Here is a 57,671-nt window from a genome sequence, read left to right as displayed (position 1 = left end):
AAAAGCACTAGAGGAATTAAACCTGAACGGCGCCACAATTCTCGGAATGGAAAGTTGGGCATTGGCACCCGCCCTGAATATATTCTTGGCGTTTTCAGGACCGCCGATCTGTACATCAAAAGCTCCGTAGACAGATGCCTTAAATTGTTCTGCACCACGGAAAAAGTTTCTGTGGGTCCAGCTTAAATTTAATTCACTTCCGGCGTAATTCGCAGAATTGGTTCTTCCCAACGCTTCCAGACGAAGCGATTGGATCTCCCGCGGTGTCAATAAATAATAAGCATCAAATTTATGCTGCAAAGAATCCGAAACTACAAATTCATTTTTTACAAATTTGAAAACACCCAAACTAATCAGGCGGTTTAAAGTAAGATTATGATTAGTTCTGTTATATAAATCTCCTTTTTTGAAGTATAAAGCTCTATCGAATGTTTTCGGTTTGAATTTATGCTGAGGATCAACTATATAAATATCTTCATGGGCATATTGTTGAAGAGAGTCCGTATCCATCGGGATGGAGTATTTTCCGTCTTTTACGTCCCTGATGTTGTAGTTCGGAAAAACAACCACCTTATCAATACTGAATTGCTGGGTTGCCAGATCGGGAGTGTTGTCTTTCAACTTTACATTAAGTTCAACTTTATGGTTTTTACTTATCGTGCTGTCTGCCTGTACAATAATATTATCAGGATGGAAATAATAGAAGCCTTTTTCTTTTAAGCCGTTATCAATTCTTTCTCTTTCTGTTTTAATGACATCAAGATCGAAAGGATTTCCTTTTTTTAACAGAGTTTTATCTGTCAGGTTCTGGATTTCCTGATTCACCAATGAAGAATCTTTCTGGAATTTTACTTCACTTATCAAATATCTCGCACCCGGTCTCAGATTATAAATTACCCTTGCTTTTTTGTTTTTGGAAACAGTATCATACGTTGCTTTTGCATTGAAATATCCTTTGTTTTCAGAATAATTTTCAATGATATCTTTATTAAATTCACGATCCACATCGCCTAATAAAACAGGTTTTTCTCCCACTTTATATTTAAGCCAGTAATTAAAACCTTTTTCTTTTTTGGGTTCTTTGGCAATATTGTAGAAAAATAATTTCGGTCTCAATCCTAAAAAAGTAGAATTGGGTTTTGGAGTAAGATTAGCTTCCAGATTGTCCTGAAGTTCTTTCTTTTCTTTCTTAGAAATCGTATCATTTTGAATATTGATTTCTGCGCCTGTATAAAGCATCTGGCCTTCCTTTAGATATTTTGTATTGCTGCAGGAAAGCGTTACCGAAGCCATTCCTGAAGCGAACAAATATTTACAATATGTTGGGAAATTTTTTTTCATTATTTAAAATTTTAACACTTTGATTGTAAGTTCGTTATCTTGTGTCTAATATCTGCCGTTTATTTAAATTCTACGACTTCGTTTTGCTTATTTTTTCTCGATTCTTTCTGATTCTTGTTTTTGGATTTCCTGAAAATATCCCGGAATTTGTCATAATCTAATGTAATGATAAACCCAAGGCCGGTTTCCACAATCTGTCCTTGAAGAGCCACCTGATATTCATTCTTACGGTAGGCACGAAGCATATATCTGCCGTCTTTAGAGAGACTGTAATCCACTGTTACATCACCTGCAATATTCGTCATATTTTCATTTTGACGGGCATCACCCTCCAATGCAAAATTACTTCCTACCGAAACTTTTAGTCGGTCATTTAATAGTTTTTTGCTAAGTCCGACATTCAGGTCGGTTCTTGTATTTTTTGCCCCGCTGGAATAATCTTCGGAAGATTCAAGGTCAAAATTTAAATCTACTCCCTTTATTAAATCAGAAGCCAGATTATTTAATTGTTGTGAAAGAATCTTACTCACACTCTGTCTTGCAAGCATTTCCCCTGAAACTCCCGCTCCCGACTGGAACGGATTTTCACCAATAAACCTATTCAAAAGTAATAAGGCAAAAACCTGTTTATTCATTTCGGATTCCTGTGTTCTCAACTGAGTCAGTTTCTGATCCACAATATCTGTAACCGTCGAAGAAACGGCGTTGTTTTTCTCGTCTGTTGTAATGTCAAATGTGATAACCGGTTTCAGTAATTCACCTTTCATTTTTAATAAAGTATTGAAAGGAATTCTTTGTTTAAACTGATTCAGAGTTCCCGCATCTTCGCCACTGATCTGTTGTTCAACTAAATCTATCGGTGCCGCTTCGGTTTTATAAACAGCGGTAATATCAAGGTTGGCTGTTGTCGGTTCGCCGGTCCATGTTATCGTGCTCCCTTTTTGAATATCAAATTTACGTTTCAATACGCTTACAGACATTTCATAGCTTCCGGATTCCACTTCATAAACTCCGACAAGAGTAGTTTTTCCTGAAGGGTCGACGCCTCCCGTCAAATCTGCTTCCCCCTGAAGTTTTACAAAATCTCCATTGGCTTTGTCGATTAACAGAGATAATTTTGCCTCCTTACTTACTTCAATATTCACGCTCACGTCCATTCCTTTGATTCGGCTTTGAGCATTTAAAGAATCTGCTTTTACGGTTTTATTTAAAACAACCTGATCCTGATCAATAAACTCTACAATACCTTCTCTTTCCTGCAATGTAGGGCTGGATTGAGGAAGAACAAAAGTAAAATCCGTGTTGTCTGCAACGGCTAATCTACCGTCTACTTTCGGTAAATCCAGGTTTCCACGAACATGCAGTGCAGCGTCAATCGCCAAAATTCCGTACATGATGGCTTCATTTGATTTTTCTGAATTTACAACTTTGAAATCCTTTGCATTGACATCAAGGTTAAAGGCAAAGTCTCTGTAGGTCTGTGTTAAGACCTGTCCGTCAATTTTAAGAGAATTTCCGTCTTTATCATTGATTTTAAAGTTATCAAATTCAATTCCTCTGCTTGTAAAGGCAATCTCATCGTTCAGCTTTCTGAAGTCACTTCCTGTTTTTGCAATTTCCAATCCAACGTCATTGAATTTTACTTTGCCTAAAATATTAGGCTTATCAGTAGTTCCCGTAATTTTCAGGTTTCCGGAAAGATAGCCTTCCGTATTGGTAATCGCATTCATGGAAAAGCCCTGAACAGACTTCATCTGAAGCTGATTAATTGCCATATTCAAATCAAAACTGCTTGAAGATGTGTTGTAATCTCCTAAAATTTTCACATCATTATTATTTCCCGAAAGGGTAATATCAGCATTTAAAACATTCGGTGAAGTATTGTTGACTTTCGCTGCGAGGTTACCAATAGGATTTTCATAAACAATTAAATCAGTAATATTTAAATCTGAAGTAAAGGTCATGTTTTTAGTTAAGTTACGCAGCTGAGCCGTTCCGTTGATGGTTCCTCTGGCTAGAATAGTATCTTTTTTAATAAGTTCCGTGATCGTCTCGATTTTAAAATCTTTCAACGAAACATTTAGAGGAGCGTTTGGAGAATTGCTTTCAGATTGTAATAAAATCTCGCTTCCAGCACTAGAGAGCCTGAAATTATCAGCAAAAATTCCCCTGTCGCTGATCTGGATTTTGTTTCCTTCGGCAACCATCCAGTCGTTGTAATTTAATTTTAAACCATCCGGATTTAATGAAATTTCTGTAATATCATTCAAGGATTTTGCGTTTCCTGCGATCAGGAATTGGGTAACATCTTTTTGATCCTTTGTGGTAATATTGTAATTAATAATGTTATTGGAAACATCACCGCCAATATTTACTTTATTTAAAGCAAAACTCGAGCTTTTCAATCCTGCAACATACAGATTATATTGTAACGCATCATTTTCATTTGTCACTTTCAATGTTGCATTTTCAATAGAATTTTCGCCGTACAGCAATTGTGGAATCTGTCCGTCAACTTCAATTTTTTGTGAATCGGCATCGTAATTCCCAACTAAATTTATCGTTTCAAAACTTTTCAGATCCGGAACAAATTTTCTGATCAGATCATCATTTTTAATTTTTGCATTAAAAGTAAAAAACTGTCCGCCATCAATTTTCTGAACCTTTCCGGGCTTTTGGAATTGATAATATTGATTAATTGTATTCGATAAAGAACCAAAAATCTGGGTCAGTTTATATTTTCCTGTCAGTTCCACATCAGCAATCTGAGAATTGAAAACAATCTGAGTGGAATCGTTGGTTGACTTTGCCTTCATATTCACTTCCTGAACAGGATAAACCTCTTTTGTATCAGAAAATGCAAAGTCCTTTAAATTTAAATAACCGTTCAGATTATCCGGGTCTAAGCTTGTAAAATCACCATCAATTTTTCCTGCAAGAATCATTGGTTTTTCATAGAATCCAAGCTTGTTGATGTCTAGTTTTATAATTTGTCCGTTTATTTTTACGGTAGGATTTTTTTCGTTATAAACTCCGGAAGCGATTAAATTTAAATTAGCATTCGGATCTTTTGAATTTAAAATAATATTGTAAGCTCCACGTCTTATTTTTCCTGTAAGATCCATATTCTGGTAACGGTATCCTTTGTAAACCGCTGAGGAAACATGGCCTTTGAGGTCTGCATTGGCATTTTTGAAATCAAAGCTTTCTCCTTTTGCAGCAATTTGTGCAGAAATCGGTCCAATATCTTTATTCTGAATAATTTTCCCGATTTGTAATCCCTGAAGATTGGCTTTTACATCATACAACTCATGATTTTTCCTTCTCATATCTACTTGAGCGACAACCGCGGCGTTTCCGGCCGTAGAGTAGAGGTTAAGGTCTGCATTTACAACCTTTGTGGTGCCTTTTGCACTTCCTTTAATGCTGAAATGTGAAGGCATTGCGATATTCGATGGAATGGTATTTTTTGGAACCAAATTAAAAATCGTTCTGCCGGTTGAAGACAATTCACCGATTCTCAAATCGTAATATAATTGATCAGGATTCATGGCATTTTTGATTCTTCCCGAAGCGGCAACCCGCAATTGATCGAGTCCGGAAACTTTCAAATCATTAATTAATAAATCATTGACATATCCTTTTACATTGGCATTGACGTTTAAAATCGCATTAGGATATTTATTAAACGGAACAGTATTACGTAAAGTCGGAACTATATTTAAAATATCAGAAAACCCTATTTTGGAATTTTTGATATTAGCTGAAATTTTTACAGCTCCCGGATTTGAACTTAATTGCTCAATAGAGTTATAATTTAAGATTACTTCATCGCGTAAAATTGTCTTTGGAGTTTGTAAATAAAGGTCTTTTAAATAAGCTTCTTTTTCAGCGTATACAAAATCAGTCTTGAATTTCTGGATATTCAAGCCTCTAGCTTCCTGGATTTCTGCTGAATTTACCGTTCCTGCAAACGTATTATTTTCCATTTTGAAATTTCGGACTTCCACATTCATTTTAGAAAAATTCATGTGATTGAAATCCATTCCCTGCTTTGTGGGAGTGATTGCGGTGTTGTTGTAAGCAACTTTTACATCATTTAAAACTAATTTTCCGAGGAGTAGCTGCATTGCTTTTTCTTGATCGGAATTTTTTGAAACCTCAGGATTTTTTTTGTCCTTCGGATTGGCGTTTTGGGCTGGAAGATAAAGGTTTGCATTAATATTTGCTCCGGAAAGAACCAGATTTCCGATATTATAAGAATTGTTTTCCAAATCAAGCTTGTTGACTCTTGTGCTTAATTCTTTAAATAAAACCTTAGCAAAAGTTTTGGTATTGTCGTCTCCGTAATCAATATCGAAATTGGTGAATTTTATTCCTCGTAAGCCAATCTGCATCGGCTTTTTATTGTTTAAAGAATCAACTTTTTTCTCGACTTTTTTGGAAACTTCTTCTACGAGATCCTGTTTTAGCTTTAATTTTAATCCGTCAAGATTGATGTCATTCAAGGCATATTTGTTGTTATTTAAATCAAATGTTCTTACCCTTGTATCAAAGGATTTAAAGTAAATTTTTATATCATTTTTAGATTGTTGGTCGTTGAAAGTAACGCCGATATCTTTTAATTTAATTTTATCTAAAGAAATAATAAATGGTTTCGACGGACTTTCCTCCTTATCACTCGTCGCAAAAGCATCAATTATATAATCAAAATTGAATTTTCCATCCGGATTTCTTACAACATTGGCTCGGGCGCCTTCCATATCAACGGAAGTGATGTCAGCTGTGGAATTGATAAGTTTCAACATATGCAGTCCGACATCGAGTTTTTTTACTGCCAAAAGCGTGTCAATATTCTGACCTTTTAGATACAGATTTTCCATGACTAGGCTGTTTGGGAAACCTATGTAAACCCTTTCAAGACTTACTTTTGTTTTGATTTTCTTCTCCAGATAGGCAACCAGTTTATCTTTTATAAAATTTTGGACCACGGGAAGTCTTAAACTAAATATAAGCAGCGTAATAAAAACCAATATTGAAATAAAGGTTATAAGAATTCGCCTGAGTAATTTTCTTTTGTTAAATTTCAGCTTCAAGAGTGTTTGGATTTAAACAAATATAATAATAGTATTTTATTTGTTGTTTATTCTTAAGGAATACAAAAATCCTGCCTTGAAGCTTGATTTTAGAGTTTTTTAGAAATTGTTGAATGAGAGAATGAAAATCGTAAAGCTAATGTACTGTTAAATTTATTCGGGAACATATTGAATTACGGTAAAAGAAAAACCATCCTGTTTAGGATGGTTTTCGTAGACTCACAGGGATTCGAACCCCAGATGACTGAACCAAAATCAGTAGTGTTACCGCTACACCATGAGTCTCTGTTTGTTTTAGTGGTGCAAATTTACAGCTTTTTTAATTATTTGCAAGAACTTTTTAAACTTTTTTTTAAATTTACTGTGCTTTTATTTGCGAAAAATATGCTTCTAGACTTCAATAATCTCAATACTAATCAATTATCTCCTTCTTCGGAATTTGAAATGAAAATTAAAAATTTTGTAGAAGAATGGTTTTCCGATTCTGAAACAGTCAAAGTACAGACTTCAGGCTCTACGGGAACTCCAAAAATATTTGATATTGAGAAAAAGAAAATGATCAATTCGGCAGTAATGACAGGTGATTTTCTAAGATTAAAACAAGGAGATACGGCTTTAATCTGTCTTCCTATTGAATATATTTCAGGAAAAATGATGGTTGTGCGGTCTATTGTAAAAAAGCTGAAATTAATTCTTACGGACTCATCCCTACAACCATTGAAAAATATAGATCATGAAATTGATTTTTGTGCGATGACCCCTTTACAGGTTGAAAATTCTCTTGATAAATTACATTTAATTAAAAACTTAATTATCGGCGGGGCAGCGGTTTCGGAAAGCTTAAAAAATAAAATTTTTAATTCCAAATTGAATAATCAAGCATCAAACCGTATTTTTGAAACTTATGGAATGTCAGAAACGCTTTCTCACATTGGGTTAAAACAGATTTTTCCGGAGGTGGAGGATTATTTTACCATATTTGAAAATATCGATATTTCAAAAGATGAGAGAGGTTGTCTTACGATTTTTGCTCCTGATTTAAATGTGGAAGTTTTGCAAACTAATGATTTAGTTGAAATTAAAAATAAGAATCAATTCAGGTTTTTAGGAAGAATAGATAATGTAATCAATTCCGGTGGTGCGAAAATTTTTCCGGAACAGTTGGAATCATTAGTTAAAAAAGAAATTCCGAATGAGGTTGTATTTTTAGGAATTCCTGATGAAAGTTTGGGACAAAAATTGATATTGATAGTTGAAGGAGAACAATCACAGGATTTAATTAATAAAATTTTGAAAATACATTTCGAGAAAAATTTTCATAAGCCGAAAGAAATTATTTTTATTGAGAAAATCCCAAGGACACCCAACGGAAAAATAAACAGAATTGAGTTAACTGAAATCATTAACAATAAGTAAGCGTAAGAAAAATTCCCTCCTGTGGAGGGGTGGCGAAAATTCAAATAATTTTTGACGGGGTAGTGAAAAAGTAAAATAAAATAATAGTCTAATTAAAAATGAAAGACTTCTCAAAAGAGCTTAGTTTCAAAACTTCCCGCAGCAGTGGGGCAGGAGGGCAGAACGTGAATAAAGTCGAAACTTCCGTGACTGTACTTTGGAATGTTTCCGGGTCTGAATTTTTTAATGAAGATCAAAAGAATTTGATTCAAAATAAACTTAAAAACAGAATTAACGCGGAAGGATTTTTATTCTTAACGGTTTCTGAAAGCAGAACACAATTAATGAATAAAAATAAAGCAATTGAAAAAATTCTGGAAATCGTAGATAAAGCTTTAATTGTTCCTAAGAAGCGCGTTGCTACAAAACCTTCAAAAAATCAAAAGCAAAAAAGACTGGATACTAAAAAGAAGATTTCTGAGAAAAAAGAGAACAGAAAGTTTAAATTTTAATAACTTAAAGTTTAGTTTAAATATTAGTTTTTAATTTTAATAATAAATCCCTATCTTAGCAGTAATTCAAACAAAAAATGGTATTGACAGCAAAATTTTCTCTTCTTACAAAACTTCGCCAGTCGAAGGTATTGTTGTCATTATTATACTTACATACAGATTCTTTCCTGAAAAGTTCTAAGGAGTTTATCAATTAATCCCTGTCAGGATCCAAGACAGGGGAAGCTTTCCGATTTATTATAATTTTTTTGATGCGTTTTCATAGGAAATAAGCAGGATTTTGCTTGTATTCCTACATTGGATTATTGGAGATCATCATATTTAATTGCTTTAAAAATAAAAAAATGACGAATAATATTATTGTAACAACCGGAATTTATGATGCTATAAAAGATACTTTAAGGAGAAAAAAAGTAAGCATGCAGGAAGAAAAAAGGCTAGCTGAAGAACTTAGAAAAGCAAAGCAAGTCTTGAGAAGAGATCTACCTGAGGACGTCGTGACCGTTGACAGGAAAGTTACAATTAAGGACCATACCCGAGATTTTGAACATGAATATATTTTCGTAGCATCTACAAAAGCAAAACCTGCAAAAAATAAGTATTCTATTCTGTCAGATATTGCGCTTGCTACCGTTGGATATAAAGTAGGAGACGTTATTGATTGGCCTTTTAAAGACGGAGAAAGAAAAATCGAAATTTTAAAAGTGGAATCTTTGTAGGGATAATTTAACCAAAAAAAGAAGGTTTACGCTGAGTTTCTTTAAGTGCAGCCGCTACATTCCGTTTTTAAGTTTTATCTTTGCAAAAATCAAAAAAATGAACAAGCCGATTACTGAATTCATAGAAAAATACTATCTGCATTTCAATGCAGCAGCGCTAGTGGACGCTTCTAAAGGATACGTTGCCCACTTGAAGGAAGGTGGAAAAATGATGATTACTTTGGCGGGAGCAATGTCTACTGCGGAGTTGGGTAAAATTCTTGCGGAGATGATCCGTCAGGACAAAGTAGATTTCATTTCTTGTACGGGAGCCAATCTTGAAGAAGATTTGATGAATCTTGTGGCGCATTCTCACTACGAAAGAGTTCCGCATTACAGAGATTTGACGGCTCAGGACGAGTGGGATTTATTGGAAAGAGGATTAAACAGAGTTACAGATACCTGTATCCCTGAAGAAGAGGCTTTCAGAAGGCTGCAGAAACATATCGTTGAGATCTGGAAAGATACAGAAGCAAAAGGAGAAAGATATTTCCCGCACGAATTTATGTATAAAATGATCCTTTCAGGAGTTCTTGAGCAGTATTACGAAATTCCTAGAGAAAACTCCTGGATGATCGCCGCAGCAGAGAAAAACTTACCGATTGTTGTTCCGGGATGGGAAGATTCTACGATGGGTAATATTTTCGCTTCTTATTGTATTAAAGGTGAACTGACGGCTACAACAATGAAATCAGGAATCGAATATATGACGTATCTGGCGGATTGGTACACTAAAAATTCAGCAGGAAAAGGAGTTGGGTTCTTCCAGATCGGTGGAGGAATTGCAGGAGATTTCCCTATTTGTGTGGTGCCAATGCTGTATCAGGATATGGAAATGCATGACATTCCGTTTTGGTCATATTTCTGTCAGATTTCGGATTCTACGACTTCTTACGGATCGTATTCCGGAGCTGTTCCGAACGAGAAAATCACTTGGGGTAAGCTGGATATCACGACACCGAAATTTATCGTTGAAAGTGATGCTACGATCTGTGCACCATTGATGTTCTCTTATATTTTAGAAAACGCATAAGCTGGAAGACGAAAGTCCGAAGCTTTGAACTTATACAAACGCTCCTTTTTGGGGCGTTTTTTATTTTCCCACAGCTTACACAAATTACACAGATAATTTGTGTTATTCGTGAAAAATATTAGTGTTATTGGTGTTTAATTTTAGGGCGTGCCCCTCTCCAAAGCTGAATCCAAGCTCGGGTCGGGCTTCTCCGGGCTCCACTTCGTTTCGGTACTTTGTACCGCTCGCTTCGCTCGCGCCCTCCATATCCCTCACGCAAAACTGTCAGTCTAAAGAATTCACCAGGACAAAATACCGGTAAGCCAGGATTCCTTTTTGAAGTTTGGTCAGTTTATTAGGATCTTTATTACTCAATTTCGGTAAAATTGCTTTATTAACTTTATTCAGCCAACGGAAAAATGATTTTTTCATAACTTTATATTGTAGTTAGAGATCATTGAGATTTTAATAATTCAAAAATCATGCGAAAGTAAATACTATATTTATCTTTGAGAACTTCGCTGAGTGGAACGCCTTTGGAAACTTAAAAACAGAAAGTTTGTCAAAAAAATCTTTGCGAACTTTGCGCTAAAAACCTTAAGTATCTTAAAATAAAAAGCAGTTTAAATTGTATGGACGAAATATTCAAGCAACAAGTCTGGGAAATCACAAAATTAGTTCCCAAAGGAAAAGTAACCAGTTATGGAGCGATTGCCAAAGCAGTCGGTTATCCCAACCATTCCCGTCACGTCGGAAAAGCAATGGGCGGCTGCCCGAAAGATGTTCCTGCACATCGGGTGATTTCAAGCTCAGGAACTTTATCCGTCCCGGAATTTCAGAAAAAATTGGAAGCAGAAGGAATTGTTGTGGAAAATTTCAGAATTAAGGATTTTAAGAAGCTGTTTTGGGATCCGTTACAGGAGTTATAAGTTATGAGTTATGAGTTATGAGTTATGAGTGAGGCTCCGCTTTGCTCAGCCTTTAAGAAAAAGTTTCGGCGGTGCCAAAGGCACCGCCGAAACCCAATATAAAATAGTTAAATTACTTTTCCAATTGCTTATAACTTCTCTGAATAAAGTCCGTCAGCTCTTTTCCTTTCAATAAATTCTGAGAAAGCTTGGCCAAATCCAAAGCATGTTTAATCAATCCTTCTTTTTCCTCAGTATTTTCAGTTTTCAAAATCTGATTGGCAAACTCACTGTTAGAATTCACTACCAAATTATACATTTCCGGGAAGCCGCCCATTCCAAACATTCCGCCACCACCGGTTGCCTGCATATCTTTCATTCTTCTCATGAATTCAGGTTGCGTAATCGTGAATGGCGCATCAGTACTGTCTAAATCTTCAAGCTGAATCGTGAATTTTGGATCATTTACAGCTTCTTCCACATTCTTTTTTAATGATTCCTTTTCGGTCTCATTTAATTTAGAAATGATTGGCTCATCTTTTTTAATCAGATTATTGATGTGATCTGCATCCACTCTTGCAAACGAAATCTTCTCTTTGGAAGCCTCCAGCTTTTGGATAACGTGAGGAACAATCGGGGAATCTAAAAGAAGAACCTCATATCCTTTATCTTTTGCCGACTGGATATAGCCGTGCTGTTCATCCGCATTGGAAGCATACAGGACGATTAATTTACCGTCTTTATCTGTTTGATTAGTTTTAATTTTTTCTTCCAATTCATTCCACAGGAAATATTTTCCGTCAGTTGTAGGATATAGTGTGAATTTATCTGCTTTCTCGGCAAACTTCTCTTCCGTTACGATTCCATATTCGATAACAACTTTAATATCATTCCATTTTTTCTCATAATCTTCACGGTTTTCGTTGATTAAAGAAGCCATTTTGTCGGCTACTTTTTTCGTGATGTAAGAAGAGATTTTCTTCACCGCGCCATCTGCCTGTAAGCAAGAACGCGAAACATTCAATGGAATATCCGGAGAATCAATAACTCCACGAAGAAGCATCAGGAAATCAGGAACAATACCTTTCACTTCATCTGTTACAAATACCTGATTCTGATATAATTGAATTTTATCTTTTTCAATATTTAAGCTGTTATTCAATTTAGGGAAGAACAAAATCCCTGTCAGGTTGAACGGATAATCAACATTCAAATGAATATTAAACAAAGGTTCCTCAAACTGCATCGGATACAGCTCGTGGTAGAATTTCATATAATCTTCATTTGTCAGTTCGCTTGGTGCCATCGTCCAGGCTGGAGTAGGATTGTTGATGATATTGTCAACCTCTTCCGTTTCTGCAACCGTACCTTCCAGAGCATCTTCCGGCAACGGCAATGTGTGAGTTCTTGTCCCGAATTTAATTGGAACAGGCATGAATTTGTTATATTTCAGCAACAGTTCACGGATTTTTCCTTCTTCCAAAAATTCTGTTGAATCTTCTGCAATGTGAAGGATGATTTCCGTTCCTCTGTCGGTTTTATCTGCTGTTTCTTCAAGAGTAAACTCAGGACTTCCGTCGCAAATCCAGCGAACTGCCGGTTCTTCTTTATAAGATTTTGTTAAGATTTCGACTTTCTCTGCAACCATAAATGCAGAGTAAAATCCAAGTCCGAAATGTCCGATAATCCCTGAATCTTTCGCAGAATCTTTATATTTTTCCAAAAACTCCTCAGCTCCGGAAAACGCAACCTGATTGATGTATTTTTCAACTTCTTCGGCTGTCATACCGATCCCCTGATCAATGATGCGAAGCGTTTTATTTTCTTTGTCGACCTTAACCTCAATTTTAGGATTGCCATATTCTACTTTTGCTTCCCCGATGCTCGTTAAATGTTTTAATTTTAAAGTAGCGTCGGTTGCATTGGAGATCAGCTCTCTCAAGAATATTTCGTGATCACTGTAAAGAAATTTTTTGATAAGCGGGAAAATATTTTCCACAGATACATTAATATTTCCTTTAGTCATAATATTTATAGTTTTAATTTTCTTCCAATTCTTTCGCAAAAAAAATACCGATTCACAGAAAGTGACATTTTGACATTTTTATTTAGAAATTAGTTTTGATAAATGTCTCCAAAATTCCCTCCTCTGGAGGGGGTGGTTTAAATCACCATGTAATTTTTAACCACAAATACTACTAATTTCTTCCACAATCAACACAATCATCTGCGCAGATCTGAGAAATCTGTGGTAACAAAAAAGACAGCCTTTTCAGGCTGCCTTTCAATATCTTAAAATCAAAAAACTTATTTAGCTTTATTCTTCAATTCTTCTTTAATTTTGTTTTCCAATTCTTCAGCAAGTTCAGGATTGTCTTTTAACACGTCTTTTACGGCGTCACGACCTTGTCCAAGTTTTGTTTCTTCGTAGCTGAACCAAGAACCGCTTTTCTTCACAATTCCTAATTCTACCGCCTGATCAAGAATCTCTCCTGTTTTGGAAACTCCTTCACCATACATGATGTCGAATTCTGCCATTTTGAAAGGTGGAGCTACCTTGTTTTTCACGATCTTCACTTTTACACGGCTTCCAATGGCTTCATCTCCGTTTTTGATCGGCGCACTTGCTTTTCTAATATCAACTCTTACTGAAGCGTAGAATTTCAATGCGTTACCACCTGTTGTCGTTTCCGGATTCCCGAACATTACCCCGATTTTCTCTCTCAACTGGTTGATGAAGATTACCGTACATTTTGTTCTTGAAATAGTTGCTGTCAGTTTTCTCAAAGCCTGAGACATCAACCTTGCATGAAGACCCATTTTGGAGTCTCCCATTTCACCTTCGATCTCAGCTTTTGGAGTAAGTGCTGCAACAGAGTCAATTACCACGATATCAATAGCTCCTGAACGGATTAAGTTATCAGCAATTTCTAATGCCTGCTCACCGTTATCCGGTTGTGAAATAATAAGGTTTTCCAGGTCAATTCCCAGTTTTCCTGCATATCCTCTGTCGAAAGCGTGCTCTGCATCGATAAATGCTGCAATTCCTCCTGCCTTCTGAGCTTCTGCGATGGCGTGAAGTGTTAAAGTTGTTTTACCTGAAGATTCCGGGCCGTAGATTTCGATGATTCTTCCTCTCGGATAACCGCCCACTCCAAGAGCGATGTCTAATCCTAAAGATCCTGAAGGAATCACCTCTATTGTATTGTCTACTGAGTTGTCTCCCAGCGTCATTACCGTCCCTTTTCCGTATGTTTTATCTAGTTTGTCAAGCACTAAAGCGAGTGCTTTTTTCTTATCGTCTATGTTACTCATCTGATGTTTAAATAATTGATCAAAAGTACGAAATTTTACGCTCAAAAACTAATATTATTTGCTCCTGAAAACTGTTTTTATAGTTAAAAAAAATATAAAGTTTTGCTCGCTTTTTATTTATAACTAATTCATATTTATTTTAGTAACCGACAGCAAATTGATTAAAAAAACTACAATTGATTGGTGGCTGAGGCTCCCGAAGCCACCAGTCCTGAAATTCTAGCCCCGATTGCAGTGGAAATCCTTTTTTGAAAAAAAAGATTGCAGCGGAAAGCGGGATTAAGCTCCTGAAAATATTAATGAAAATTTGAGTTTTGGGTAATTTTAAGATAATCGCTCAAAACTTTCGTCTGATCTTTATTTCCTTTCTTGATCCTGGCTTCCCGACTTACTATTGTATCGTAAATTTTATTGATAACCCATTTGGTTTTCGGGAAAGCATTTTTGTTGGAAACTTCCGGAATCTGCAGTCTTTTACAGACTTCTTCATCAAGTAAAAACCAAGTGCAGCAAATATGGAGATAACGTAAATTTTTTCGCTGAAATCTGTATTTTAAGATAGGATTTTCTAATGATTCATTTAACAAGGAATGAGCCAGGAGAACGGAATCTTTGTCAGCAGGAGGCTGAATGGAAGTCCATAAATAAAAGTATTGTGTAGCCTGTTTTTTGTCGTCCGGTAAAAGGTTTTCGGGGATTCCCAATAAATATCCGACGTATTTCCAAAGGTGGAACAGCCCTTTTTCTTCCTGCTCTGAAAATGTATTTCCCAATTTGTGAAGACTATGCATAAAAACCAGGCTAAAACCAATATATGTTGCCATCATATCCCAGGAATTGATAGGTTCACCCCAATTGTCCGTGTCCCAACTTTTATAATGTTTTTTGAGGGAAAGTCTTGCGCAAGAATGAATTAAGCGAGTTTTTATAGCAAATTCATAGCCTTTTTTATGGATTTCCAAAGCATCATATCTTGTTACATTGACCCAAAAATCCAATGTTTCAGAAAGTCTTTTCACAGCGCCTTTTTTTAATGCCTCGGTAGCGATCAAAGATTTGTTGAGATAAGCATAATCATAACCACCGATTAAGCAGTAATCCCGCAAGGAAATCAATGAATCCAGGTTGCTTCTCATGCAAAGTTCTGCACCGTTTTTAATTAAATCATAATCCAGCCAATCTGGGATTTTTTGCGTTTGAAGAAACAGTTTTTTTACACTTTCCGGAACGTCATCTGTTTCAGAAACTCCTTTTCTGATGTATTGCTCGATTTCCCTCGATGCTTCATGAAATTTTTTCGTTAAATAGACGTCTTTTACGACTTGATCACCAATTTCATCCACGTGATAATAGTAGGGAGCAAACTTCTCAAAATCTTTGAAACTGACTTCTGCTTCGGAAAATTCTAAAAGTTGTTTTCCGTTGCCCTTTTCCCAAAAGCTTTTAAAATGTGCTGAATCTTTGAAACGTGGTTGTAAAATCGGTATTTCCATTGAGAATAAAAATACAAGTTTTGCGCCGAAATTGTGGAGTGAGATTTATCAGGAATTTGAATTGGTCAATAGTGAATAGTTAATGGTCAATTTTAATGATGGAATCCTCATTGGTCAATTCATTGATGATAAAAAATTCACTATTTACCATTAACAATTGACCTTATATAAGTCCCCATTCAAAGGCTTTTTTTAATAATTCTTTGCTATTTCTCGAGCTTGTTTTGGCTAAAATATTTTTACGGTGAGAACGGACGGTATGCTCAGACAAAATCAGGATTTTTGAAATTTCAGATCCCGAATATCCTTTTACAATGAAAGATAAGATTTCTGTTTCTCTTTTGGTTAAATTTATTTCGCGAAAGCTCTTAATTGTAGAAGAATCTTCAATTTTTATTTGATAAAAATCCTTCCTCGGACCAATCCCCGAAATTAAAACTGTACGTGGGTTTTCTTTGGTAATATGGTTGATGTTGGTATGAATATTAATGGACTGAACCAGGTTTTTATTTTCATCTTCCCAGGTAAGAATGGCCTGATGATGGAATAGCTCATAGTTTCCGGCGGCAGTTTTCATCCTGAAACAATAGCTGGGCTTGAGGAAAAGCTGATGCTCTTTCCCGATTTCCATTAATTTTTCTACAACTTTTTGCTCAGCTTTTGTAATAAAATCAATATCATCGGGATGAACGAGGTCAATGACTTCTTTTAAATTCTGAGGATATTTTTTCAGACCGTGAAGCTTTAAAATATTTTCGTGGTGATGAGAGACTGTACTGTTTGTAAGGTTTAGTACATAGTAATAAAATTCACCGATGGCGAACATTTCCCCAATGATCCGCTCAATAGGGGGAATGTTTGAGATGTGTTGATTTTCCTGCCTAATTCCGGGATAAGTGTTCCAGACCTCAATTAAAGGGTGTTTTTTCTCAGAATCATCCATGTTCAAGTTTTAGCTAAAATAGTTAAAGTTTTTTATAAATACCACAAAAGGGGGATTTTTTTGTATTGATAAAATGCTAACATTTGTACAGACTGATTACCATGGAAACTCACTTTTAAAAAACTGCCTTTTTTGCAGATTAGTTTTTCATATTTAATGTTAGTTACAAATACTCTATTATAATCGTTACCCATATATCAAAATAGTTTAGATTTTTCTGTTAGCTGTTTGAAAATGATAAGCTGGAATCCCTTGCACAATTGCAGGGGATTCTGTTGTAAATAATATTCATTAAAATCACACAAACGGGTAATTTTTTTACGTTCAGAATTTTTGAAAATTTGTTTTAAAATTAATAACCATGAAAACAAATTTTTTATTAGTGTTTCTGCTTTGGGCGGGAATAGCTTTTGGACAGGAAAATGATATTAAAATAGATGGCAATTACTATTTTAATTATATCTCTTTAAATGATTTGAACAGTTTTAAAAGCGAGTCTAAAACTGAAAAGTCAAAGAGTATTGACATTGTAAAAGATCAGATTGATGGTAAAAAATATAGAGTTACCGTAAATAATGTAAAAGATGGTAAGGTATATTTTCGATTCTGGAAGTTTGTAGATCGAGAGAAAAATAAAATAATTAATGATACGGAATCAGAAACAGACAATTCTAAAGTGATTTACGTAATGTCTCTGCAAGACTTTAAATCTAACACAAAGATTCTGTATAATAGAATTGACTGGAGGGTTGGAATTTATACCGTGCCTCTTAAATTAAGATTTAGCGGTTTTACATTTGATGCTAATGTGAATTTAGGGACAAATCTTGGCGCAAAGATCAGATACAATAGAGAAGTAGAAAATGGATTGTCTTTTGAACCCATTTTGGGATTTGGCTTGGCGAGTATAAAACTGGATGAATCCAATAGCAATGCCTCTGGGAATAACAATACAAATGTTAGTGCCTTCACAATCAATACTGGTTTATTGGTACATATTACCAAAAATGTAAATGTTGGACTAACGTTGGGTTTTGATTATTTAAGCAACAACGATCAAAAAAATTATGATTGGAAATATAATGGAAAAGGCTGGGTAGGAATAGGAATTAACGTAGCATTTGGTAATCAAAATAATAATACGGGAGCCGAAGGTGCAAACTAGATAGGGTAATAATTATTTATAAGGGATCTTATTCTCATCAAAAAATCTCAACAAATCTTCCTTATTTTTCACAGAAAAAGAACGTCTTTTGCCGTTATTCAACTTCAAAAATATGACTTCATTATTTCCCGTAATAAAAGCTTTCCCATATTTCTTTGAAAGCCTTACTCCCCAGCCTCCGAAATCAAAAATAGGATCGGTATTTACGATCTGGATTTCACGGATATCGCTCCATTTGATTTTTGTGGATTTAAAGGTAAAAGGGAAAAAATTATATTCGAAATAGTCTTTATTTAAATTTAATTTTAAAAAAGAGAAGGCAAACAATAACATCAAAGGAGCTGTTACGTAGAGAACAATCAAAGGGGATTCATTATCATTTATTAATACCAACGACATGACAATAGCCTGGAATGCAAGAAGAGTAATAAATAATTTCGGAAATCCTGATTTTTCCTGAAAAGTTCTACCTGACATAAGAAAAATTTTAAAATAAAATTACAAAAAACAAAAAAACCTTCCAAATCGGAAGGTTTATATTTAAGCTAATACTTACTCTATTAGTTAGATAAAGAAGCAGAGTGAATCAACATATCAACTAACTTGTTAGAATATCCCATTTCGTTGTCATACCAAGAAACAAGTTTTACGAAATTAGGAGAAAGCATGATACCAGCGTCTTTGTCGAAGATAGAAGTTCTCTTATCTCCTACGAAATCCTGAGAAACTACAGCATCTTCAGTGTATCCAAGGATACCTTTCAATTCACCTTCAGAAGCAGCTTTGATTACTGAACAGATTTCTTCATAAGAAGCAGCCTTTTCAATTCTTACTGTTAAATCCACTACAGAAACGTCAACAGTCGGTACTCTGAAAGACATACCTGTCAATTTTCCGTTCAATGAAGGGATTACTTTACCTACCGCTTTTGCAGCACCTGTAGAAGAAGGGATAATATTGTTAAGAGCAGCTCTACCGCCTCTCCAGTCTTTCATTGAAGGACCGTCAACCGTTTTCTGAGTTGCCGTTGTAGCGTGTACCGTCGTCATCAAACCTTCTACGATCCCGAAGTTATCGTGGATTACTTTAGCTAATGGAGCTAAACAGTTTGTCGTACAAGAAGCATTTGATAAAATTTTGATATCGTCTGTAAGTTCTTTGTGGTTTACACCCATTACGAACATTGGAGTATCATCTTTAGAAGGAGCAGAAAGGATTACTTTTTTTGCACCCGCGTTGATGTGCTTTGCAGCATTTTCTTTATCTAAGAATAAACCTGTAGATTCTACGATATAATCAGCTCCGATTTCGTTCCACTTTAGGTTGTTTGGGTCTCTTTCAGCTGTTACTCTGATTCTTTTTCCGTTTACCACAAGGTCGTTTCCTTCTACAGAAACCTCACCCGGGAAAATACCGTGTACAGAATCATATTTAAGCATATAAGCCATGTATGTAGCATCGATAAGGTCATTGATTCCTACTACTTCGATGTTATCTCTTTCAGTCATTGCTCTGAAAACAAGACGTCCAATTCTACCAAACCCGTTGATACCTACTTTGATTGTTGACATAATAGTTTGTTTTAAATTATATAAAAATATTAGATTGCTAAAATTTCTGAAATCAGTAAAAGATCTTTATTGATTTCGTTATGTTTTTTAATGGCCTCTTCAATGGGTGTATAAACCATATCATTGGAACGCATTCCTGCCATTACATTTGTTTTTCCTTCCATTAATCCTACCACGGCTCCGTAACCCAATCTGCTCGCCAAAACCCTGTCGGCACAGCTTGGAGAACCACCTCTCTGGATGTGTCCTAAAATCGCCACACGAATGTCGTAATCCGGGAATTCCTGTTTAGTCTGCTCTGCAAGCTCGTAGATATTGGCAAGTTTTTCACCTTCCGCAACAACTACAATGCTTGAAGCTTTTCCAGTTTTTTCAGCATTTCTGAACGTTGCAAAAAGATCAGACATACTGTCTTTTTTCTCAGGAATTAAAATATCTAAAGCTCCCGTTGCCAAACCACTGTTCAACGCAATAAAACCTGCGTCACGACCCATCACTTCCACAAAGAAAACCCTGTTGTGAGAAGTTGCCGTATCACGGATTTTATCGATGGCTTCCATTGCAGTATTCAAAGCGGTGTCGTAGCCAATTGTATTATCAGTCCCGAAAATATCATTGTCGATCGTTCCCGGCACACCGATTACTCTGATTCCGAATTCTTCGTTAAAAATTTTTGCTCCGGTGAAAGTTCCGTCTCCACCAATACAAACCAAGCCTTCCACTCCAAGCTTTACGCAGTTGTCATACGCTTTTTGGCGGCCTTCTTTAGTTTTGAATTCCATGGAACGGGCAGATTTCAGAATAGTTCCACCCTGGTTGATTATATTTTTTACGGAACGAGGTCCCATTTTCAGGAAATCCCCACTGATCAGGCCATTATAGCCTTCTCGCACTCCGTAACATTCGATGTTATAGTAATTGGCGGTTCTTACAACCGCTCTTAAAGCCGCATTCATACCCGGAGAATCTCCTCCAGAGGTAAGAACAGCAATTTTTTTTACAGCACTCTCTTTCATCTAGTAAAAAATTTCGAACACAAATTTACAAAAACAAGTTCAGATAACGGCAGTAACTTTATAAGAGTTTTGAATATAAATTATTAAAACTGTCTAAAATTTGTCGGGTTGAAAATGTACATCTTAATTTTGGTTTCAGAATTGCCGATATTCAAATTAGGATTAAAGAATAAATGTGGAATTCGCGCAAGTTTTGAGGATTAGATTTCAATTTTAGCGGAGGTTTCCAAGTCTTGAAATAATATTCGTCGACTTTATGGAGACAATTTTTATTTTGTTTGTTTGATTATGTCGAACTTTCGATTAAGACCAAAGAAACTTAATGCTTTTCAGTTAAATACTTCCAATACCTCCTCGGAACATGTTGAATATGCAGTTTCAAATTCTTCCTTTCCACAATATTAGTTTTCGTAAAATACCGCTGCCAAAGCGTCTGATATTGCGTTTCCTCATTATGAAATTTCTGTTGATATTGATGCAAATCTAATTTTTCATCAGGATAAAAAAAGTCACAGCTTTCCAGATCATAAAGAATTCCGTAATGTCTTCTCAAGTCATAAATCATCCATTTCTGATCCTGATAACGGTCTTTAAAATGTTTCCGAATTAAAGGAAGAACATTAAAATCAGGATCAATTTTAGCAAAGAAAACATCATCCTTCATTTTTTCAAACCGCACAAAAGCAGTCATTCTATGCCTTTCCCGACTTACAGATTTACAGATTTTTGAAATTTTCAATATATTATTATCAGCATAATTTTGCAGAATATTTTCGCCCGGATGTTTTATGGATTGTCTTACAGCAGATAATATTAGTTGCTCTGATTCAGGATCTTCGGATAAATAAACTTGTAATAATTGATGAATTCCAGACTTACCGATGTTTTGTTCTAATTTATTTAAAACCCGTCCAGATTTATCATTTTGGGTGATCACTTCATGAATTTCCGCAAAAATATTTTCCTGATGAAACCGCTCTTTACTTACAATTTCCACGTCTTTATAACGATATTCAAAAACTTCAAATATCGCTGTAAAAAGTCCGTCAAAACTTCCGTCGTAGAGTAAGGTAGTCATTTGAGTTGGAGGGTTATAGGGTTTTGGAGTTTTAGAGTGAATTGATATTTATGTCTTAAAATTATTAGTGAAATTCGTGAAAACATTCGTGTAATTCGTGTTTAAATCAAAACAAACTCAACTGCTGCGAAAACTGATTATGAAACTTCGAAGAACTCCCGCCAATCAACAATTTCTTCAGATTTTTATCCGTTAAATATTTTAAAAAAGCATTTCCGGCATTAAAATCAATAAAATATCTTGCCCGGTTGACCGCTGCTCCCAATTTCTTCAAGTGATCGATATTCAAAACCTGGAAACGTCTTGCACTTATAATTTTTTGCGCCGTTTTCACGCCAATTCCGGGAATTCTTAAAATCATCTGATAATCCGCAGTCTGCAAATTAACAGGAAACTGATTTAAGTTTCTCAGAGCCCAGCTCAATTTCGGATCAACTTCCAGGTCCAGAAACGGCATATTCGGATCTAAGATTTCTTCGGCTTTAAAACCATAAAAACGCATCAGCCAATCCGATTGATACAAACGGTTTTCCCGAAGCATCGGAACTTCCGTTGTAAGAGAAGGCAATCTTTTATCCTCCAAAACAGGAACATATCCTGAATAATAAACTCTTTTAAGGTTAAAGTTCTTATAAAAATGATCGGCAACTTTGATGATCTGTAAATCATTTTCATTGGTTGCCCCAACAATCATTTGAGTAGACTGCCCAGCCGGGGCAAACTTTGGGACTTTTCTGAATATTTTTTTTTCATCTTTGTATTGAGCAATCCCATTCTGAATATATTTCATCGGATTGAGCATATCCTGTCGATTTTTTTCAGGAGCCAATAATTTTAATCCACTTTCGGTTGGGATTTCAAGATTGATTGATAATCTATCGGCATACAAAGCGGCTTCCTGCATCAATTCATCGCTCGCTCCCGGAATTGATTTTAAATGAATGTATCCGTTAAAATTCTCTTCTAAGCGTAATTTTTTCGCAACACGAACCAATCTTTCCATGGTTGTGTCGGCATTTTTGAAAATTCCCGAACTTAAAAACAAGCCTTCAATATAGTTTCTGCGGTAAAAGTTTATCGTTAAATCAACGACTTCTTCAACCGTAAATGCAGCTCTTTTAATATCATTTGAACTTCTGGAAACGCAGTAAGCGCAATCATAAATGCAGTGATTGGTCAAAAGAATTTTGAGAAGTGAAACACATCGTCCGTCTTCCGTATAAGTATGACAGATCCCGCTTGCGGAACTGTCTCCCAAAGCGCCTTTTTTATTTTTTCTCGTTCCTCCGCTGGATGAGCAGGAAACATCATATTTCGCTGCATCGGCAAGGATTTCGAGTTTTTCTTTCAGGCGGTCAAAATTCATATTTTAATTGAAAATGTAAGTTTTAGAAATAATATTCTATTCAAATGTAGTTCCAAAATTGATAAATATCAACCTTTTTTCATGGAAGTTATCCACACTTAAAGTCACAAAATTAGTATATTTACGGTCATTAAATTTATGTTATGAATCATAAACCGATCGAAGGTTTTTCCAAATTAACAAAACAAGGGAAAATCGACTGGCTCGTTAACGAATACCTTGAAGGAAACGAAGAATATCAAAATATATTAAATCAATACTGGAACGGAAATGCTGATCTTCAGAAGCTTCATGACGAATTTTCTGAAAATACGATTTCCAATTTTTACATGCCTTACGGAATTGCTCCGAATTTCCTGATTGACGGAAAATTATTCGCTCTTCCAATGGCTGTTGAAGAAAGTTCTGTTGTTGCTGCGGCTTCAAAAGCGGCTAAGTTCTGGATCGACAAGGGTGGTTTTAAAACAACGATCATTAACAATGAGAAATTAGGTCATACTCACTTTATTTTTAATGTAGAGCCTCATAAGCTGCTTCATTTTTTTAATTTTAATTTAAAGAAAAAGCTTTTTGAAGCGACGGATGCAATCACTGCAAACATGAGAAATCGCGGCGGCGGAATCTTAGATATAAAATTGGTGGATAAAACTGCCGAAATGCCTAATTATTACCAGCTTAAAGCAAGTTTTGATACGGTAGATTCAATGGGTGCTAACTTTATTAATTCTTGTCTTGAACAATTTGGAAAAACGTTGAAGCAGGAAGTTGCCATTAGCGAAGATTTTACAGAAGAAGAAAGAAATTCTTTACAGATTGTGATGAATATTCTTTCTAATTTTACACCGGATTGTATTGTAAGAGCTGAGGTTTCCTGTAAAATTGAAGACCTAAAAGACGACAGCGGAATTTCCAATGAAGAATTTGCAAGAAAGTTCAAACAGGCGGTAACCATCGCAGAAATTGAACCTTTCCGTGCTACGACTCACAACAAGGGAATCATGAATGGAGTAGATGCCGTGGTAATCGCAACCGGTAATGATTTCCGTGCAACTGAAGCTTGTGCACACGCCTACGCAGCGAGAAACGGAAAATATTCTTCGTTAACGCATTGTACGACTGACAACGGAGTTTTCAGATTCTGGATCGATCTTCCGATTTCTGTAGGAGTTGTTGGTGGTTTGACAAATCTCCATCCTTTAGTAAAATTTTCTTTGGCACTTTTAGGAAAGCCTTCTGCTCAGGAATTGATGAGTATTTTGGCGGTTTCAGGATTGGCGCAGAATTTTGGAGCACTTCGCTCTTTAGTGACAACAGGAATTCAAAAAGGGCACATGAAAATGCACTTACTGAATATTTTAAACCAAATGGGCGCAACGGAAGAAGAAAAACAACATTTTGTAAACTATTTTAAAGACAAAACAGTAACGCATCACGAGGTTATCAATGAATTTAACAGATTAAGAGGCCAGTAATGTTTGGAATAATCGTCTCAGCCTTAATGATAGCTTTCGGAATATTCCTAAAAGTGACTAAACACCCCGGTTTTGCACAGAATAAAAAATTCGCGTGGGTTTTTATCGGAATCGGAGCCGTATCATTAATATTTAAGATTTTAAATTATAAATAAAATTATTCGAAATGAAAAAAATAATATCTTTTTCTGTAGTGGTTTTTCTTTTATCATTTGGTCAGGCTGCTGCTCAAAAATCTTCAAAGAAAAATTCTCAACCAAAAGTTCAAAATATACAAAAAGGAAATCCTGTAGCTGAAAAATGGGTTAAAGAGAATGTTGAAAATCTTTATAATAATTTTGATGACAGACCTATGACAAAGGAGCAATATATGCAAAAGCAATTGTTTTTTTTTACTCAAAAATATTTCGATTTTAAATCTGATCTAGCTAGTTTAACTTATAACAGAGACGGAATGACGGAAACAAAATTTCTAGAAAAATGGAATAAAGATTATCCCATGAAAGATAGCAAATCAGATGAAGTTCTTCTTTTTGGAAGGTTTGATTATGATAAGATTGCCGTTTCTGATATCAGATTTCTGAAGAAAGTTGATGATAAACTATGGTATTCTTTTTTTATTGAAGACACAAAAAGTAAGAAAAAATTGCATAAGAAAATTCTTTTAGCTCCGATCGAAAATTCTTTTAGAATTGATGAAGTTCGGAATGTTCAATAAATTTAATAAAATGAAAACAATAACTTTAGTTTTTGGTGCTGTTTACGGAGTGTTATCCGTGATTTTGGGTGCATTCGGTGCGCACGCTTTGAAGAAAATTTTGTCTGTAGAAAGGCTGGAAAGCTTTGAAACAGGAGTGAGATATCAGATGTATGCTGCTTTCTTTTTATTGATTGTAGGCTACATTTTGAAATTTGACACATCATCGCAAAAGTGGATTTCGATCATGATGATTGCAGGAACAGTGCTGTTTTCTTTCAGTATTTATTTCTTAAGCCTGCAGGATTATTTAGGAATGAACCTTAAGTTTTTAGGACCAATTACCCCACTTGGAGGTTTGTTGATGATTTTAAGTTGGGGAATGCTGATTTTTTATTTTGCTAAAAATAAAATTTAAGAATAAAGCGCGAGCGAAGCGAGCGTCAAAGCTGTTAGTATTCGCAATGTCATGCTCTGAGCATGTCGAAGCATCTCAAAAGTTTATGAAGGCGTTAGCCCATCAAAGGCTTGATAATTTTAAAATTATTTAAATGAAAATCCACAGAAGGCGTCGTTTAATACGGACTTTTAATCTTTTAGATCAACCGATTAGATTCAATCCTTTTGTTTTTAGCCGGACTTTTTTTATGTGGGCTTTAACGGGTCTGATTGGTGGAGTTATAGCCGGATTATATTGGATTGTGCTTGAATATTTTACGGAGTTTTTAGTTCAGTTTCAAGGCTGGATGGTGATTCCGACGATGGCAATTTGTGGTCTGTTGGCCGGTTTGGTTATTCATTTTATTGGAGATCCGGGAGAAATTCATTTGATTGTCAACAATATCCGATTTAATAAAGGAAAATTAGACCCGAAAAATAATCCTTCCATGATTTTGTCGTCGCTTTTTTGTGTGGCATCGGGTGGAAGTTTAGGTCCGGAAGCACCTTTGGTCCAGGTGACGGGTTCTACAGGAACTTATCTTGGAAAAATTTTCAGATTAAAAGGCGAAGAATTACGTTCTTTAAGTATCGCAGGAATGGCATCCGGTTTTACGGCTCTTTTTGGCGCTCCGCTAGGAGGAAGTCTTTTTTCATTGGAAATTCTGCATCACAAACACGCTGTTGAATATTACAAAGCCATTATTCCTGCGTTGGTGGCGAGCTGTTTCAGTTATCTGATGTTTGCTTTGATTATCCATTTGGGAATTGGGGCGACATGGGATCTGAAGGCGTATCATTATACAGGAGTTTACGATTTTTTATATGCATCATTGTTCGGGGTTGTAGCAACGGTTTTTGGTTGGATTTTTATTTTTGTAGTAAAATTTTTCAAGAAGATTTTTGAATACAGAAAGTTTCCAATTTATATTAAAACTTTTGTGGGAGGAATTATTTTAGGAATTATTGCCTTCTATTTTCCAATTACAAGATATTTTGGGCATAATGAGATTAATCAAATCATCAACGGAAATTATGCATTAAACTTTTTAATTTTAATCTTAATTTTCAAAATACTAGCCATTGCAATCACCGTAACTTCGGGTTGGAGAGGCGGTTTTATTATTCCGCTTTTCTTTGTGGGAACGACGTTGGGATTAATAATTCATAATTTATTTCCAACAGTTGATGCCACTTTAGCGATTGTAAGCTGCATGGCTGCCATCAATGCCTGTGTAACGCGAACTCCGATGAGTACAACGATCATTTTAGGAACCTTAACAGGATTTACTTACTTCGTCCCAGTACTTTTTGCAAGTTTGACGGGGTATTTTCTCGCTCCAAGAATTCCGTTTATTGGTTCGCAATCGGAGAAATTATTTGAAGAATAATAAATACAATTAAGAATGACAAATTATGAATTACGTTTTGCTCAATTTTAAATTAAATTATGAATGGCGTCATTTGAAATTTGTAATTCGCAATAATTTTAAGTCAATAAACTTGAACTTCCGTGTCTTTTTAGTAAATTTGTCAACCTTTAAATTTTAAAATAAAATAATAAAAATAATATGAATCTTCACGAGTATCAATCAAAAGAGATTTTATCAAAGTATGGAGTTGCTATCCAACGTGGTTTCGTAGCGAACAATGTAGAAGAAGCTGTAGCAGCTGCTGAAAAATTGACTGCTGAAACCGGAGCGCAGGCTTGGGTTGTAAAAGCACAAATTCACGCAGGTGGTCGTGGTAAAGGTGGTGGTGTAAAGTTCTCTCCAAACATGGATAAACTTAAAGAAAACGCTCAAAACATCATCGGAATGCAGTTGATAACTCCGCAAACTTCTGCTGAAGGTAAAAAAGTACACTCAGTTTTGGTTGCTGAAGATGTTTATTATCCTGGAGAGTCTGAAACTAAAGAATTTTATGTTTCTATTCTTTTAGACAGAGCTGAAGGTAAAAATACAATCGTATATTCTACTGAAGGTGGTATGGATATTGAGCACGTTGCTGAAGTAACGCCTCATTTAATCCACAATGAATTGATTGATCCTGCTTTGGGCCTTCAAGGTTTCCAGGCTAGAAAAATTGCTTTCAATTTAGGTCTTGAAGGAAATGCTTTCAAAGAATTCACAAAATTCATCACTTCTTTATATAACGCTTATACAGGAATTGACGCTTCTCTTTTCGAGATCAACCCTGTATTAAAGACTTCTGATAACAAGATTATCGCGGTAGATGCTAAAGTAACTTTGGATGGTAACTCATTGTTCCGTCACAAAGATCTTGAAGCGTTGAGAGATACAAGAGAAGAAGATCCTATGGATGTTGAAGCTGGTGAAGCTGGCCTTAACTTCGTAAAATTAGACGGTAACGTTGCTTGTATGGTAAACGGAGCTGGTCTTGCAATGGCAACAATGGATATCATCAAATTATCTGGTGGTAGCCCTGCAAACTTCCTTGACGTTGGTGGTACTGCTGATGCTCAGAGAGTTCAGACTGCTTTCGGAATCATCTTGAGAGATCCAAACGTAAAAGCTATTTTGATCAACATCTTCGGAGGTATCGTAAGATGTGACAGAGTTGCTCAGGGTGTTGTAGATGCTTACAAAGCGATGGGAAGCCTTCCTGTTCCGTTGATCGTAAGATTACAGGGAACTAACGCTGTAGAAGCTAAAAAATTAATTGACGAGTCAGGTCTTCCTGTACATTCTGCAATTACTTTGGAAGAAGCTGCAAACAAAGTAAAAGAAGTTTTAGCGTAAGACTAAAATTTTTATATAAATTAAAGAAACCGTTTCATTTTTGGAACGGTTTTTTCTTTTGTAGATTTAAAATATTTAAGTTAATACTTATGATGAAAAATATACAGATTCCGGAGCCCTGCTCAGAAAACTGGGATATGATGTCTCCACAGGAAAAAGGAAGGTTTTGCTCTGTCTGCAGCAAATGTGTTATAGATTTTACCGAAAAACAACCTCAGGAAATCCAAGAGATTATTGAGGAGAAAAAGGATGAGAGAATTTGTGGAAGGTTTTATGATCATCAATTAAATAAGATCGACAAATCCGAACAATTGAAAAATAAATTCTTTAAATATATTCCTTCAAATTTTCAGAATAATAGGATAACATTAACTGTTTTTTCTTTAATTCTGTTTTTAACGGGTTGTTCAAAACAAAAAGAAGAAGCCTGTACAACAACGACAGGTGTTGTAATGACTGATATCGAATTGGATACTCTTAATAAAAATTTTGTAATGGGTGAGCCTCTAATGCAGAATGACTCTATTGCAAAAATGCCTGAGAAAGACAGCTTAAAATCAAAGAGCAAAAAATAATTAAGTTTATTGCATTTTTAAACTAATATATAAACTCTAATTTCTAACTTCTATTTAAAATTAATCATGATTTTCATTGATTAAACTTTCACCATTCGTGATGCTGATGCTGGTTGGAGTAACCAATTGAATTTTATCCGAATCCAAGCGTTGTTTAATTTTTATCAAGGCTTCACTCTTAACCTTTACCATATTAGCATTTACATTCATCCAGAATTTTGCCTGTAAATTGAATGCCCCCTGCTTTAAATCTGTAAAAATAACTTCTGCCGTATCCAGTTTGTCTACGTTTTCTAAATTTTTAATTACTTCTAAAATTCCTATCTGAGCTTTAGCAACATCTTCATCTGCCGGAATTTCAAAGTTTAAAATAATTCTTCGTTGAGGTGATGCCGTGATATTAGAAAATGGAGCATTAAAGATAACTTGATTGGGAATGTATACTTTTTTGCCATCGTCACTAATAATTTTTGTCGTTAAAAAACCAATTTCCATAACGGTTCCGGAATTTGTTCCGATCATGATATAATCACCCACTTTAAATGCTTTGTCGATCCCGATTAGCATTCCCGAAAATATACTTGAAACCAGGTCTTTTAAAGCAACCCCGGCAATAACCCCTGCAACTCCTAAACTTCCGATAAACTTCCACAGAAAACCACTGAAACCCATAATTTCAAGGGCAATAAAAGTTCCCATCAGCATAATAATGAATCTGAAAACCCCAATTAAAGTAACCAGCGAACTTTCTTTTTTGCTTTTTGGGAAAAATTTATGAAAGAGTTTGACAGCAAATTGGCTTAAATATTTACTGGTAATAAGGAAAAACGAGAAGACAAGAATCCCTACAACAAGTTTTGGTGTAAGCTCGGCAAATTTTAAATACCAGTTTTCCAATACATTATAAACAACATCAATATAGCTTAGACCATTTTTTTGCATAGAGTGAAATATTTTACTTTAAAGATAAAAAAAATCAACAAAAATTTTGCCAGTTTCAAAAAGTCTACTAAATTTGTAGACTATTAAAACGAAATATTATGTCAATTAAACTAGGAGATACAGCACCAAACTTTCAGGCAGAATCATCTGCAGGAGACATTGATTTTTATAATTATTTAGGAGATTCCTGGGGAATTTTGTTTTCTCATCCGGCAGATTATACTCCGGTTTGTACTACAGAACTGGGTTATACTTCAAAATTAAAACAAGAATTTGAGAAAAGGGGAACAAAAGTAATTGCCTTAAGTGTAGATGGAGTAGAGGATCATCAAAATTGGATTAAGGATATTAACGAAACTCAAAACACTGATGTACAATTTCCTATCATAGCAGATAAAGACAGGAAAATATCAGAGTTATATGATTTTATCCATCCGAATGCTTCGGCAACGGCGACAGTTCGTTCTTTGTTAATTCTTGATCCTGAAAAAAAAGTAAGGTTAATTATCACTTATCCCGCCTCAACCGGAAGAAATTTCAATGAAATAATAAGAGTGCTGGATTCTTTACAGTTAGTTGATTCACATAAGGTGGCAACACCTGTAAACTGGAAAAATGGGGACGATGTGATTGTTCCGCCGGCTATTTCTACAGAAGAAGCCAGAAAAATTTTCCCGAAAGGAGTTACAGAAATAAAGCCGTATCTGAGATATACGCCTCAACCTAATACATGATTTATTTGATTTTTTATAGTTTAGTTTTAATTTGTAGAAAAGCGCCACAGAAGTTCTGAGGCGCTTTCAATTTATACGTGTGTATATGTATATGTGAAGTGATTGCTTATTTTACATCATTCACCACTTGTTTTGCTTTTGAAGTCGGGATATAAATACTGAATCCAACATTAAAGGTAATATTAGATGTAAGGCCTTCATTACCAAATCCTGTAACTCCGGTATATTTCACTAATCCCTCAAGTCCGATATTTGGTGTAATAAAGTAAGAATATCCAGGGCCTACTCCGAAATCTAATCCTGTTGTAGAAGTTCCTCCTTTTGTAGACTGTCCTCCAACACCTAGATTTCCTTCGAAGAACCATCTACCGTGATTCAATAAGTTGTCAACACCCTGCTCTCCCGGAGATAGATAATAACGTCCTAAACCTCCTACTGCATACGTAAATCTTGTCCCTGAATCCTTGGATACTTTTTCAGTTCCTAATGTTACATATCCACCTACAGCTAAGTTGTCTTTAATAAAATATGCACCTTTAGGCTGTAATGCGATGCTATATCCTGCGTCTGTGTTCAAACCAAATTTACTTGATAAAAGGCTACTACCAACCATCCAGTTTCCTTGTTGGATTTGAGCATTCATAGTAGTAGTTAAACCTGCTGCTGCGAATATTCCAGTTAAAATTAGTTTTTTCATAATTTATTATTTTTAATAATTAATGTTTATCATTTGTAAAGCAGATGCAGAACAAGAAATGTGCCATTCTAGTCAATGAATGGTGAATTGTTATGAAAAAAAATCTTTCCTTAAAAACGGTTTTTTCTTTAATTTTTAAAATGTAATTAAAAATATTTTGTTATTAAATAAATATCAAAATAATTGAAACTATAAGACCAGCAATGGTGAAAATTATTCCGCGCTTAAAAGCTTTCGTTTTGGGGTTAAACATCCAAAAACTTGAGATGACAAAAAAGAATAATGATACGCCAAAAAAGGTATTTAATGGTGAAAGTGTATCTTTTGATTGTGCTTTGTGCAGTTTTGTCATTTTATCCAATACAAACGGAAGCTCTTTTTTTGAGTATTTTGCCTGTCCGGTGGAAGCATCATATGTTCCTTGTTTGAATTTTAAAACTGTTCCTTCTGTTTTTTCAACTTCAAGGTTTTTTATTTTTAATTCTTTTCCTAATTCCTTTTCAGAAAGGTTTTTATCGATTACTTTATCATAATTTTTTTCCTTCTTTAAAAAATCTGTATCCCTGTAAACAAGCAAAATACCACTTACCGAATACACAGCCATAATTCCTGCAAGAAAGTACCCCAAATAACGGTGCACAATTCTCATAAAACTCCTTGTGTTCTTGATTTTATCCATATCTTATTGTTTGTTTTTTAAAGGTTCAAAAGTGGAAACTGACAATGCAATTTCCACTTTTATGAAGAACTAATTTAATATTAATCGTTAAAGTTTATACGTCAATGTGAAGTAATAGTTTCTCGGTGTAATAGGGTTTACAGAATAGTTTTCATGAACATTGTAATTCACAACATCAAATAAGTTTCCTACTTTTCCTTGAATCATGAATTTTTTCCATTCGTAACCTAGACTGAAATCAACTGTTGTAAATCCTTCAACATCAATCATTCTAGTGACTTGTGGCTGATTTTTTACATCATTCCATCCTGCTTTCCTGTCTCCTGTATAGAACACTGTTGCCCCAATTTTTAATCCTTTAGCAAAACTTTTAAATGTATAGAAAGCAGAAGCATTGGCTGTTACGGCTGGTGTTCTTACCAATCTTTGCTCTTCCAGAAAACCATTGTCCGGAGTTTTTGTATAAACAGCATTGTTGTATGATACTCCACCAATTAATGATAGGTTTGTAAGCGGATTTCCTGTGATATCTAATTCTACTCCTCGGCTTCTAATGTTACCGGCATACACTCTGTATAATGCGACAGCTCCGGTTTGTGTATAAGGTGCTGTGTATGTATCTCTGTTGTTAATCTGATATGCAGTTAAGTTTACCGCAACAGCATTATTCCATAAATTTTTCTTTATTCCTATTTCATATTGATCAACTGTAGAGGCTTCCAGAGCAAATCCTTCTTGATCAAACCCTGTGTTCGGAACAAATGAATTGGTGTAAGTTGCGAAAACAGATAGGTTTTCGTTAGGATTATAAATTAAGCCAACTTTTGGAGAGAAAGCAGTTTCTTTTGTTCCGCTGTTTGCTGTGGGAATTGTTTCATTTGTTGCAAAATTCTTTACTCTGGTATCATCATTTTGGATACTTGACCAGCGAATTCCTGCAAGAACCTTAAATTCCTTTGTTAAACTAATTAAATCTTGAGCATAGAAACCATATCTTTTTGTCTTAATTCTGTTTCTTGATGTTCTGCTTGTGTTAGGCATTGGGCTTTCGTTCGTCCAGGTCGAAGGATCGTTTAAATATAATACAACCGGAGTGTTTGCATCAATCTTATAATTATAAGTGTCTGCCTGTCCGATATCTCCGTCTGTTCCGAATAAAACTTTGTGATTTAAGCTTCCCGTATTAAATTCTCCATTTAAATTAATCTGTAATGAAGTATAATTTTGTTCAGTATAATTCCTTCCTAATGGTCTAGTCCAGCTTGGATTCAAATTATTGTTTTTGGAATTATAAACCCACTGAACTCTTTCTGTAGAAAAATAATCTTTCGTGTAATTTTGGTATGCAGCTACTGCATTTAAAGACCAATTGTTATTAAACTTATGATTTAAAATAACATCAGTTGTAGCCTGTTGATTGGTTTGATATTGCCAATTTGTTCCAAGGAATTGCTCTCTGTCGATTTCAGTTGCAAGTCTTGAAATTCCTGTTGCATTATCAACAACACTTCCGATTCCGAAATCCGGGGTGAATGTGTGGTATAAGTAATCTCCTTCAACAATTAGCTGAGTGTTTTCGCTAAGATTAAATGCAAAAGAAGGGTTGAAGTAATTCTTTTTCGATTCTACTAAACCTCTGAAACTTTCAGCATATTCATATGCACCGTTTACTCTAAATGCAATATTTTTTGATAACGGTCCATAAATATCTACTGTCGGTTTATATGAATTCCAGCTCCCGGCACTAAAACCTACTGCACCTCCGAACTCGAACTTCGGTTTTTTGGTAATTAAATTAACAATTCCACCTGGACCAACATTTCCGTATAACATTGCGTTAGCTCCTTTTAAAACTTCAACTCTTTCCAAACCTGATACTTCTGGAAATACACCGCTGTTTACTTTTGCTCCGTTTTTGAAAATATTATCATTTCCGAAAGTGAAGCCACGCCCTCCAAAACTATCCTGGGAACCGCCTCTTGCAGAAGTTAAGTAAATACCATTTACATTTTTAATGACATCACTCAGCTGCTTTGCCTGTTGCTGCTCAATCACTTCGTGAGTTACAATAGCTATTGGCTGAGGGTTTTCCATTACCGTAAGATTCGATTTTGTAGACAGTGTTCTGGCTTTATTCGGGTTTCCGGTTTTATGGAGATTTACATCTTCAATGGTTTGGATTCTGATGGTATCAGCTTCAGCATTTTTCAATTGTGCACCTAGAGATACAGCTGTGAATAATAATCCCAATGTAACTAGCTGTTTTTTCATTATAGTTTATTGTTATTTAGAGTGATTTTAAATAAAGCACAAAAGTATATCATTATTTAGAATTAATAAAAATTATTAAGTGACATTTATCATTTATCAGCGATTTTAAAATTCAAGATAATTTTGATGAAGGAATTATTGTTTTATAAATATCTTTGTTAAAAATATTAGTATGCAATTGGTAAAAGTAGGACTGTGTGCATTCGGGATGAGCGGAAAAATTTTTCACGCACCGTTTTTAAAGGAACATCCGGGATTTTTTATGGCTGCAGTTGTAGAAAGAAGTAAGGAAGACTCGAAGGAAAAGTATCCGGATGCTGTTATTTACCGTTCGGTAGAAGAAATGCTGGAAAGTGCAGATATTGAATTGGTTGTGGTGAATACTCCGGTTCAGACCCACTTTGAATATACTAAAAAAGCTCTGGAAGCAGGGAAGAATGTAATAGTAGAAAAGCCGTTTACCGTAAATCTTGCCGAAGCTGAAGAATTATCAAGACTAGCCGAAGAGAAAGGCTTGTTTTTGAGTGTCTATCAAAATAGAAGATTCGACCGCGATTATCTTCAGGTGCAGAAAATTATTAATGAAGGAAAATTAGGAAATATCAAGGAAGTTGAAATCCGTTTCGATAGGTTCCGGACACAGCCCAGCGGAAAAGCTCATAAAGAAAATCCTGATGCTGTAGGATCCGGGTCGCTTCACGATTTGGGATCACATTTGGTAGATCAGGGGGTGCAGTATTTCGGTTTTCCAGAAAAACTTTTCGCCGATATTTTTTCAATGAAAGGAAAAGAATTTGCTAATGATTATTTTGAAATTATTTTATTCTATCAAAATGATTTAAGATTAAGGTTAAAATCTTCTGTTTTCAGTAAAGAAGCGCATTATGCCTATATTATTCACGGCGACAGAGGAAGTTTTTTACAGGAAAGAACCGATAATCAGGAAAATGAACTGGCTTCAGGAGTAATTCCTGAATACGGAAAAGACTGGACACAGCCATTACAAGAACCCGATGGAATCCTAAATTTTTTAAACGAAAATCAAGAAACGGAAAGAATTTATACATCCAGCGACCCTGGAAACTATATGAATTATTATCAACAGATTTATGAATTCATCGTTTTCGGATATGCCTTACCTTCACCCGCCGACGAAATTATTAAGAATATGAAAATTATTGACGCGGCGATGTTGAGTGCTAGAGAAGGGAGAGTTGTAGAGTTATAGTGTTCTAGAGTGAAGAGTTTTAGAGTTATAGATTAGGAGAGTTTTACAATTAAGTTTATCCCTCAAACCCTATAACTCTAAAGCCCTCATACTCTCCAGCACAATTACCCTTCCCCTAAAATCTCCTGCAATTCCAGCCATCTCATTTCATGGTTTTCCAGTTTTCCGGAGATTGTTTCCAGATCTGCAGAAAGTGTTGAGATTTTCTCGTAATCAGCTTCGTTATTAAGTTGATCAAGAATTTTAGCACGTTGTTCTTCGAGTTGAGGAATTTCTTTTTCGATGGTTTCTAATTCTTTTTGTTCCTTAAAAGAAAGCTTTTTCTTTTTAACCGAATTTTGTGGAACATTCGCAGCCTGAGCAGCTTCTTTGGCAGGTTCAGACTTCTGATTTGAAGATTTACCCGAAGATTCTTCACGGCTTTTGGCTTCACGGTACTCAGAGAAATTACCTACAAAATCCTTGATTTTTCCATCACCTTCAAATGCTAAAATATGGTCAACAATTCTGTCCATAAAGTATCTGTCGTGAGAAACGATGATTAAAGAGCCTTGAAACTGTTGCAAGAAGTTTTCAAGAACCGTTAAAGTTGGTAAATCCAAATCATTCGTGGGTTCATCAAAAATCAGGAAATTCGGATTTTGATATAATATATACATGAGATGCAGTCTTCTTTTTTCACCACCCGAAAGTTTTGCAATCGGGGAGTACTGCGTCTGGTCATCAAACAGGAATAATCTTAAAAACTGCGATGCAGAAAGACTTTTTCCATTGGCCAGAGGGTAATATTCTGCAACTTCTTTTATAAAATCAATGACTCTCTCATTTTCTTTATATTGCAGTCCTTTTTGCGAAAAATATCCGAAATGAATTGTTTCTCCGGTTTCAATCTCACCATTATCCGCTTTTTCAAATCCTTGAATAATATTTAAAAGGGTAGATTTCCCCACACCGTTTTTTCCTACAATTCCTACTTTTTCACCTCTTTGAAACTGGTAGCTGAAATCTTTCAGTAAAACTTTATTTCCAAAACTTTTGTCGATGTTTTTAAGTTCAAGAATTTTATTTCCCAATCTTTTCATTTCAAAATCCAATTCCAAACCATCCTTTCTGGTATCGGTTTTGGCAACTTTTTCCGTTTCGTAGAAAGAATCTATCCTCGATTTTGATTTTGTGGTTCTGGCTTTCGGCTGTCTCCTCATCCACTCCAGCTCTTTTCTGTAAAGGTTGTTGGCTTTGTCGATGGTAGCGTTCAGATTATCCTCGCGGATCATTTTATTTTCCAGATACGTTGCATAAGAACCGTTGTGGACGTAAAGATTCTTATCTTCCATTTCCCAGATTATATCACAAACACTGTCAAGAAAATATCTGTCGTGGGTTACCAGTAATAACGTAATTTTAGCTTTACTCAAATAATTTTCCAGCCATTCTACCATTTCTACATCGAGGTGGTTGGTCGGCTCATCCATTATTAATAAGGTATGACGATGTTCCGCTCTGGTTTCTGTTAATAATTTTGCCAAGGCAACACGTTTGATCTGCCCTCCGGAAAGAGTTCCCATTTTGGCTTCCAGATCTGTTATTTTAAGCTGGGAAAGAATCTGTTTCATTTCATTTTCCAGATCCCATGCTTTATGGGCTTCCATGTCTATCAGAGCTTTTTCTATGAAATCGTTGTCTGTGGATTGAAGCGACTTATGATAATTTTTCAACGCTAAAATAGGTTCAGAATCCAGAGTCATCATAAATTCGTCAATGGTAAGATTAGGATCAAAGTCAATTTCCTGATCAAACAAAACTACTTGGATATCTTTACTGATATTTACTGTTCCGCTGTCGGCAACCTCCTTTCCCATCAGGATTTTCAGAAGGGTGGACTTTCCGCTTCCGTTTTTAGCTACAATGGCTATTTTATCGCCTTCATTGACGTGAAAAGAGATGTTTTCAAACAAAACTTTGATGCCATAGGATTTGGTAAGGTTTTCAACAGAAACGTAATTCATTGGAATGTAATAGTTTAATTTAAGAGCTTAAATAAAGCCGCAAAAGTACGAAAATGTAATAAGAAAAAATTGTGATAACTCTTTATGAGCTGTTATCTTGTTCTATTTTTAATTTAAAATTATAGTTAAATGGATTGTTGTTTTAAATTATTATTCATTAAATAGTATTTTCTTTAATATATTTTAATTTAAAATGATAAATTTTTGAATATAATGTATTTTGTATTGTTTTTTAATGTAGCTTTATATAAGATTATTTAAAAATTAAAAACTATGATGCAAATTAACTATTGGGCTATTCTCGTAGCCGCTTTAATTCCCCTTATTATGGGTTTTATCTGGTATCATCCAAAGGTTTTCGGAACAGTATGGATGAAAGAAGTGGGATTAACGGAAGAACAAATGAAAGGGCAGATGTTTGGAGTCTTTATTTTTTCTATTATTTTATCGGCTCTTATTGCCTTTTTCCTACAAATGGTCACTATACACCAGTTTGGAGCGATGGGAATGATCGGGGGTGATGAAATGAACGCGAAAGAATCCTATGCCGCTTTTATGAAAGACTACGGAATGGCATACAGATCATTTGGCCATGGAGCGTTACACTCGTTTATGGCGGGAGTTTTCTTCGTTTTTCCTATGATAGCGATCAATGCAATGTTTGAAAGAAAATCTTGGAAATACACCATAATCAATACTGCTTACTGGACGATTACAATTACCATTATGGGCGGAATCATCTGTGGATGGTATACTGCGGATGGTTTTTACTGGGTGACTCAAAAATAATTTTAACGGTTTAAAAGATAAGGCTACCTTTGTGTGGCCTTTTTTATGTCTTATAATTTAAAAATATACAAAGCTGTTTCTGATTTACCTGAAAGTTGGAATACCGTGATCGGGGATCACAATATTATGCTTTCAAAAGAATATTTTCAGGTCTTGGAAGCTTCCAGGCCCCGGAATATGGAATGTTATTTCGTGGGATATTTTCAGAATAATTTACTGATCGGGGGTATTTTATTTCAGTATCTGAATTTTCAGTATCATTCTGCTTTTCAGAAAGATCAGGTTTGGTGCAGCATCAGGAATTTTATGGCTAGACAGCTCAATAAGGATGTCATGATTCTCGGGAATAATATGTTGACGGGGCAGAATGGATTTTATTTTGATGCTTCCAAAATTACTTTACAACAATTTATCCCGGTTTTGGATGAAGCGGTTCTCAAAATTCAGAAAGAAATCAGGAAAACAGATTTGATTATTTATAAAGATTACCAATCCAATTTTGTTAATTATTTTCAGGAAAAGGCTCATGAAAAATTTTTCAGGTTTTCCGTACAGCCGACAATGATTTTGAAAATAAGAGATTCCTGGTCTGTTTTTAATGATTATGTTAATGATTTTTCCACTAAATACAGGACAAGGGCAAAAACTGCGAGGAAAAAGCTCAATGGCGTTGAAAAATTTGAATTAGATCTTGATGCAATAAAAAATAGGCAGCCGGAAATAAGCCTTCTCTATCAGAATGTTGCTGAAAATGCACCTTTCAATACTTTTTTTCTCACAGATAATCATTTTGAGGAAATGAAGAAAAACCTGAAGGAAAATTTCAAAGTCTTTGGATATTTTTCAAACCAGAAGTTAATTGGATTTTATACTTTAATCCTCAATAATACAGATGTAGATACCTATTTTTTAGGCTATGATAAAGATCTTCAGAAAGAAAAACAGCTGTATCTGAACATGCTGTTGGATATGGTGGACTTTTCAATCATTCATCAATTTAGAAGAATAATTTTCGGAAGGACAGCTTTAGAAATAAAATCTACGATTGGGGCAGAACCCGTGGAAATTTTTGGACTTATCAAACACAAAAATCCTGTAGCCAATCATTTTATAGAACAGATTTTTTCTTCATTAAATCCTAAAAAAGAATGGATTCAGCGAAAACCTTTTAAAGAATAACTGAGTTAATCCAGCGTCAGCCTTTTTAATGACCACGAACTGCCATTGTAGATATTCAGATCCACTTTGGTATTAATTCCGTAAACAATACCATTTTCCGTGAATTGCCAGAAATCCCAGCCGTCATCCGGTGATGGAGTGGGGACGTCATTGTAATTAGCCAGCCAAAGCGGATAGTCATTAAATTCATCTTTCAAAAAATCCTTATAATAATGATAATAAGTATAAATAATAGGCTTTTCACCATACGTTTCCTCCACAATTCTGCACCATACCTTGAGATCTTCAATTAGCTTTTGGTTGGTTTTCCGTTTCGGGATTTTCTCAATATCAAGAATCGGCGGCAGGTCTCCACTTTCCAGTTTTACATTTTCCAGAAAGTTATTGGCCTGAATTACAGGGTCTTCATCCGCGCGGTAAAAATGATACGCTCCACGAATCAGGTTGTGCTTTTTTGCCTGCGTCCAGAATTCATTGAAATGTTTATCTGCACTGCGGTTTCCCATTGTTGCCCTCATCACCACAAATTCCAGCGGGATCGTTTTATTCCCGATACTTAAGCTGTCCCAGCTTATATCTTCTCGGTTCTGGTAATGGGAAATATCGAATCCATACGTTTTATCGAGGTTATTCGACAGGATTTTTTGAATTCTTAAGGCTTCAATCTCTGAGTTACGAAGCTTTTTATGTTTAAATTTATTAAAATACAGCGCATAGTAATAGCTTACGGATTGTCTCAGGTATAAACCCGTTCCGATCAAAGCAATTATCAAAAATATCAATACCACTTTCCGGCGGAAAAAATAGGTCTTCCGGCGGTTTTGATGAATCTTTTTGGCGGTCTTTTTGCTGTACTTTTTAGGTGTCATAAAGTTTTGCAAAACTAACTTTTTTCACTGCTAAATGCTAAATAAAATCAGTAAATTTGTGTACTATGGAAACACGCGAAAAAATCATCATCATAGGCGGAGGTTTTGCGGGACTGCAACTTGCAAAAATGTTGAACAACAAAAATAAAAAAGTAATTGTTCTGGATCGGGTAAACCATCACATGTTTCAGCCGCTTTTCTATCAGGTCGCGTGTGGGAGGATTGAGCCTTCCAATATTTCTTTTCCGTTCAGGAAAATTTTTCAACGTTCCAGAAATACACAGTTTCGTATGACGGAAGTGAAAGAAATTGATACGGTAAACAACAAGGTCATTACGGATGAAGCAGATTTCAGCTATGATAAACTTGTTATTGCAACTGGCTGTAAAACCAATTTCTTCGGCAACAAAGATCTCGAGGGAAGAGCCTTCGGAATGAAAAATACCCAGGAAGCGATCGAGATCAGGAATCATGTTTTAATGACTTTTGAAAAGCTGATTATCGAAAAAAGCAGGAGCGACGACGGAAACTGGAATATCGTAATCGTTGGAAGCGGGCCAACCGGAGTAGAATTAGCCGGAGCTTTCGCCGAAATGAAAAAAGAAATTCTTCCGAGAGATTACCCTTACATGAACTTTGATCATCTTAAAATTATTCTTGTAAGCTCTACGGAGAAACCCCTGGCTGTGATGAGCCCGGAAGCTCAGGAAAAATCTGAAAAATATTTAAAGGATTTAGGCGTGACTTTCCTTAGTCAGGAATATGTAACGGATTATGATGGGGATAAGGTTTTCATGAAAAGCGGAAAAACCATTCCTTCCAATAATGTCATCTGGGCAGCCGGAGTTACGGGGAATGTTGTGAATGGTTTTCCTGCAGAAAATTTAATGAAGAACAGATATATAGTAGACAGATATAATAAAGTAAAAGGCTATAGCAATGTTTTTGCAATTGGAGATATCGCCTATATGGAAACTCCGAAATATCCGCAGGGTCACCCGCAGGTTGCCAACGTAGCCATTAATCAGGCGAAGAATTTAGGAAGAAATTTATTAAAGAAAAACGCCGGTGACTGGGCAGAATATGAATATGATGACAAGGGATCACTGGCAACCATCGGAAAGCACAGAGCGGTTGTAGATTTACCGTTTATAAAATTCCAGGGATTTTTAGCATGGTATTTCTGGATGTTTTTACATTTAATGTTGATTTTGAGTGTAAGAAATAAACTTGCCGTATTCTTCAATTGGATGTGGAGCTATTTTAATAAAGACTCTTCCTTAAGATTAATAATTTTGCCAAATAAGAAAAATAAAACAGAACAATGAGAATTGACATTATAAGCGTACTTCCGGAATTGATGGAAAGCCCCTTCAAAACTTCCATTTTGAAAAGGGCGATGGATAAAGGTCTGGCAGAAGTACATTTTCATCATTTAAGAGATTGGGCAATCAACAAACATAGACAAATTGACGATGAGCCGTATGGAGGCGGAGCGGGAATGGTGATGATGGTAGAGCCTTTGGATAAGTGTATTTCTGAGCTTAAATCCCAAAGAGAATATGATGAGGTAATCTACCTTACTCCGGATGGAGTTACCTTAAATCAGAAAATTGCAAATACACTTTCTATTAAAAAAAATCTCATCTTTTTATGCGGACATTACAAAGGTATTGATCAACGTGTAAGAGATCTTCATATTACCAGGGAAATTTCTATCGGCGATTACGTTCTTACCGGTGGTGAGCTGGCTGCATGCGTTTTAGCCGATTCTATCATACGTCTGCTTCCCGGAGTTTTGAATGACGAGCAAAGTGCGCTTACAGACAGTTTTCAGGATGATCTTCTTTCGCCACCTATTTATACAAGGCCGGAAGTCTACAAAGGATTGGAGGTTCCTAAAATTCTTCTAAGCGGTAATTTCGGGAAAATTGAAGAATGGCGTCACGATGAAGCCGTAAGAATTACCAAAGAAAAGCGCCCTGATTTATTAGGAAATTAGTAGCTTTTTTTTGGTAATCAAGAAAAATTTTTCACTTTTTAAACGAATAAATTCAAAAATGGAATAATAATTGCTTAATTTGGGATTGTAATTAAAATTTAACTTAAAATTCATTAAAGTAAATTATATTTATTCTAATAAAATTAAGTTATATATATCATTTTTATTTTGATTTGATGGATGATTTAAGATGATGGTTAAAATTTTTAATCAATGTTGATGATTTAATTATTATTTTTAATTAAATAAAACGTATTTAAATACAAAATTAACGTGAAAAATTTAAAAAATAATTAATGATGTATTAAAAAAAATAATAAATTTACATCAGGATTCAGATATAAATTATAATGAATTTAGAATTGCGTGTTAATGGAGCTGTTCAGTTTTTATAACGTTGAAAATTTATTTTTACCGGACCCAAAACCAAAACATAAATTAGACCCTACAATATCGGGACTTAGGAATTGGGACGAGAGAAAATATCAGAACAAGCTTTTCAAGATATCACACGTTTTTCAGCTGATGAAGGAGGAAAATGGTGTATTGCCATTTATGATCGGTCTATCCGAGGTTTCCGGAAGGAAAGTTTTGGAAGATCTGGTGAAGTTGGAACCTTTTAATGAAGAATATGGGATTGTACATTACAATTCTATGGACGAAAGAAAGGTAGATGTAGCATTATTATATGATAAAAATAAAGTTGAGGTGATAGACTCAGAAACTATTACTTTCTTCTTTGAAATATTAAAAAAAAACACAGGAAACTACGACACAACAAGGGATGTACTTTATTCAAAAGTGAGATATAAAGGAGAAATTGTTAATGTTTTTATCGCCCATCTTCCCTCTAAGCGCGAAAAAGATATTAATAAGCCGAAAAGAGCCTTTATATTGAACGAAATCCGGGGGCGGATTTTGAATATTGTGAATGAAGAGAAAGAGCATGTGATTTTGTGTGGTGATTTTAACGAGAACCCGGATGATGAAAATTTAGTAAAAATTCTCTATGACGACGTGCATGGAAAGGTGTTGGAAAACCCTTTTCAACAGTTGTTTTCCACAAGAAATTATTCTACTTTTCATTATAAGTCTGGACTGTTGTTTGACCAGATCTTATTATCGAAGTCTTTTTTCGACGATAATACAGCTCTGTCATTTCAGGAAGCGAATATATTCAAATCTGAAAAAATCAGCAGTAGAGACAGGAAATTTGAAGGCAGACCCTTCCGAACTTATGCAGGTACGCGTTATTTGGGAGGATACAGTGATCACTTTCCAGTTTTCGTGAAACTTAAAGGTTTAAACACAACGTAAAAACATAAATAATAAAAAAAAGTAGAAAATGAAAAATTCAAGCAACACAAGCTACCATTTAGATTCAATTGACAAGGAGATCATCTACATGTTAATGGATAATGCTAAAACGTCTTTAGCTCACATTTCGAAAAACGTTGGAATTTCAACAACTGCCGTTCACCAGAGAATTAAAAAACTGGAACATGCAGGTGTAATTGAAAATTCAATTTCATTCTTAAACCCTAAAAAAATCGGGTATAAGGTAATTTCCTATATTGGCGTATACTTGGATCAGCCCAGCCACTATCCGGAAGTCGTAAAGGCTTTGAAGGATATCAATGAAGTTGTGGAAGCGCACTATACAACAGGAAATTATACAATTTTCTTAAAAGTGCTTTGTAAGGATAACGATCACTTGATGCAGATTCTTAGCAAACTTCAGAAACTAAAAGGAGTAACAAGAACGGAAACTTTCATATCTTTGGAACAAGGTATTTACAGACAATTGAAAGTATAACAGATCATGAACATTGCTCAATATTTGGATTCTACTTATTTGAAAACACCTGTGCAATCAGGGCTTTCAGATGAAGAAACTTTACAGAAAGATAAAGATCTTGCCCAGGAAGCGATAGATAACGGAATTTTTGCCGTAATGATCCGCCCGGATTACGTATCTGAAATCAAAAAGTATGTCAAGGAAAAGAATTCGGATGTTGTGGTAGGAACTGTAATTGGTTTTCATGAAGGAACTTATTCCATAGATGAAAAACTTGCAGAAGCCTCAAAAGCAATTGCTGACGGAGCTGATGAACTGGATTTTGTTATTAATTATAATGCTTACCTGAAAGGGAATTTAAGTTTGGTAAAAGAAGAATTTGTGCGCTGTACGAAGTTGTGTGTGCAGCATCATAAAATTGCGAAATGGATTATCGAGATCGCAGCTTTAAATGATCAGCAGATTGCAGACCTTACTAAAAATATTTCCAATTGGGCAGAAGAGAATTTCTCTGAAACTGATTTGTCAAAAATTTTTGTAAAATCTTCAACGGGCTTTTATGAAACTACCGGTGGAAAGCCTAACGGAGCAACATTTGAAGGTATAAAAATAATGCTGGATAATGCCGGAAAACTCCCTGTGAAAGCTGCAGGAGGAGTAAGGACTCCCGAAGATGCGGAAAAAATGATCAGTCTCGGTGTAAAAAGAATAGGAACTTCTTCAGCATTGGCTTTAATCAAGAATCAGTCTGCTTCGGAAAGTTATTAAAAATATAATATTTATTAAGATAATGCAAAAGAGAACCCATCAATATTTGATGGGTTTTTTATTTTTAATGTAAAGCTATTGTTAAATTTGTGCCTGGAATTCTGAATAAAAATGCTGAGTTTCCTTGATGAGTTCGTCCATTTCGGCAAGAGTAAAAACTTCCAGGAATTTCTTTCTGAAATCTTTAAAATGAGGAACTCCACGGAAATAATTGCTGTAATGCTGTCTCATTTCTATAAGCCCTAATTTTTCTCCTTTCCATTCTGCACTCCATTCTGCGTGTTGGCGGACAGCTAATAATCTGTCTTCAATTGTGGGTGCAGGCAAATGTTCTCCGGTTTTAAAAAAATGTTTTATTTCATTAAAAATCCATGGATAACCAATAGCTGCACGTCCGATCATGATACCGTCGCAAGCATATTTTTGTTTGTATTCCAAAGCTTTTTCAGGCGAGTCAATATCACCGTTTCCGAAGATCGGGATTTCAATATTAGGATTTTGTTTAATTCTTGAAATATGATTCCAGTCGGCTTCACCTTTATACATTTGTCCTCGGGTTCTTGCATGAATCGTCAATGCCTTGATTCCGGTTTCCTGAAGACGTTCGGCCACTTCATCAATATTAATGGAATTACTGTCCCAGCCTAAACGGGTTTTAACGGTTACCGGCAGGTTTGTAGAGCTTACAACGGCTTTCGTAAGACGGACCATAAGATCAATATCTTTCAAGACTCCGGCTCCGGCTCCTTTACAAACCACTTTTTTTACTGGGCAACCAAAATTAATGTCAACAAGATCAGGATTTACGGTTTCCACAATTCTTGCGGACATTGCCATCGCTTCTTCATCACCACCAAAAATCTGGATTCCGACAGGTCTTTCGTAATCGAAAATATCTAATTTTTTCCTGCTCTTGATGGCATCCCGGATTAGCCCTTCAGAAGAGATAAACTCAGAATACATCAAATCTGCACCATGCATTTTGCACAATCTCCTAAAAGGCGGATCGCTCACATCTTCCATCGGTGCGAGTAAAAGCGGAAATTCCGGCAGTTGTATATTGCCTATTTTTATCATGCTGCAAATTTACGAATTCTTAATTATATTCTGATAGAGTTTATAAATAGCCTTTATGTGAATTGATTAATATTTCGTATAATGTAGTTTTTGTAATGTTTTTAATAATTTTTTTATTTAAATTTTATTAAATGATTAATAAAATTTCCTTTTGATTGAATTTTTTATATTATATTTATCTGATAAAAAATTAATACCATGAGAAAACTTTTATTTTGTTTGGTGGCAAGTGTTGCCGCCGCTAATCTTACAGCACAGGTAAGTCTTACAGCTACATCCGGAACGGCTGTAGGAACATTTACTACCTTAAAAGGAGCATTTGATGCTATTAATGCAGGAACACATCAAGGAGCTATTACCATTAATATTACAGCGAATACCACGGAAACTGCAACTGCTGTTCTTAATGCAAGTGGTGGTACTTCGAACTATACTTCTGTTTTAGTAAAACCGGCTACTGGGGTAAATGCATCCATAACAAGTGCTGATCCTGTGGCAACAATTAAAATTAACGGAGCAGATAACGTTACAATAGATGGCAGTAATAATGGAACCTCTTCCCGAAACCTGACCATCAGCAGTACCTATGTTGCTACGGTAGGAACTACACCGGTGGTACTTTGGGTATCCAGTACAGCAACGAGTGGGGCAGAAAATGTATCTCTTAAAAATATCAATTTTGCCGGATCTTCACCTTCAGGAACTGTGGGGGCTGTTATTGTTTCCGGGACAACTTTAGGAGCGGCAGAAGTACCTAATAATAATTTCTCAGCAATCAATAATACTTTTGTAAGAGCTCAGAATGCATTATTTGTTGTCGGGAACGCTACCAATACAGATACAGGAAATATTATCAGAAATAATGTGATCGGTTCTACAGTTGCAGCAGATAAAATGCTGTTCAGGGGAATTGCCGTACAAAATGCCAAAAATTTTGAGGTGAGTGGAAATACAGTAACGGGAGTAGTATTTTCTGCGACTTCTACGAATATTGCTCAGGGAATTTTAATTGGTGCAGCAGCAACTAACGGAATGATTTTTAAAAATAAAATTTCAGATATTAAACACCCTAATACCGATGGATATGGGGCAGTTGGTATTTATCTGAATTGCAGTAGTGCTGCGGCTAATATATTGGTTTATAATAATGTTATCAATGATGTTGCAGGTTATGGTTATGCCGCAGGCGGAGGTGCCAATGATAACGGAAATGGTATTTTTGTAAATAATGGAGCTGGCTATAAAATTTATTATAACACCGTGGTGATGGATACTAATCAAACTGTTGCCGGAAGGCCATCAGCATTCAATGTAGCAAGTAGTGTAACGGTCGCCGGAGCAATCGACCTGAGAAATAACCTGTTTATAAACAAACAAACGCAGGCAGGAGAGAAATATGCTATCTATTCCGCTGCTGCAAATACTGTTTTTTCTAATATTAATTACAATAATTATTACTCAACGGGAGCTAATTTGGGCTACATAGGCTCTAACAGAGCAACACTGGCTGATGTACAGACGGGATTTGGGGGGAATGTAAATTCAATAAATGTTTTACCGGTATTTGTTTCTGCAAGTGACCTTCATCTTGCTACTTCCGGGAATACAGCTCTTGATAATAAGGGAACTCCTGTTGCGGAAGTAACTGTAGACGCTGATGGGGCTGCCAGAAATGCAACAACTCCGGATTTAGGCGGTTATGAGTTTACGGCAACAATTTTAGCAGTTCAGGATATTGCTAAAAACAAAATTAGCTATTATCCTAACCCTGTTCTTGACTATATTTATATTAATAACGACAACAAAATCAAAAGTGTTGAAGTTTATAATATGGCAGGGCAAATGATTGTTAATGAAAGTATTAACGCGGAAAAAGGGTCTGTAGATATGAGAAAAGTTTCTCCGGGAATTTATATTTTAAAAGTGAATTCTGAAAAAGATACTCAATCACTTAAAATTATTAAAAGATAAAATTTTAACCTCCAAATAATTAAAGAGTCCGATTTTGTAGTCGGGCTTTTTTTATTGATTAAAAGCTCGCTTTTACCTGCATACTTCCGATGTGAATCGTTCTCTCACCGGAATTTCTTCCTTCATAATTTAAATTTAATTGTAAGAAAGAATTGATAGCCTGCTGAATAAAAATGCTCCAAACCTGGTTTTTACCCGGCTTCAAACCATCCAGCATCTGGTTTCCGACAATGCTGAAGTTATTCCCCGTAAAATCATTATTTATAAAAGAGAAATTACCTCTGATAGACGTTTTCTTACGTTCCCACTGAATCGTTCCTGTAATATCAAATGCCTTTAAGAGTTCTTCACCATCCACTCTTTGTTTTTGACGGTAAGCAGAAGAAAGCTCGGCTTGAATAGCATCGGTGAACTTATACGTAGCTTTTGGTTTTGTTTCAAAATTATTCAGGCGATAGTCTCTTGTAGCAAATAATTGTGAAGAGTTTTTAAGATCATGCACGGAATTTTCCCAATCCACCCGGAATTCTTTATTAAACCAATATCCAATATTTAAGAAATGTGAAAGCTGCTCTCTTTCTTCATTGCTGAAATTGGCATTAATAAGATTATCATTAGAAATAAAACGATAGTTTCCGTTCCAGCCGGATTTTTCCGTCGGGCTGAACTGTACCGATGCCAAAATATTCTGGTTTTTGAGAATTTGGTCATCACTTTTTTCAAAAGGATTTAATACTAAAACTTTGTCCTTTTTGTAAAAAGAGTTTTGTGAATTTAAAGAAATGTTGAAATTCCAACGTTTTAAAAACTTATTTTCAGAATTAAATACAATAGAAGGATTTACAAATAAAGCCAGCTGAATTTTATTCTTATTGGAAGGAATATAGCGTACAGAATTGGTATAAATCCTGATATATTGCGCCAGATCCGAATATTCTGCAATCTCAAATTCGTCGAGCTGCTGAATTCCGTCACCGTTATAATCTGTCCATTTGTAAATACCCTGTCCATCCGTCACTTTAATATATTGGAATTCCCTTTGCGCTTCCTGGCCGTTTCCTAGTTCATAAAAAGCCTGCAAACGCATTCCATTCCTGAAAAGCTGCTGATTGTAAAGAATATTTCCGACCACGAAATCATTATTTCTGGATGCATCAAGATCCTGATTCTGATAAAAGAATTTTCTATAATGGAGTAGTGCGTTTAGTGTCGTCTTTTCAGTTTTAATAAGCTGGCTTTCCGCCATGATACCTAAGATATTATTCATGTTCTGAAGCCTGTTGTCACGAACGGAGTCATTGTCCCGCATATAAACTTTTGCCAACAATTTCGTCCTTGTACTGTCACCGATTTTCTTCTGAACGAAAACCTCTTTCCAGCTAAAGCTTGTGACATCCATCAGTTGCGTATCATTGTATTTCTTTTCATTGTGTTCCATACTTCCACCGATTGCCCAGCTTCCCTTTTTGCCGGTAAATTCGGTTGAAACACCACCTCTGATGAATTTTGTATCCTGAAGAATAGCATTTGTATTTAAATACGAAAGCGTTCCTTTTGTGAAAAATTTTCCTTTGATCCATCCAAAATCAAGGTCATTTTTAAAGCCTTTATAAGTATCCTGCTCATCAAGATAATTAACTCTGTAATTTAAAGTTGATTTGTTATTCCATTTATTAAGGAAGCTGAAAATAAACCTGTTTTGAGTTCTTCCGCTGAATTCCTGTGCTAAGTTAAAGTCTCTGGAAAACTCCACATCATTGATTCGGTCCAGGATATGAAACTGCTTATCGATATATTGATATTCAAAATTCGGGGTTCCTTTCCAGTTGTTTTTGGTGAATGTTTTGTTCCCGAAAATTCTCCACGCATATCCGATATTCTGATTGGAGTCTCTTGAAGAAAATAAATTCACATCATAATTGCTCAAAGAAACATCTGCCCCTATTTTTCCATCTTTTAATAAATATTCGGAATTAAGGGAATAAACCTGTGATTTTTCTGGTGAAGGAAGCTTTCTTACGGCTCTGTAATCTCCCATATTCGGGCCTACATATTCAAAAACACGTCCGTTATTTGTTGTCTGCGTGATTTTATAATCTCCGAGATTTACCCCGAAATAAGAATAGGAAACCGTATAAAGTGTCTGGTTCGGATCTGTTGAAAATTCGTAATAATTTCCATTCGGGTTTTGTACCAGACGATAAAGGATTTTATTAACATCATATTCCGCTACCACTCCGGAAGGGGCATACATCAGATCCGGATTGTTTCCTGCATTGGCCAGGATTTGTTCATCTTCAGAGGAAAGATTTAAAGAAAGAGGCGCATTTTTGTTATCATTTTCCATGAACCAGTTTAAGCCTAATCTTAATTTTTCCCTTTTGTGCTCAACTTTTCCAGTAAATAAATATCTAGAATAATTCCTGTTTGTATAATTATATGAAATTGTAATAAAATTCTGCTGGAAAATCGGACGGAAACTGGTAAAAGTAACTTCACCTGTGTTGTAATTAATGATATAGTCTTGATTTTCACCACGTTTCATTAAAATACCATCAATAAAAACCTGCTCTGAACCGGAAATAAGAGTAATAAATTGTTCACCATTTTTACCGGTCAGACGATATGGTCCCTGGTTGCCTTCAACTCCCTGGAAACGAACCCTATGGAATTCACTTCGTGCCACACCCATTGATACATCAACAAATGTTTTATTTTCTTTACCAAATTCTGTCTGAAACTGAAGTCCCATGCTTCGTCTCTGATATTTAGCAAAATAATTTTTAGCCTCAACCAAATCCAAATGCCCAGCTCTCAGAATTGATTTATCCTTAATATTAAGCTGCATATAGATCTTGTCAAATTCTTCCAGAGTCTGAGTATATCCATCTGCCTGAATCGGTAAATTGTGATCCGAAATACTTGCTAAAATTGTAACATCCTTAGAAAGCCTACCGGAAATCTGTAAATCCATCGAGCTTTGTACGGATTGCCCCTGATTATTTCCAAAAGTAATTCCCCGGATAATGGAACCTTTAGAGTTTAATTCTCCCAGGAATCTCTTCTTGTCATTTTTGGCAAGAACGGCTTCGTCTACAATAATTCTGTTGCTTGTTTTAACGAAATCAAGGGTGTCTTTTGCGAAAATATCCTGCTCAAATTTTGCAGCAAGGATACTGTCATGTTTTATGCTGTCCTGTCTTATACTGTCTTGGGGAAGATTGGGGTTTTTCCACGTGAAAATCTGAGCGTTACCCGAGAATACGCCCATAAAAAATAACACGAATACCAGAAAATAATTCCGCAAGCCTTTTTAAATAATTGGTAAAAATAACTAAAAATTGTTAATAAGAAAGGTTTTAACACTATTAACAAAAAATTAATCCAATTATTGTCTTATTTTGAAATTTTGAAGTAATTTTGTGCTGTAAATTATTAATAATTAAATTTTTAAATCATGAAAAAACTTTATTCGTTAGCTGTAATTTTAATATCAACATTTGCGTTTTCGCAGGTTAGTCTTACAGCTCCAGGTGTAGCATATACACAAAATTTTGATGCAATGGGAACAACTACTGTATTGCCTTCTGGATGGAGTGCTATACGTGCATCTGGATCAGGTACTGTTGGACAGGCTTTATCTCCGGTTGTAAATGACGGAACTTCAAATACAGGGGCAGTTTTCAACGTAGGAACTGGTGGTTCAGGTGACAGAGCTCTTGGAACAATTGCATCTGGCGCAACAGTACCAGCTTTTGGGGCTCAATTTATAAATAATACTGGTGCTACTATTACAAGTGTAAATATTTTATTCAACGAAGAACAATGGAGAACAGGTAGTAACTCAATTGTTGAAACAGTTGCTTTTTCATACAGTACTAATGCTACTGGTTTAGATAATGGAACATGGACAGCATTTACAAATTTAGACTTAGTGGAAATTTTAACTTCTGATAACACAAACTCAGCCGTTGATGGAAATCTTCCTGCCAACAGATCTGCTAAATCTCTTACAATTGCTGGTTTGAGCATTCCTAACGGAGGTACACTTTATATTAAATGGGCGGACACTAACGAAACTGGAAGTGATGGTATGTATGCTGTTGATGATTTTTCATTAACTCCAAATTCTGGAACTTTAGCGGTTACAGACTTGTCGACAACAAAATCAAATTTTGTAAAAAACACTTTTGTTAAAACAAATGAAATCACTTTTGGGGCTCAAGCTAAAGATGTGAAAGTTTATAACATGTACGGACAAGTTGTAAAAACAGCTTCTGTAAAAGAAAACGAATCATTAAACGTTTCTGAATTACAAAAAGGTAATTACATCGTTACAGGTACAGTGAATAATCAGCCGGTTTCTCAAAAAATCTTGAAAGACTAATCTGAAAATATTTTTAAAGATAAGAGCAGCAATTCCCTGGAGTTGCTGTTTTTTTTGTTTTAAATTTTTATTGAATTAATATTTTTCATGAATAATATTTTGTTGAAATTGCTTTGAATTAAATATAATTATCTCATTCAGGTTTTGAGTAGAAATTAATTCACCAAGTGTGGTACTATTTTTGTATTCTATTGAAAATCATCACACAAAATATTTTTATCATGAAAAAAACTTTTACTCTTATCGGATTTTTTTCGATGCTTGCATTTACAAATGCTCAGATTGTCATCAGTGAAATTTATGGAGGAGGAGGAAACTCAGGATCAACACTGAAGAATGATTACGTAGTTTTGAAAAATATTGGTTCGACTACGGCCTCGCTTACAGGTGCAACTTTACAGTATGCTCCGGCAGCAGCTACTTTTACGCAGTATCATACACTGCCCAATATTACTTTAAATCCCGGACAAACTTATCTGATTCAGGAAGCCACAGGTGGAGGAGGGACTGTAGATCTGCCAACTCCGGATTTCATTGCAACTACCGTTATTAATTTTGATGGCTCTCCAAATCCTTCTGTAGGAATAGGTATCGCCGTTACATCGGGCAAAATTGTTATTGCCAACAATGCAGTGCAGGTTACGGGACCTACAAATACAAATGTTGTTGATTTTGTAGGGTACGGAACAGCTAATCAGTATGAGGGCCCAGGTCCGGCGCCTTCTCCTACTACAACTACGGCTATTAAAAGAGTTTCCGGAGATACCAATAATAATACAGTGGATTTCACGGTTGGAGCTGCAACACCAATCAATTCCACAGGGGGAACACTGGCTATTTCTGACGTAGATTTTAATTATTCAAAATTCCGTTTTATCGAAAATTCTTTCGTAAAAGAAAATGAAATTGTTTTCGGGGGTGAAATTAAGGATGTGAAAGTTTACGATATGTATGGGCGTGTTGTGAAAGTATCACCAACGAAATCTGCCTATAGTTTAGACGTAACAGAGCTTCCGAAAGGAAATTATATCGTTACCGGAACAATTGATAATGAGCCTGTTTCTCAGAAAATTTTAAAGGATTAAAGCAAGCCAATTTTTACATATAAGTTTAAGTCAGACAGTTGTGCAATCTCTTGTACAGCTGTTTTTTTTAGTACCAACCTCGTCGGGCAGCATTAATAACTGAACTTAAATTAAGAATTAAAGTATATCTGATCCTTTTTGCATAGTCTTTAAATCCTGGTTCAAAGCCTAAAGAAGACTGTATCGGGAAATAAATTTCGAGGAAATCAGGAATTACTCTCACTTTTACACCGCTATCCCAGATGAATTTTGTCGGTTGATTTTTATTTTGGTAAACTCCCGCATCAGCATACACATGGAAAATTTTCCAAACACTTGTATCCACATTCACAGAAGTAATCCATTTATTTACGCTCCCAGGAATAAAGGATTTGAATCCACCGTCTGCCAGAACATATTGCTGTGACAAAATCCCGCCCGTTGCACTTTGTCCCAAAAGATTATAGGAAAAAGAATAATCGGAAACCCTTGAAATACCATAATTAAAAGTATTATTTCGGGTATCATTCCTCAGGAAATATCCGGCAAATAATCTTACACTCAATTTTTGTCTTGGAGCAAATTCCCAACGATAAAAGCCTTCCGCATTTATTTTGTTGAAATCTTCCATTGATTGTGTGCTTACCCCTAAACTTTTTTCGTGAATACTTTGATTATCGACATATCCATAACTTAGGCTCCACAGATTATATTTATCATAATCATTATTTGCAATCCTTTCCGGGCTCAGATCTCTTTCAAAATAATTGTAGGAAATACCTATCCCGCGACTCACTGTACTTCTTGGATTTTTCCTGAAATTAATATTTGAATACAATGAAGCTTTTCGATAAGCCAGATCATAATCATAATGAAAATAAGATCCGGAAACTCCGAAAGTCAGGCTTCGGATGATACTTTCAGCTGGCAAAAAAGAGTAGGCAACCGATCCTGAACCTGTAAGTTTTCCTGTTCCGGTACTGTAAGTAGGAGTTAGGGAATATAAAAACTTCTGATCAAAAAAAGATTGATTTTTAAAATTGAATCCAATCAGGAATTTGTCATACGTATTATTAAACCGCACTCTCGGACTGATATAAATCTCATTAAATTCAGGATTCGGGATATCTTTTATCAGTTTTAATTTTATTTTTTTAGTATTTGAGAAAAACCCTTTTGCATAAAGGAAATTATCCCTGTAATTTGATTCCGGGAAGATGTAATCATCGTTCAGTGTGATTTTGTAAATATCTGAAGCGGGAATTGAAAATGTTTTGGTTTTTACATTTTCTTCGCTTTCTACCCAGTATTCTTTTTTATCGCCCTGCGTTGTTTCGGTCTGAAGCTTTACGGGAATATTGGCGAAAGTATTTTTATTAATTTTAATATTTAAAGAATCATTTTCTTTTTTAAATCTTTTAAGCTTAAAATTTACTCTGTTTTTATGCTGTAAAAAATCCGTTAAATATGCTGTTCTTTTATCTTTTTCTGCAAGCTTTTTTAGAAAATCATTTGGATTGACTTGTTTGTCAGTGTTTTCTATGATAAAATTTTGTACAAGACTGTCAAAGTTTTCATACCCCATTTTATCCGCCGAATAGTTGAATAAGCTTCCCGTTTCAAAACTGCTGATAGCCATATCATTAAAGTTGCTCAAAACGGTATATTTTTCATTGATTTTCTGATCCAGGTTTTGAGACATGATGTATTGATACGCCAAACCGTAACGATCTATCAGATTTATTTTTGAAGCATGAAATAATTTCAGTGGTTTTATCCCGAAAACTTTTGTTTCAGGTAAAGTTCCTAATAATTTTGTGTCTGCGTAAAATTTCTTTAAATATTGAATTTCAAGATAAGATTTAAGTCCACTTTTAAACCAATGGTAATCCTGTTTATCAGTAATAATGCTTTCGTCTAAAATCTTTTTGGCAATAATCCCGAAATAATCAAGGTCGGTTTTTTCGGTATCAGTGAATAACTGAAATCTGAATTTCCAGAAAGTGATATCATTATTTCCGAAAAAATCCTCTTTTTGCCTGAATTTATCAGAAATAAATATCCTTTCCGGAACAGAGCCAATTCTTTCTTTAATGAATTTAAGATGTAGAGGAAGATAAAACTCGAGATTTTGTTTTTCTTCCGGCTTTAAGTTATACCCAAATTTTACTTCCGTTTTTATGCCGTCAGTATCGATATTAATGGATGGGTATTCGTTTTGTGAAATTAAAAATTCAGGATCAGAATCGAGATAACCTTTAAAGGTATTCATCTGGGCCTGCTGCAGATTACTTTCAATAAAATAATTAACAGGGAGGTCAAAATTTACCGTCCAGTATGTATTAAAGCTAACTGATTCCTCGATATCGTGGTAATTTCTTTTCAAAATATTGTCCGGATCAAAGCGATCCGGAACAATAAAGAAATATTTTAATGCTATATTTTTATCAGAAACTCCGTATCCCGTAAATTTTTTATCAGGAAGCTGAATCTGATATTGCAGCTGTAGTTTTACTTTTTCTCCCGGTTTCAAAGGATTTTGTAGAGGAAGAAAAAAGTTTTCATCAGAAATATCACTGACAGGGATTTCCTGATCAGAATTTTTGATGTGTAAACTTAATAATTTCCCAAGCTCATCTTTTTTTGCAAAATGGAGATCTGTATTTCTGTCTTCCAATTTTCTGTAAACCAATGAGGTTCCTCTCTTATTGTAAGCTGAAACCCAGTTTAAAAGCTTTATTGTGTTTAAATCCTTTTCAGAATTGTTATAATAAACGAGTTCCTGACTCACGTCCAGCATCTTTTTATCTGAAGACAATCTGGCTTCAATGTAAATACTGTCCTTCTGTGCAGAAACCTCTACAACACCCAGAAACAAAATAAAATAAATACTAAGCTTTTTCAATTAATGGTGATAAAGTGCCAAATATAACTTATTTTGTCAACACTTTGTTTGATTTTAATTTTAACTTTGGGTTACTTTTTTTTCAAGAGAATTTAGATAAGCATTCCAGCCTGCATTCTTATAAGTTGCTGCAGCCTGTTCAGGGTTTTCTGCTTTATAAATTCCTCTTCCTACAATGATAAAATCAGTGTGAAGCATTTTGAAAACATGGTCCGGAGTATTGTACTGCTGTCCTTTTCCATCACCCGAATCTGCCAGGTTTACTCCCGGTGTGAACAATAACATTTCAGCCGGAAGCGGATTTTGAGAAACTCCCCCGATTACATTTGGGTGCGATGAAGCTATTTTTAATGCTTCTTCCCTGTATGCGTTTGTAGTCAACGTTCCTTTGGAAGACATTCCGATGATGGCCACAACACCCACATTTTTAAAGCAGTCTAAAGATTCAAAACCGCCGATCACCTGTGAAGTAACGAAATCTGCCCAATCTGTAATTTTGAAAACTCCACTCGTAAACTGAAGTTCCTGAGTATTTCCGATATCCGCAAATTTTCTGTCTTCCATTAATAGAAAGTTGTGTTTTGCAGCCAGAGCTTTTAAAGGAACTATTGTTTTTTCGTATTCGAAATCAGAAATAATATCAATATGAGTTTTCAGAGCAATTACATGCGGTCCTACTTTTTCGGCTAAATCCAACAGCTCCTGAGTTGTTGTAACATCAGCAGATGCAATTAAATTAGATTCTTTTGCCAAAGCGGTTTCTAATAATTTTTTAGAAACGGAATGCTGAGCGTTTTCAAATTTTTCCTGATAAGAAAGTCTGTTTTCCTCTTCAAACTGAATATGATTTCCAAGTAAAAAATCCTGGATTCTTTTCACTTCATCGTCTGTCAACTCTCCATTTTCCTGAAGAATTTCGCAAACCTCCGAAATATTGAAAAGTGTATGAACTCTGTATCCTTTGCTTTCCAAAAGCTGTTTTCCACCTTGCTCCCTGTCTAGAACAACAACGATATCAGCAACTTTAAGATCTTCCTGCTCAACTTCAGCAATGGTTTCTATTAAGGATTTTCCGGAAGTAATCACATCTTCTACCAAAAGACAGTTTTGCCCTTTTTGGTAAATTCCTTCGATTAATTTTTTTGTACCGTAGTTTTTAGCTTCTTTTCTTTTAATGATTAATGGAATATAGCTTTCCAAAGACATCGCTGTTGCCATTGGAAGCGCAGCATAAGGAACTCCGCAGATCAGGTCAAAATTATCCAATGGAAGCATTTCCAATAAATAATTAGCCAAATTTTTCAAAATTTTAGGATCTGAAGCCAAAGGTCTCAAATCTACATAAAACGGACTTTCAATACCACTTTTTAATGTAAATCTTCCGAATTTAAT

The 57,671-nt window shown here is 35.3% G+C and carries 46 protein-coding genes and 1 tRNA gene (2 of these 47 cut by a window edge); 24 read left to right on the top strand and 23 right to left on the bottom strand.

All coding sequences use genetic code 11. The annotated features are described in order from the left end of the window. The 3 genes from tamL to ATE47_RS12755 all read right to left on the bottom strand — a co-directional run. A protein-coding gene (gene tamL, locus ATE47_RS12765; protein ID WP_062162331.1) for a translocation and assembly module lipoprotein TamL crosses the window boundary here: on the bottom strand, positions 1-1,341 show its 5' portion. It extends 987 nt beyond the left edge of the window; only the first 1,341 of its 2,328 coding nucleotides appear in the window; its start codon is at positions 1,339-1,341; the stop codon falls past the left edge of the window. A gap of 59 nt (positions 1,342-1,400) precedes the next feature. Next, positions 1,401-6,437 (bottom strand): translocation/assembly module TamB domain-containing protein, encoded by a 5,037-nt coding sequence (locus ATE47_RS12760; protein ID WP_082632598.1) that lies wholly within the window; start codon positions 6,435-6,437, stop codon positions 1,401-1,403. A gap of 214 nt (positions 6,438-6,651) precedes the next feature. Then, positions 6,652-6,722 (bottom strand) — tRNA-Gln (locus ATE47_RS12755). Positions 6,723-6,821: 99 nt separating this feature from the next. Between ATE47_RS12755 and ATE47_RS12750 the strand changes: the two genes are divergently transcribed. From ATE47_RS12750 to ATE47_RS12735, 4 genes are all read left to right on the top strand, one after another. Next, a complete protein-coding gene (locus ATE47_RS12750) occupies positions 6,822-7,853 on the top strand; it encodes an AMP-binding protein (protein WP_062163551.1) in 1,032 nt (343 codons plus the stop codon). A 98-nt stretch (positions 7,854-7,951) separates the two neighbouring features. Continuing rightward, positions 7,952-8,344, top strand: coding sequence for an alternative ribosome rescue aminoacyl-tRNA hydrolase ArfB (gene arfB, locus ATE47_RS12745; protein ID WP_062162330.1), 393 nt, complete (start codon positions 7,952-7,954; stop codon positions 8,342-8,344). 344 nt (positions 8,345-8,688) lie between these two features. Further along, on the top strand, positions 8,689-9,063 hold the full coding sequence (locus tag ATE47_RS12740; protein ID WP_062162329.1) for a GreA/GreB family elongation factor: 375 nt from the start codon (positions 8,689-8,691) through the stop codon (positions 9,061-9,063). Between the two features lie 97 nt (positions 9,064-9,160). Continuing rightward, on the top strand, positions 9,161-10,135 hold the full coding sequence (locus tag ATE47_RS12735) for a deoxyhypusine synthase family protein (RefSeq protein ID WP_062162328.1): 975 nt from the start codon (positions 9,161-9,163) through the stop codon (positions 10,133-10,135). A 264-nt stretch (positions 10,136-10,399) separates the two neighbouring features. On the opposite strand, the gene ATE47_RS19275 is transcribed toward ATE47_RS12735, so the two are convergent. Next, positions 10,400-10,546, bottom strand: a complete 147-nt coding sequence (locus ATE47_RS19275) for a hypothetical protein (protein ID WP_181897991.1) — start codon at positions 10,544-10,546, stop codon at positions 10,400-10,402. 200 nt (positions 10,547-10,746) lie between these two features. Here ATE47_RS19275 and ATE47_RS12730 point away from each other — a divergent pair, with 200 nt between their 5' ends. Beyond that, positions 10,747-11,043 carry an MGMT family protein gene (locus ATE47_RS12730; RefSeq protein ID WP_062162327.1) on the top strand — a complete coding sequence of 99 codons (297 nt, stop codon included), beginning with the start codon at positions 10,747-10,749 and terminating at the stop codon, positions 11,041-11,043. A gap of 112 nt (positions 11,044-11,155) precedes the next feature. On the opposite strand, the gene htpG is transcribed toward ATE47_RS12730, so the two are convergent. The 4 genes from htpG to ATE47_RS12710 form a co-directional block, all read right to left on the bottom strand. Continuing rightward, complete coding sequence (gene htpG / locus ATE47_RS12725) at positions 11,156-13,048, bottom strand: molecular chaperone HtpG (protein WP_062162326.1); 1,893 nt, start codon at positions 13,046-13,048, stop codon at positions 11,156-11,158. Between the two features lie 281 nt (positions 13,049-13,329). Further along, positions 13,330-14,337, bottom strand: coding sequence for a recombinase RecA (recA, locus tag ATE47_RS12720; protein WP_062162325.1), 1,008 nt, complete (start codon positions 14,335-14,337; stop codon positions 13,330-13,332). A 296-nt stretch (positions 14,338-14,633) separates the two neighbouring features. Further along, positions 14,634-15,830 (bottom strand): oxygenase MpaB family protein, encoded by a 1,197-nt coding sequence (locus ATE47_RS12715; RefSeq protein WP_062162324.1) that lies wholly within the window; start codon positions 15,828-15,830, stop codon positions 14,634-14,636. A 163-nt stretch (positions 15,831-15,993) separates the two neighbouring features. Then, complete coding sequence (locus ATE47_RS12710) at positions 15,994-16,773, bottom strand: helix-turn-helix domain-containing protein (protein ID WP_062162323.1); 780 nt, start codon at positions 16,771-16,773, stop codon at positions 15,994-15,996. Between the two features lie 361 nt (positions 16,774-17,134). Here ATE47_RS12710 and ATE47_RS12705 point away from each other — a divergent pair, with 361 nt between their 5' ends. Next, entirely contained in the window at positions 17,135-17,938 is an 804-nt protein-coding gene (locus ATE47_RS12705) for a hypothetical protein (RefSeq protein WP_062162322.1), read from the top strand. A gap of 12 nt (positions 17,939-17,950) precedes the next feature. Here ATE47_RS12705 and ATE47_RS12700 read toward each other — a convergent pair whose 3' ends face one another. The 5 genes from ATE47_RS12700 to ATE47_RS12680 all read right to left on the bottom strand — a co-directional run bounded on the left by ATE47_RS12700 (position 17,951) and on the right by ATE47_RS12680 (position 22,969). Next, positions 17,951-18,415, bottom strand: coding sequence for a hypothetical protein (locus tag ATE47_RS12700; RefSeq protein ID WP_062162321.1), 465 nt, complete (start codon positions 18,413-18,415; stop codon positions 17,951-17,953). Positions 18,416-18,498: 83 nt separating this feature from the next. Next, complete coding sequence (gene gap, locus ATE47_RS12695) at positions 18,499-19,509, bottom strand: type I glyceraldehyde-3-phosphate dehydrogenase (RefSeq protein ID WP_062162320.1); 1,011 nt, start codon at positions 19,507-19,509, stop codon at positions 18,499-18,501. A 29-nt stretch (positions 19,510-19,538) separates the two neighbouring features. Next, positions 19,539-20,525, bottom strand: a complete 987-nt coding sequence (gene pfkA, locus ATE47_RS12690) for a 6-phosphofructokinase (protein ID WP_062162319.1) — start codon at positions 20,523-20,525, stop codon at positions 19,539-19,541. Between the two features lie 319 nt (positions 20,526-20,844). Continuing rightward, positions 20,845-21,603, bottom strand: a complete 759-nt coding sequence (locus tag ATE47_RS12685) for a TIGR03915 family putative DNA repair protein (protein WP_062162318.1) — start codon at positions 21,601-21,603, stop codon at positions 20,845-20,847. Between the two features lie 106 nt (positions 21,604-21,709). Beyond that, positions 21,710-22,969 carry a putative DNA modification/repair radical SAM protein gene (locus ATE47_RS12680; protein WP_062162317.1) on the bottom strand — a complete coding sequence of 420 codons (1,260 nt, stop codon included), beginning with the start codon at positions 22,967-22,969 and terminating at the stop codon, positions 21,710-21,712. A 143-nt stretch (positions 22,970-23,112) separates the two neighbouring features. Here ATE47_RS12680 and ATE47_RS12675 point away from each other — a divergent pair, with 143 nt between their 5' ends. From ATE47_RS12675 to ATE47_RS12650, 6 genes are all read left to right on the top strand, one after another. Continuing rightward, positions 23,113-24,441, top strand: a complete 1,329-nt coding sequence (locus ATE47_RS12675; protein ID WP_062162316.1) for a hydroxymethylglutaryl-CoA reductase, degradative — start codon at positions 23,113-23,115, stop codon at positions 24,439-24,441. Positions 24,442-24,607: 166 nt separating this feature from the next. Next, complete coding sequence (locus ATE47_RS12670; RefSeq protein ID WP_062162315.1) at positions 24,608-25,159, top strand: hypothetical protein; 552 nt, start codon at positions 24,608-24,610, stop codon at positions 25,157-25,159. A 10-nt stretch (positions 25,160-25,169) separates the two neighbouring features. Next, the gene (locus ATE47_RS12665) at positions 25,170-25,556 is read left to right on the top strand and encodes a DUF423 domain-containing protein (protein ID WP_062163550.1); all 387 of its coding nucleotides are present in this window, start codon (positions 25,170-25,172) and stop codon (positions 25,554-25,556) included. A 133-nt stretch (positions 25,557-25,689) separates the two neighbouring features. Continuing rightward, positions 25,690-26,967, top strand: a complete 1,278-nt coding sequence (locus ATE47_RS12660) for a chloride channel protein (RefSeq protein WP_062162314.1) — start codon at positions 25,690-25,692, stop codon at positions 26,965-26,967. 180 nt (positions 26,968-27,147) lie between these two features. Beyond that, positions 27,148-28,338: an ADP-forming succinate--CoA ligase subunit beta gene (gene sucC / locus ATE47_RS12655; RefSeq protein WP_062162313.1), complete on the top strand. Its 1,191-nt coding sequence runs from the start codon at positions 27,148-27,150 to the stop codon at positions 28,336-28,338. A gap of 89 nt (positions 28,339-28,427) precedes the next feature. Then, positions 28,428-28,913, top strand: a complete 486-nt coding sequence (locus ATE47_RS12650; RefSeq protein WP_062162312.1) for a hypothetical protein — start codon at positions 28,428-28,430, stop codon at positions 28,911-28,913. A gap of 60 nt (positions 28,914-28,973) precedes the next feature. Here the strand turns inward: ATE47_RS12650 and ATE47_RS12645 are convergent, their stop codons facing one another. After that, entirely contained in the window at positions 28,974-29,855 is an 882-nt protein-coding gene (locus ATE47_RS12645) for a mechanosensitive ion channel family protein (RefSeq protein WP_062162311.1), read from the bottom strand. Between the two features lie 98 nt (positions 29,856-29,953). Between ATE47_RS12645 and ATE47_RS12640 the strand changes: the two genes are divergently transcribed. Then, on the top strand, positions 29,954-30,589 hold the full coding sequence (locus ATE47_RS12640; RefSeq protein WP_062162310.1) for a peroxiredoxin: 636 nt from the start codon (positions 29,954-29,956) through the stop codon (positions 30,587-30,589). A gap of 106 nt (positions 30,590-30,695) precedes the next feature. Here the strand turns inward: ATE47_RS12640 and ATE47_RS12635 are convergent, their stop codons facing one another. The 3 genes from ATE47_RS12635 to ATE47_RS12625 form a co-directional block, all read right to left on the bottom strand. Then, positions 30,696-31,286 (bottom strand): hypothetical protein, encoded by a 591-nt coding sequence (locus tag ATE47_RS12635; RefSeq protein WP_062162309.1) that lies wholly within the window; start codon positions 31,284-31,286, stop codon positions 30,696-30,698. A gap of 163 nt (positions 31,287-31,449) precedes the next feature. Then, complete coding sequence (locus tag ATE47_RS12630) at positions 31,450-31,965, bottom strand: hypothetical protein (protein ID WP_062162308.1); 516 nt, start codon at positions 31,963-31,965, stop codon at positions 31,450-31,452. Positions 31,966-32,052: 87 nt separating this feature from the next. Continuing rightward, entirely contained in the window at positions 32,053-34,236 is a 2,184-nt protein-coding gene (locus ATE47_RS12625; protein ID WP_062162307.1) for a TonB-dependent siderophore receptor, read from the bottom strand. 172 nt (positions 34,237-34,408) lie between these two features. On the opposite strand from ATE47_RS12625, the gene ATE47_RS12620 reads away from it, so the two are divergent. Then, entirely contained in the window at positions 34,409-35,464 is a 1,056-nt protein-coding gene (locus tag ATE47_RS12620) for a Gfo/Idh/MocA family oxidoreductase (RefSeq protein WP_062162306.1), read from the top strand. Between the two features lie 104 nt (positions 35,465-35,568). Here ATE47_RS12620 and ATE47_RS12615 read toward each other — a convergent pair whose 3' ends face one another. Then, positions 35,569-37,470, bottom strand: a complete 1,902-nt coding sequence (locus tag ATE47_RS12615; RefSeq protein WP_062162305.1) for an ABC-F family ATP-binding cassette domain-containing protein — start codon at positions 37,468-37,470, stop codon at positions 35,569-35,571. Between the two features lie 273 nt (positions 37,471-37,743). Between ATE47_RS12615 and ATE47_RS12610 the strand changes: the two genes are divergently transcribed. Then, positions 37,744-38,259: a DUF1761 domain-containing protein gene (locus tag ATE47_RS12610; RefSeq protein WP_335338431.1), complete on the top strand. Its 516-nt coding sequence runs from the start codon at positions 37,744-37,746 to the stop codon at positions 38,257-38,259. Positions 38,260-38,304: 45 nt separating this feature from the next. Further along, on the top strand, positions 38,305-39,438 hold the full coding sequence (locus ATE47_RS12605) for a hypothetical protein (protein WP_062162303.1): 1,134 nt from the start codon (positions 38,305-38,307) through the stop codon (positions 39,436-39,438). A gap of 5 nt (positions 39,439-39,443) precedes the next feature. Here the strand turns inward: ATE47_RS12605 and ATE47_RS12600 are convergent, their stop codons facing one another. After that, entirely contained in the window at positions 39,444-40,307 is an 864-nt protein-coding gene (locus ATE47_RS12600; RefSeq protein ID WP_082632596.1) for a glycoside hydrolase family 25 protein, read from the bottom strand. A 65-nt stretch (positions 40,308-40,372) separates the two neighbouring features. Here ATE47_RS12600 and ATE47_RS12595 point away from each other — a divergent pair, with 65 nt between their 5' ends. From ATE47_RS12595 to deoC, 5 genes are all read left to right on the top strand, one after another. Next, positions 40,373-41,635, top strand: a complete 1,263-nt coding sequence (locus ATE47_RS12595; RefSeq protein ID WP_062162302.1) for an NAD(P)/FAD-dependent oxidoreductase — start codon at positions 40,373-40,375, stop codon at positions 41,633-41,635. After that, the gene (trmD, locus tag ATE47_RS12590; protein WP_062162301.1) at positions 41,632-42,309 is read left to right on the top strand and encodes a tRNA (guanosine(37)-N1)-methyltransferase TrmD; all 678 of its coding nucleotides are present in this window, start codon (positions 41,632-41,634) and stop codon (positions 42,307-42,309) included. The genes ATE47_RS12595 and trmD overlap by 4 nt, the downstream gene beginning before the upstream one ends. A 372-nt stretch (positions 42,310-42,681) precedes the next feature. Then, positions 42,682-43,626 (top strand): endonuclease/exonuclease/phosphatase family protein, encoded by a 945-nt coding sequence (locus ATE47_RS12585; RefSeq protein ID WP_062162300.1) that lies wholly within the window; start codon positions 42,682-42,684, stop codon positions 43,624-43,626. Positions 43,627-43,654: 28 nt separating this feature from the next. Beyond that, positions 43,655-44,125, top strand: coding sequence for an Lrp/AsnC family transcriptional regulator (locus ATE47_RS12580; protein WP_062162299.1), 471 nt, complete (start codon positions 43,655-43,657; stop codon positions 44,123-44,125). Between the two features lie 3 nt (positions 44,126-44,128). Continuing rightward, entirely contained in the window at positions 44,129-44,875 is a 747-nt protein-coding gene (gene deoC / locus ATE47_RS12575) for a deoxyribose-phosphate aldolase (protein WP_062162298.1), read from the top strand. Between the two features lie 81 nt (positions 44,876-44,956). Here deoC and dusB read toward each other — a convergent pair whose 3' ends face one another. Then, positions 44,957-45,952, bottom strand: coding sequence for a tRNA dihydrouridine synthase DusB (gene dusB / locus ATE47_RS12570; protein ID WP_062162297.1), 996 nt, complete (start codon positions 45,950-45,952; stop codon positions 44,957-44,959). Positions 45,953-46,150: 198 nt separating this feature from the next. On the opposite strand from dusB, the gene ATE47_RS12565 reads away from it, so the two are divergent. Continuing rightward, the gene (locus ATE47_RS12565) at positions 46,151-47,923 is read left to right on the top strand and encodes a T9SS type A sorting domain-containing protein (RefSeq protein ID WP_062162296.1); all 1,773 of its coding nucleotides are present in this window, start codon (positions 46,151-46,153) and stop codon (positions 47,921-47,923) included. Between the two features lie 58 nt (positions 47,924-47,981). On the opposite strand, the gene ATE47_RS12560 is transcribed toward ATE47_RS12565, so the two are convergent. Continuing rightward, positions 47,982-51,194: a hypothetical protein gene (locus ATE47_RS12560; RefSeq protein ID WP_062162295.1), complete on the bottom strand. Its 3,213-nt coding sequence runs from the start codon at positions 51,192-51,194 to the stop codon at positions 47,982-47,984. 186 nt (positions 51,195-51,380) lie between these two features. On the opposite strand from ATE47_RS12560, the gene ATE47_RS12555 reads away from it, so the two are divergent. Continuing rightward, entirely contained in the window at positions 51,381-52,310 is a 930-nt protein-coding gene (locus ATE47_RS12555; protein ID WP_062162294.1) for a T9SS type A sorting domain-containing protein, read from the top strand. 221 nt (positions 52,311-52,531) lie between these two features. Then, positions 52,532-53,395, top strand: a complete 864-nt coding sequence (locus ATE47_RS12550) for a lamin tail domain-containing protein (RefSeq protein ID WP_062163548.1) — start codon at positions 52,532-52,534, stop codon at positions 53,393-53,395. 67 nt (positions 53,396-53,462) lie between these two features. On the opposite strand, the gene ATE47_RS12545 is transcribed toward ATE47_RS12550, so the two are convergent. After that, a complete protein-coding gene (locus ATE47_RS12545; RefSeq protein ID WP_228376278.1) occupies positions 53,463-56,279 on the bottom strand; it encodes an aminopeptidase in 2,817 nt (938 codons plus the stop codon). Between the two features lie 60 nt (positions 56,280-56,339). Continuing rightward, positions 56,340-57,671: the 3' portion of an orotidine-5'-phosphate decarboxylase gene (gene pyrF / locus ATE47_RS12540; protein ID WP_062162293.1), read on the bottom strand. It continues 48 nt past the right edge of the window; the window shows 1,332 of its 1,380 coding nt (coding positions 49-1,380); its start codon lies beyond the right edge, outside the window — the gene reads right to left on this strand; it ends in the stop codon at positions 56,340-56,342.

The sequence above is a fragment of the Chryseobacterium sp. IHB B 17019 genome (assembly GCF_001456155.1).
Taxonomy (GTDB): Bacteria; Bacteroidota; Bacteroidia; order Flavobacteriales; family Weeksellaceae; genus Chryseobacterium.
This window is presented reverse-complemented; position numbering and strand designations above follow the sequence as displayed.

What these genes read in the sequence shown, in the direction of transcription:
- ATE47_RS12625 (WP_062162307.1), bottom strand. Translation starts at nt 34,236, where the DNA reads ATGAAAAAACAGCTAGTTACATTGGGATTATTATTCACAGCTGTATCT.
- ATE47_RS12710 (WP_062162323.1), bottom strand. Translation starts at nt 16,773, where the DNA reads ATGGATGATTCTGAGAAAAAACACCCTTTAATTGAGGTCTGGAACACT.
- ATE47_RS12660 (WP_062162314.1), top strand. Translation starts at nt 25,690, where the DNA reads ATGAAAATCCACAGAAGGCGTCGTTTAATACGGACTTTTAATCTTTTA.
- recA (WP_062162325.1), bottom strand. Translation starts at nt 14,337, where the DNA reads ATGAGTAACATAGACGATAAGAAAAAAGCACTCGCTTTAGTGCTTGAC.
- ATE47_RS12730 (WP_062162327.1), top strand. Translation starts at nt 10,747, where the DNA reads ATGGACGAAATATTCAAGCAACAAGTCTGGGAAATCACAAAATTAGTT.
- dusB (WP_062162297.1), bottom strand. Translation starts at nt 45,952, where the DNA reads ATGATAAAAATAGGCAATATACAACTGCCGGAATTTCCGCTTTTACTC.
- ATE47_RS12610 (WP_335338431.1), top strand. Translation starts at nt 37,744, where the DNA reads ATGATGCAAATTAACTATTGGGCTATTCTCGTAGCCGCTTTAATTCCC.
- ATE47_RS12750 (WP_062163551.1), top strand. Translation starts at nt 6,822, where the DNA reads ATGCTTCTAGACTTCAATAATCTCAATACTAATCAATTATCTCCTTCT.
- ATE47_RS12585 (WP_062162300.1), top strand. Translation starts at nt 42,682, where the DNA reads ATGGAGCTGTTCAGTTTTTATAACGTTGAAAATTTATTTTTACCGGAC.
- ATE47_RS12555 (WP_062162294.1), top strand. Translation starts at nt 51,381, where the DNA reads ATGAAAAAACTTTATTCGTTAGCTGTAATTTTAATATCAACATTTGCG.
- ATE47_RS12740 (WP_062162329.1), top strand. Translation starts at nt 8,689, where the DNA reads ATGACGAATAATATTATTGTAACAACCGGAATTTATGATGCTATAAAA.
- ATE47_RS19275 (WP_181897991.1), bottom strand. Translation starts at nt 10,546, where the DNA reads ATGAAAAAATCATTTTTCCGTTGGCTGAATAAAGTTAATAAAGCAATT.
- ATE47_RS12650 (WP_062162312.1), top strand. Translation starts at nt 28,428, where the DNA reads ATGATGAAAAATATACAGATTCCGGAGCCCTGCTCAGAAAACTGGGAT.
- ATE47_RS12670 (WP_062162315.1), top strand. Translation starts at nt 24,608, where the DNA reads ATGAAAAAAATAATATCTTTTTCTGTAGTGGTTTTTCTTTTATCATTT.
- ATE47_RS12685 (WP_062162318.1), bottom strand. Translation starts at nt 21,603, where the DNA reads ATGACTACCTTACTCTACGACGGAAGTTTTGACGGACTTTTTACAGCG.
- ATE47_RS12700 (WP_062162321.1), bottom strand. Translation starts at nt 18,415, where the DNA reads ATGTCAGGTAGAACTTTTCAGGAAAAATCAGGATTTCCGAAATTATTT.
- ATE47_RS12580 (WP_062162299.1), top strand. Translation starts at nt 43,655, where the DNA reads ATGAAAAATTCAAGCAACACAAGCTACCATTTAGATTCAATTGACAAG.
- sucC (WP_062162313.1), top strand. Translation starts at nt 27,148, where the DNA reads ATGAATCTTCACGAGTATCAATCAAAAGAGATTTTATCAAAGTATGGA.
- ATE47_RS12635 (WP_062162309.1), bottom strand. Translation starts at nt 31,286, where the DNA reads ATGAAAAAACTAATTTTAACTGGAATATTCGCAGCAGCAGGTTTAACT.
- ATE47_RS12620 (WP_062162306.1), top strand. Translation starts at nt 34,409, where the DNA reads ATGCAATTGGTAAAAGTAGGACTGTGTGCATTCGGGATGAGCGGAAAA.
- ATE47_RS12735 (WP_062162328.1), top strand. Translation starts at nt 9,161, where the DNA reads ATGAACAAGCCGATTACTGAATTCATAGAAAAATACTATCTGCATTTC.
- pfkA (WP_062162319.1), bottom strand. Translation starts at nt 20,525, where the DNA reads ATGAAAGAGAGTGCTGTAAAAAAAATTGCTGTTCTTACCTCTGGAGGA.
- htpG (WP_062162326.1), bottom strand. Translation starts at nt 13,048, where the DNA reads ATGACTAAAGGAAATATTAATGTATCTGTGGAAAATATTTTCCCGCTT.
- ATE47_RS12550 (WP_062163548.1), top strand. Translation starts at nt 52,532, where the DNA reads ATGAAAAAAACTTTTACTCTTATCGGATTTTTTTCGATGCTTGCATTT.
- gap (WP_062162320.1), bottom strand. Translation starts at nt 19,509, where the DNA reads ATGTCAACAATCAAAGTAGGTATCAACGGGTTTGGTAGAATTGGACGT.
- ATE47_RS12605 (WP_062162303.1), top strand. Translation starts at nt 38,305, where the DNA reads ATGTCTTATAATTTAAAAATATACAAAGCTGTTTCTGATTTACCTGAA.
- ATE47_RS12560 (WP_062162295.1), bottom strand. Translation starts at nt 51,194, where the DNA reads ATGGGCGTATTCTCGGGTAACGCTCAGATTTTCACGTGGAAAAACCCC.
- arfB (WP_062162330.1), top strand. Translation starts at nt 7,952, where the DNA reads ATGAAAGACTTCTCAAAAGAGCTTAGTTTCAAAACTTCCCGCAGCAGT.
- ATE47_RS12630 (WP_062162308.1), bottom strand. Translation starts at nt 31,965, where the DNA reads ATGGATAAAATCAAGAACACAAGGAGTTTTATGAGAATTGTGCACCGT.
- ATE47_RS12645 (WP_062162311.1), bottom strand. Translation starts at nt 29,855, where the DNA reads ATGCAAAAAAATGGTCTAAGCTATATTGATGTTGTTTATAATGTATTG.
- ATE47_RS12595 (WP_062162302.1), top strand. Translation starts at nt 40,373, where the DNA reads ATGGAAACACGCGAAAAAATCATCATCATAGGCGGAGGTTTTGCGGGA.
- trmD (WP_062162301.1), top strand. Translation starts at nt 41,632, where the DNA reads ATGAGAATTGACATTATAAGCGTACTTCCGGAATTGATGGAAAGCCCC.
- ATE47_RS12680 (WP_062162317.1), bottom strand. Translation starts at nt 22,969, where the DNA reads ATGAATTTTGACCGCCTGAAAGAAAAACTCGAAATCCTTGCCGATGCA.
- ATE47_RS12715 (WP_062162324.1), bottom strand. Translation starts at nt 15,830, where the DNA reads ATGGAAATACCGATTTTACAACCACGTTTCAAAGATTCAGCACATTTT.
- ATE47_RS12600 (WP_082632596.1), bottom strand. Translation starts at nt 40,307, where the DNA reads ATGACACCTAAAAAGTACAGCAAAAAGACCGCCAAAAAGATTCATCAA.
- ATE47_RS12665 (WP_062163550.1), top strand. Translation starts at nt 25,170, where the DNA reads ATGAAAACAATAACTTTAGTTTTTGGTGCTGTTTACGGAGTGTTATCC.
- ATE47_RS12615 (WP_062162305.1), bottom strand. Translation starts at nt 37,470, where the DNA reads ATGAATTACGTTTCTGTTGAAAACCTTACCAAATCCTATGGCATCAAA.
- ATE47_RS12705 (WP_062162322.1), top strand. Translation starts at nt 17,135, where the DNA reads ATGAAAACAAATTTTTTATTAGTGTTTCTGCTTTGGGCGGGAATAGCT.
- ATE47_RS12565 (WP_062162296.1), top strand. Translation starts at nt 46,151, where the DNA reads ATGAGAAAACTTTTATTTTGTTTGGTGGCAAGTGTTGCCGCCGCTAAT.
- ATE47_RS12675 (WP_062162316.1), top strand. Translation starts at nt 23,113, where the DNA reads ATGAATCATAAACCGATCGAAGGTTTTTCCAAATTAACAAAACAAGGG.
- ATE47_RS12640 (WP_062162310.1), top strand. Translation starts at nt 29,954, where the DNA reads ATGTCAATTAAACTAGGAGATACAGCACCAAACTTTCAGGCAGAATCA.